Source organism: Romboutsia sp. 1001285H_161024_C4 (genome assembly GCF_015550185.1).
GTDB classification, from domain to species: domain Bacteria; phylum Bacillota; class Clostridia; order Peptostreptococcales; family Peptostreptococcaceae; genus Romboutsia_C; species Romboutsia_C hominis.
This window is the reverse complement of record NZ_JADNAJ010000003.1, coordinates 1-57,671: the sequence shown is the minus strand read 5'-3', so window position 1 is coordinate 57,671 and position 57,671 is coordinate 1. Positions and strand designations below refer to the sequence as shown.

Genomic DNA, 57,671 nt, shown 5'->3' with positions numbered 1-57,671 from the left:
AATTTCTTTAATAAAAGTGGAGTAACAGCATATCCAACTAATACAGCGCCTTTTCCTAATACCATATATGTTGGAATTAAATCTTCTCTACCTAATACATATTGGAAGAAGTATATACCAACAGCATCCATTATAGACATAATACCAAACATTAATATAAATATTAATGATAATATAACTAATGGCTTGTTATTTTTAAGTAAAACTATTATATCTTTAAACCCAGCTTTTTCACCCTTTTCATTTACTACACTATATCTTTCTTTAGTAGTGAAGAAACAGAATAATAGTAATAATCCACCTGCTATACCATATATTATCATTGTTTGTTGATACCCCTTAGCTAAGTTTCCTCCACCTAACATCATACTTAACTTAGGTACACCATAAGTTACTATAAGAGTTCCTACTGATGCAAAGAACATTCTTACTACGGAAAGGTTAGCACGCTCTGTAGAATCTTGTGTCATTGCTGATGTTAAGGCTCCATAAGGTACATTTACTAATGTATATACCATCCCTAATCCTATATATGTAACATATGCATATACAAGTTTACCAGTAGAAGAAAAATCAGGTACTGTAAAACATAAAATAGCTAATAATGTAAACGGTAGCGCACCGTATAAAAGATAAGGTCTAAATTTACCATGCTTTGATTTTGTTCTATCTACTATAACACCCATTATAGGGTCATTTATACCATCCCAAATTCTTGCTACTAAGAAGATCATAGATACTGCCATTGGAGCTAATCCATATACGTCTGTATAAAAATACATTAAAAATGCTCCAACTGTACTAAATATTAAGTTACAAGCTAAATCTCCTGTAGCATAACCGACCTTCTCTAACCCTGAAAGTTTGTCATTTACTGTAGTATCACTATCTATAGTTTGATTCATAGTCTTTTCCATATAATTAGTCCCCCTAATTTAGAGCTGGTATAAATTTATACCAACTCATTTTATAATAAAATTACCTAATTCTAAATACTTTTAAAATTTTCCCTGTCAATACTTATATAATTTTAATATAACTTCATTACCTTTAGTTAGTTCTACATTTATATTACTGTAAATATAACTTTATTGTCTTTAGCTATTGCCACTGTTCCTATTTCTAAATTATAATTACAATTAGCATTTTCAGATGTTGCATTAATATTTCTAAGGACAATTTTATAATCCCCATTTATTCCTTCAGTCTGAACAATTATTTTATTTTCTGTCTTTATTGCGTATACTTTCCCTACTTCTTTTCCAAGTGAGCTATATAGTGTAGTTTCTATTTTATTATTTTCAGTTAATTCAAATATGTTAAGCTCTATATCCTTTAAATAATCATAATCTGGCTTTTTATCATTATATCCTATAGGAATTATAGTATTATCTTTTACCATTAATGGTAGTGACATATAATCATGATTTTCCTTGTACCATCTTCCGCCTTCGAGTACTTTATTATTTAATAAATTTGTCCATCTTCCTTCTGGTAAATAATAACTTACATCTCCAGTATTACTAAATATAGGAGCTACTAATAAGTCTTTCCCAAACATATATTGACGATCTAAGTTTATACAAGTTTCATCATTACAATACTCAAGTACCATAGGTCTCATCATAGGTATACCAGTATTTTTTGCTTCAACAGCATACTTGAATAAATAAGGCATAAGCTTCATTTTTAATTTAGTAAATTTACGAGTTACTTCAACAGCTTCCTCATCATATATCCATGGCACTTTGTACTCAACATTTCCATGATATCTACTATGAGATGATAAAAGTCCAAATTGAGTCCATCTTTTGTAAATATCAGCTGTACATCCTTCTTCAAATCCACCTATGTCATGACTCCAATATCCAAATCCACAAAGACTTAAAGATAATCCTCCTCTTAATGATTCTGCCATAGAAGGATAATTAGATAAACAATCTCCTCCCCAATGTACTGGGAAATTTTGTCCTCCAACTGTTGCTGATCTGGCAAATACACAGGCTTGTTCATTTCCTAGTTTTTCTACTAAAAGTTCAAATACTACTTTGTTGTATAATTGAGTATAATAATTATGCATTTTTTTAGGCTCTGATCCATCGTAGTATTTTATTCCATATTTTAATGCATCTATTCCATAGAATTCATCTTGAACAGGTATTCTTTCACCGAAGTCAGTTTTAAAACTATCTACTCCCATGTCAATTAATCTCTCAAGGTGTGACTTATACCACTCACAAGCTTCTGGATTAGTAAAATCGACTAAAGCCATACCTGCCTGCCATCTATCCCATTGCCATATTTTATTATTTCCAGTTTTAACAAAATATCCTTTTTCAGCACCTTCTTTATATAGAGGTGATTTTTGACCTATATATGGATTTATCCAAACACAAACTTTTATGCCCTTATCATGAATTCTTTTTAACATTCCTTTTGGATCTGGGAATACTCTATTATCCCATTCGAAGTTACACCATTCAAATTCTTTCATCCAGAAGCAATCAAAATGGAAAGTTTCAAGTGGTATATCTCTTTCTAACATTCCATCTATAAAGCTCATTACTGTTTCTTCATCGTAATTTGTACAGAAAGAAGTTGTTAACCAAAGACCAAATGACCAGGCTGGTGGAAGTGTAGGTTTTCCAGTTAAATTTGTATAGTTATTTATAACTTCTTTTAGGTCATTTCCACCTATTATATAGTACTCAAGTACTTCACCTTCTACACTAAATTGAACTTTACTAACTGACTCTGAGCCTACTTCAAAAGATACATTTTCAGAATGATTAACAAAAACTCCATATCCTTTATTCGTTAAGTAAAAAGGTATATTTTTATATGACTGTTCACTTGCAGTTCCGCCATCTTGGTTCCAAATATCTACTACTTGACCATTTTTTACAAACGGGGTAAAACGTTCTCCTAGGCCATATACTAACTCTCCAACTCCTAGTGCTAATTGCTCTCTCATATAAACTTCTTTTTTATCTGTTGTAATATGAGATGTACCTTTTTTGCTTGTTTCAGTTAATAACTTATCATTATTGTAGAATTTTATTCCCCAATTTTCACCTTTTCCTATTTGAGCTTTTAAGCTACCTGATATAAATTCATAGTTATCATCATTTTCTTTTATTTTAACATCTGGCGTATTTTCATTTAATTTAAAGTAAGACTTATCATTTCCTCCTGCATGATGAGTAATTCTGACTTTAATTATATTTTCCATAGGAGAAGATATCTCTGTTGTTAACATTCCTCCGTCTAAAGTATTGCCTCTTGTGTTTACTTTTACAAACGGACAATATGCCGTTAATTTACCTTCTTCTATATCCATATCATAAAGTTCAGCAGGATATAAAACCTTATAATTCTCTTTATTTAACCACATTCCATTGCTAAATTTCAATTTAATATGCCTCCCCTAACTAATAAAATTTTGCTTCAATTTAAGTATAGTTTATATTATTTCTTAATAAGATGTTAGGTATTTTCTATACTACTTTATAGGTCTTTTTTAGCTTTTTTGTATTTTTAAAAATTTAAAGGATTATCTAAAAATAATTAAATTGTTATTTTTTAAATAATCCTTCGTATTTTATAAACTTATTAATCTTTTATTATATATTTAATTACTAAAAAATGGATTTTCAGTTTTATAACGTACAGATTTTGGTAGATTATAATCTATTTCTTCTACAGAAACACCTAAGTATTTAAATACTTCATATAAAGTTTTACCAAAATGCCCAAATGCAACTGCACCATGATGTGGATAGTTCTTTTCAATTAATACATGACGATAGAAACGTCTCATTTCTGGTATTGCAAATACTCCTATTGCTCCAAATGATCTAGTTGCTACAGGTAAAACTTCACCTTGAGCAATATATGCACATAATTTAGCATCTGATGTACTTTGTAAACGGAAGAAAGTTATATCTCCTGGAATTATATCTCCCTCTAGTGTTCCTTGAGTTACCTCTTCTGGTAATGCACGTGCCATTATTTTTTGATATTTCATTTCACAGAATGATAATTTACTAGCTGCAGTGTTTCCACAGTGGAATCCCATAAATGTATCTGTTAGTGTATATGAATAATTATCTTTTATTTCTTCTTCAAACATGTCTTTTGGTACTGTATTATTTATATCAAGTAAAGTAACAGTGTCATTACTTACTACAGTTCCTATAAACTCACTTAAAGCTCCATATATATCAACTTCACAAGAAACAGGTATACCTTTAGCTGTTAAACGGCTATTTACATAACATGGTACAAAGCCAAATTGAGTTTGAAATGCTGGCCAACATTTACCTGCTATTGCAACAAACTTACGAGAACCTTTATTTGCTTCTATCCAATCTAATAATGTTAGTTCATATTGAGCTAATTTAGCTAATATTTCTGGCTTTTTGTTTCCTTCTCCAAGCTCTGCTTCCATTTCTTTTATTATAGCTGGTATACGATCATCATTTTCATGATTTTTGAATGCTTCAAATAAATCTAATTCTGAGTTTTCTTGTATTTCTACTCCTAAATTGTAGAGTTGCTTTATTGGAGCATTACATGCTAAGAAGTCTTGTGGACGAGGTCCAAATGATATTATTTTTAAGTTGTTTAATCCATAAATTGATTTTGCTATTGGCTCAAATTCATGTATCATATCTGCACATTCACTTGCAGTTCCAACTGGGTATTCTGGTATATAAGCTTTTATGTTACGTAGCTTTAAATTATAGCTTGCATTAAGCATTCCGCAATATGCATCACCTCTATCATCTAAAAGTTTATCTCCACTTTCTTCGGCAGCTGCTATAAACATAACTGGTCCACCAAATTCTTTAGCTAATAATGTTTCTGATGTTTCAGGACCAAAGTTCCCTAAGTATACAACTAAAGCATCACACCCTGCTTTTTTAACTTCACTTAAAGCTTTTCTCATATGTATTTCATTTTCCACACAAGTTGGACATTCATAAATTTCTCCGTATTTTTTATTGTACTCTTTTACAACTGCTTTACGACGATTTTCTGAAAGTGACATTGGAAAGCAGTCACGACTTACTGCTACAATTCCTATTTTTATTGATGGCATATTATTCATTTTTAATCTTCCCCTTTATTTAATATTTTTTATAGTGTTATGTTAATTCCTTGAATTCCATTTACTGCATTTTCTATTTTTGCATCTTCATGAGCTATTAACCATTTATTTCTAGCCATTAACAACATATTTTCTCCCTCTTTAGGTATAGAGAAATCAATATCTGTATTTGTTCCTTTTGGTAAAACTACTACACATTTAAATCCATTTCCATCTACCCCACATGGTGCATAGTGAAGTGTAGTTGCATAAACCTCTATAGCGGTGCCTTTGGGAACAAAAAATGCCTCTATTTTTGAGCTATCATAAGTGAAGTCATCAGTTATATCAGGCTGATAACCTAATAATAGTATTAAGTCAGTAGCTGCTATATTAACTTCGCTATCTCTATGGTACTCTACAGCATTTAATTTATTATTGTGTCCATTACAGTAACCTATTTGTATAGGCATTCCACCATATATTTCATTAGATAATACTTTTATTTCATATGTATTTTCTAGCTCTTTTACAGATGGATTATATATAACTTCTCTTGGACACTCCACTTTTTCCATAACATCTAGGATTTCGTCGTAGATGTTATTTTTAAGTATCTTTCCGTATTTTCTAAAGGCACTGTCATTTACATTTAAAATCTTCATATTGCACCCCTTTTACATTAATTCTGTATATAATTTTTTTACTGTAGGATATATTTTTGCAAATTTTCTGTATGCAATTTCATATTTCTCTACAAGCACTGGATCTGGATCTATTGTTTCTATAACTTTAACAATTTTATTTGCTGCTTCTTCTACACTAGCAAACTCTTTACATCCAACTGCTGCTAGTATTGCTCCACCTAATGCAGGACCTTCTTCACTTTCTATTCTTTCTACTTTTATGTTTAGTATATTAGCAATCATTTTTACCCAAATTGGGCTCTTTGCTCCACCACCACAAATTTTAGTACTTTCTATTTTTATACCAAGAGATTTAGCAATTTCAAAACTATCTCTTAATGCAAATGCAACACCTTCAAGAACTGCTTGAGACATTTCTTCTCTCGTAGTATCCATGCTCATTCCTATAAAACATCCACGTGCACTTGGATCATTATATGGTGACCTCTCTCCCATTAAATATGGTAAGAAAAATACTTTATTATTTCCTAGTTTTTCAATATTGTTCAATTCATTATTATAATCATTTGTTTTAAGTATCTCTTCTATCCACCATTTGTTACATGATGCTGCACTAAGCATACATCCCATTAAATGATAGTTTCCATCACTATGTGCAAATGAATGCAATGCATTGTTTTCATCTACACCAAACTTTTCACTTGCAATAAATACTGTTCCTGAAGTCCCAAGTGATATATTACATTTTCCTTCTCCCACAGTTGCTGTACCTATTGCCGCTGCTGCATTATCTCCTGCACCAGCAATTACTTTAACTTTTGCATCTAAATTAAGTTCTTTTGCTACTTCTTTTGTAAGAGTTCCTACAACTTCATAACTTTCAAAAACATTCGCTAGTTGATTTTCATTTATTCCACAGATATTTATCATTTCTTTAGACCAACATCTATTTTTAACATCATATAAAAGCATACCCGATGCATCTGATACATCTGTGCAGAACACGTTAGAAAGCTTATAAGCAATATAGTCTTTTGGTAACATTATTTTACTTATCTTCTTAAAGTTTTCTGATTCATTTTCTTTCATCCATAATATTTTAGGTGCAGTAAAACCTGCAAATGCAATATTTGCAGTATATTGTGATAGCTTATCTTTACCTATTACATTATTCAAGTAGTCAGTTTCTTTAGTTGTCCTACTATCATTCCAAAGTATAGCAGGGCGAATAACTTCATCATTTTCATCTAGCACTACAAGGCCGTGCATTTGCCCTCCAAAGCTAATACCTGCAACTTGGCTTTTATCAAAATGTTTTATCAATTCTTTTATTCCTAATACGGTTTGTTCATACCAATCCTTTGGGTTTTGTTCTGACCATCCGTTTTGAGGGAAAGATAATGGATACTCTTTTGATACTATATTTTTTATTTTTCCTTTTTCATCCATTAATAAAAGCTTTACTGCTGAAGTTCCTAGATCTACACCAATATATAACATTCCTACCCCCTAGGTTTTATTTTTATCAAGCATCGTGCACGAGCACATTTTTATTTTATTACTATTTTTTTCTAATTTCAACTATTTTATCAATATTTTATTATTCTTAAATTTATATACTTATCTTAACACGTGTGCGTGCACATTGACTTTTATGCTAAAATGTGCTATTTTTTTTATATACTTTAATCAAGGGAGATAATATTTATGGCAACTATAAAAGAAATTGCTGAGATTGCTGGTGTATCCCGAGGAACAGTTGATCGTGTATTAAATAATCGAGGCTCTGTTAATGCTAATACTGCAAATAAAGTTAGAGAAATTGCAACAAAACTTGGATACAAACCAAATAAAGCTGCAATTATTTTAAGCGCTCAAAAGAAAAATTTAAAAATTGGAGTTATTTTATTTGGCACTACAAATCCATTTTTTGATGATGTTGTAAATGGTATAAAAAGAAAACAAGAGGAATTAGAAGGCTATAATTGTACTATTCAAATCAAACGTATACCAACAGGCATTCAAGATCAACTTGATGCTATTGATTCTTTTGTAAATGAAGGTGTCAATGGTATAGCACTTACACCTTATAACGATAAAAAAATTTCTTCAAAAATTAATGAATTATTTGATATGGGTATACCAGTTGTTACACTAAACACAGATATTGAAAATTCTAAGCGTATAGCATATGTAGGAAGTAATTATTATCTTTCTGGTAAAACAGCAGCAGGTTTAATGAACCTAATGACTAAAGATAATGTATATGTTGGTGTTATCAGCGGTCTTGAAAATGTACTTTGTCATAGTCAACGTATTGCAGGTTTTGAAGATTGTATACATAATGATTACCCACACATAAAAATAGTGGATACAATTTATAATAATGATGATGATGTTGAAAGTTATGAATCAACTTTAAAATTGCTAAAGAAACACCCTAATATAAATGCTTTATTTTTTGTTGCCGGAGGAGTTTATGGTGGATGCCGAGCTTCTATAGTATTAAACAGACATACTGATATTACAAGTATTGCATTTGATGATGTCCCAACAACAAAAAATATGTTAAAAAAAGGTATCGTTAAATCAATAATATGCCAACAACCAGGTATTCAAGGTGAAAAACCTATTGATATTTTATTTAATTACCTAACTACTGGAGATTTGCCAAAAGAGGAACATAATTATGTTTCAGTTGATATACGTATTAAAGAAAATATGTAATTAATTTTAATGTTACATAAAAAGCTATGGATAACAATTTTTGTTATTTCGCCATAGCTTTTTTAATAAATTTATTTATTATTTAACGCCTGAAGTATAGTATTATATTCCTTATCTAATTTATAAAAACTCATTATTATAATTTGTAATACTGTAATAATTATAGGTAAATATATAAAACATACTTTTATTGACATTATAGCTGAATCACTTTGAACAGCTGCACTACCTATGTATCCTCCTATAGATAATATTGCACCTAATATTGCTGATCCTAGACCATTACCAACCTTAAACCCAAAGCTAGATGCACTGTTTATAAGACCTTCCGTTCTATATCCTGTTTTCCACTCTCCATATTCAATAGTATCTGAAACTATAGCAAACATTGTTGCCCCAACTCCTGCATTACCGATTCCCTTTATAATACTTGCAAATATTATACTAAAATAGCTTTGTCCACCTACCATAAACATTATGTTTGATAATATTAGTATTACAGACCCTGATATTAGCACATTCCTTTTGCCAAATTTCTTTATAAAAGGAGCCATAATAAACATAGCTATAATTTGAGATATATTAGAGGTCATATTTATAGGGGCAAATAGTTTTTCATCACCTAAAATAAACTTTGCATAATATACAGAAGAACCTCCATTTATTGAAAATACTATAAAAATACAAACTAAACATAGTGTTATTTGTATCCAGTATTTATTTTTAAACAATGCCTTAATGCCTACTTTAAATGGTACTATTTCATTTTTTTCTTTTTTAGATGATACTACCCTTTCTTTAGTTCCTACAAATGTTATTAGAAACACTATTATTGATGCTACCCCAAATACTATAAATGTTTTAGTCCATGCTGATGCATTGTTACCAAAATATTCGACCAAAGGTAATGTAAGTCCATTTATTATTAAACTACCACAAGTAGCAAGTATCATTCTAAATATACTCAGTACTCCTCTTTCATATTGGTCTTGAGTTATTAATGAGTTTAATGTTGCATAAGGTACGTTTATCGCAGTATAAATAATAGTGGAAACTAAATTATAAGTAATAAAAACATAAACTAATTTAGCTGTATCTCCAAGGTTCGCTGGAACTGAAAATAATAATACTGCTGCTATAGCAAAAGGAACTGCCATACGTAAAATCCAAGGTCTAGCTTTCCCGTATTTAGATTTAGTTCTATCTACTATAACTCCCATTGCTAAATCGCTAAATCCATCTAAAAGTCTGGAAATAAACATTATGCTCCCAACTGCTGCTGCACTAACCCCTGCATAATCAGTGTAATAAAATAATAAAAATGCTGACATTGCTGAATATATAATATTACATCCTAAATCTCCACATCCGTAAGCAAATCTTTCTCCTATCGATATTCTTGAAGATTGAATATTATTTTTTTTAATGCTAGCTTCAAATTCCATAATATAGTCTCCCCTTTTTAAGAATAGTTTTCCTATTTGTCATTTTAATTCCTGAGTACTTTTTAATACTCAGGAATTATTATCATGATAACTTAATCTACATTTTTTGATTCATCTGCTATGTATTCAAAGAAATCAAAATCCGCATAATGCTTATGTTTTACGCGGTCTGCACATGTAATTCCTACAAATGTACCTGTAAATTCTCCATACTTGCAGTACTCATCTGAAAACTTAGTAGTATCAAATATTTTACCTATTTTTTCATAATTTTCTCCATCATAACTCCATTCAAAATATGATTTACGTCCTTGTATATTTAAACGAAGATATATTGGTGTATCTTCTATAGGGATTCTTGTATTTAAAAACTCTGTTTTTTCTCCATTTTCAAGATGTATTATTGATAATGCACTTTGTCCTAAAGTTTCGCTATAATATTTTCTTAAGTTAATATAATTCATATTATCATAGTACATAATTAAACCTGCACTATGTTGATGTACTTCAGGATAAAATTCCATTTTAGTAGTAATTCTAGCGTATACTGAAGTTAATTTTCTTGCTAATATACTTACTTTATTTAAGGATGTTCTCGATTCTTGTCCTCTAATTCTTACATACCCTGGCCTAGATTTAACATCTGCAAATGATAATGGCGAAATTCTAGGAGCATAATATTGTAACCCAAGTTCATCTGAATTAAAATCATCAAAATCAGGTATGGATGGAACTAAATACTCTTCAAGCTTACTTTCAACTACATGTTCTTTAGCTAAATTTGTTCCATCTTCCATACGAAGCCAATTATCTTCTGTCCATTTCATTTTTTGGATAGCTGTTTCTCTTCCAAGAGTACATCTAAGTTCTGGTGCAAATGGTCTTGATGTAAGATGTACTAAATACACCTCTCCTGCTGGTGTTTCTACATAACTACCATGACCTGATTTTTGAAGTATTGATTCAGGGTTATAGTATTTTGGTTTTAAGTGATCAGGATCATGTCTTTCATAAAAATCACCTGGAATAGATGTAACTATAGGATTCATTGGATCTTTTTCATAAGGTCCCCATACATTTTTAGATCTTCCCATTGTTACTCCATGCCCATATCCAGTTCCACCCTCTGCACACATTATATAATAATATTCTCCACGCCTTGTTATATGTGGTGCTTCAATACACCCTCTATCAGTTCCACCAGACCATATCCTCTTAGGATATCCTATTATTTCTTTTTTCTTTGGGCAGTATTCTACTAGACATATTGCACCTGGTTTTTCATAACCTTCTCTAGTTTCCCACTCTAAAGATGAGATCCACTTCCTTCCATCATCATCATGAAAAATAGATGCATCGAATCCAGAAGAGTGAATATATATTGGTTCACTCCATGTTCCCTTTATATCTTTTGCTGTAATTAAATAGTTATCAACATCAAAATATCTAGCATTCATAGAGTTCATAACACCATAAATCACATAAAATAAATCTTCATCCTCACAATAAGTCAAGCAAGGAGCCCAAATTCCTTTTGCTGAAGGAAGCTTTTTTAAATCAACCATTGTGTCGTCCGTTAAAACATGAGTATATAGCTCCCAGTTTTTTAAATCTTTTGAATGATAAATGGGTATTCCTGGGAACCACTCAAAAGATGAAACTGCAAGATAATAATCATCTCCTTTTCTGCAAATACAAGGATCCGGGTTAAAACCTGGAAGTATAGGATTTTTAATCATTTCTTCTCCTCCAATTCTATTTTAGTATTCTACTGGGTACCATTCTTGTGCTACACATTTACCTAAGTCCCAACTATCCCAACCTATCCAACCACCTTCATTAACTGTATCTAGTAATAATTTGTAGTTCCAATAATAATGACCAATACCATTTCTCCATGCATCAAGTTGAGCTTTGGCTATTTCTCTATATAATTCTTTCTTTTCACTTTTTGATAACTTATCTACATTTGACTCTATTCCATTTAGTGGAGATTGACCTCCAGCAGTATCTATCCCACATCCGTAAGAGTTAAATAGACTCCATTCTCCACATATAATAGGGAAATATTTTTGCATCTCAGCAATATCTTTTGCATAATTTTCTTGAATATATTTTATATAACCATCAACACTTTGCTCACACCCCTCAGCTTCTGCAAGCATTAAGTACTGGTGTGTATCTAAAACGACATTTTTAAATTCTTCTTCTCTCATAAAATCTTTCCATGCTTTTAATTCAAAACCATCATGGAACACTATAACGTTTTCCTCGCGCATATGAGGACGCATTACTCTATATGCTTTTATATAAAATTCGCGTAGAAATTCTAATGAATTAGGACCACTGCCTTTTGACATTTCTTCATCTACAGCTTTATAACGATTAGGAACATCCATTATGTTCCACATTCTTTCCGTAATTGGCTCATTTAAAATTTGAATTCCCCACAGCTCACTTCTTTTTCCATAACGTTTTGCTAATCGTTCTAATACACTTAGGGTAAATTCTATACTTTCTGGTTGTTTAGACCATTTACATACACCTGATATTCCACCATTATCAAATCCATTTTGGCTTCCTGGAACCGTATGAAGATCTATTAATATACTTAACCCATATTTCCCGGCCCAAGAAAATGCCTTATCTAATTCTTCAACACATCCTATAAATGGTTCACAATCCCCAAAAATAAAATATGGTACTGGTATACGAACTGAGTTTAATCCCATAGATTTAATTGTTGCAAAATCTCTTTCTGTGATATATTCACTACGATGAACTTTAATTCTAGCTTCATAGACTTCTTTTGAAAGCTGTCTTGGTAAATAGTATTCATCTTCTGCTGTTGTTCCTTCAAATAAACTAGGACTCATCCACTTTTCTAGTACTAACCAATTGCCTAAGTTTACACCTTTTATGTACATAATAACTATCTCCCCCTCTTCATCATAATTATAGGTATATTTTGAACTATTATTATAATGATTTTTTCAGTGTTTTCTTATTTAACCCCATTATATACAACTATATATATTTTTCTAAGTATATTTATTATCCAATTTATTAGTCGATATTATCTTTTTTAAATATTGAATTTTATAAATCATATAATTATAATATTGAATTACAGGGGAGGTTTATTATGGATAAAAGAGATTTTTTGCATGAAATTATTGAACCAATCGAAAATCTAGATGTAAATTTTAAATTATTTGAAGATAGTGGGAGTTATATTTCAAATCATTGGCATAATTCTTTAGAAATAATCTATCTAATTTCTGGAGATTTGCAAGTTAACATGGAAGGATCTACTTATAATTTCAAAGCTAATGACTGTATAATCATTAATTCAGGCATTATTCATTCAACTAGATGCGTTTATGAAAACACTTCTATATTATTACAAATACCATTATCTTTTTTAAATAAATATATTCCCGATTGCAAAGATAGTTATTTTGACTTTAAAGTTAATATTAATAACTATAATTATGAAACAAATTTGGCTAAAATTAAAACTATTTTAAAAGATATGAAAGAAATAAAAATTGCATCACCTCAAGCAGGAAATTTACGTTTCACAGGTCTATTATTTGAATTTTTATTTCAAATTTATACAAATTTCAGAATACCTATAGGTGATAAGAATACGATAAACAGACCTCTTGAGTTATCAAGATTTGAGCCTGTTTTAGAATATACAAGACTTAATTATAAAAATTCTATTTCTATTAATGAAATAGCTCAAATTGCACACTTACAGCCTGAGTACTTTTGTAGAAAGTTTAAGCAATATATGGGACAAACTTATTTAGAATATTTAAATGATGTGCGTATTTCTTATATTTATAGAGATTTAATTAATACAAATAATACCTTATGTAGTATCTTAGAATCTCATGGATTTACTAATAATAAATTATTTTACAAGCTTTTTAGAAAAAAATTTAATTGTACTCCTAAGGAGATAAGGAAAAAATTAATATAGTTTAAAAAGTATTATCACAGTACTATGATAATACTTTTTTTGATTTTAAAGCCTCTTTTTTTAAATGCCATTATTTAATTCTACTAGGTAATTAGTACACCTTTTTATTATTCTACTTACTACAGGTTCACCTACTTCTCTTAATCTTTTACATCTTAATTCTTTACGTATTATAATTAGTATCTTGTTTAGAGATCTATAGTTTACAATTCCAAATATTATGTTAGCATTACTTTTACTTTTTTTATTATTCCTTGATAGTATACTTCACTCATTACATTTTACTTTATTTAAGTTATAAATTCTTTATATAACATATAAAAAAATTCAACAGCATTTTTTATATAATAGTTTGATATCTGCGTTTTATAGACTCACTTCTATACTATTTCTTATACTGAGTATGACAAATTCATAAATGCAATTTATTAAGTAGATAATGGAGTTGATAAAATAATTCTATCATTGTCTCCTCATAAATACAGTAAATACTATAAAAATTTGCACCATTAAAAAATAAGTGCAAGTGATATTGATTTATGTTTAAATAATTAATATAAATTTCCCAAGAAATATTTTCTGAATATTTTTGTAATTATACTTATTTAATCTAAAAAGACAGGGTATATACCCCGTCTTATTATAATTCATAGAGTTATTTTTCTAATCAATTAACTTTATTACCCAAGGTCCATTTACTGTATAATCAGATGGTGACATATTAAATTCCGTACCTCTGGGTTTATTTATACCTTTATTACTCATATATATATTAATATTTCCATACATCCCATCTTTTATGGCATCTTGTGATGAACTAACAAAATTAGATTTAAATCCACCCAATATACTCGGTATAGGATCTATACTTATATAATTTAGCTTCACATTATTATCTTTGTTATCTGGATAAGCAATCTTTATATTATAAATATCTTCTTTGTTTATTATTTTTCTTTCCACACTTTCGATTATTACTTTGCTATTTTTAGATGTTAGCTCATTATTTTTATCTTTGATGTCTATAGTTTTGTTAATTTCTAACTTTTCATTAACTTTTAGCTTCGGTAATTTTACCTTTGTACTTTTAAGCTTTTGCCCCTCTCTATTAATATTTATATTAATATTACTTATTTCTATTTTATAAGGCTTTTGTAGTTCTTTGGTATTAAATTTAAATTTATTGTTACTAATACCTTCTAGTACATATTCTCCTTCTATCTTTTTACCATTAGAATCTATTAAATATATACCACTACCTATGTTTTCATTTATATCATCCCCATAGTTATCTACTTCAAAGTGCATGTTTTCATTTTTAGGTATAGCTATAAAATCTATATATAAATTATCATTTTCCTGAGTCGTTAAGGCACTTAGTGTTATATTATTTTTAGTATCTTTTGGTATATTTTTATTGTATTCTTCAACTGATTTAGCTTCTATTAAGTCTATATCAAATTCAACTTTAGTAATATTATCATTTTTATCTCTTAATTTTATAATGTATTTAACCTTATCATTTTTATTGTACTTATTATTAAGATATGTTCCTGTATGCTTTGTCCAAGTATTTTCATCTAATTTTGTATAAGTATCCTTCATTATATCTTTGTTATTTACCATTAATCCACTTTTAATATATTCAAATCCTTTTATATTTTTTGCAGTTTCATTTATTATTATCTTTTCGTCTTTTGTATCTATATAAAAGCTATCTATTGTTATATTTCCATCACCTACTTTTTTAGTTATAGGTTCTTTTAGGATATATACAGCTTCTTCACTTTTTATTATTTTTCCACTAGAAATATCATACTTATATAGATGGTCCACTAATGCTCTTATTGTAGGAGTTCCTATTATTAATATTAATGATATAGATGCTACTAAAGTTCTTATTTTTTTATTTTTGTATTTTTTTAAATTAGATTTTCCTATTTTATCATAGGTTTTTTTCTTTATATTTTCTATATCTTTTTCATCTAATTTTATATCTTCATTGAAGTCATCAAATTTAAAATCTAATTTGTCTATATTATCAATACCTTCAATTAATTTTTTTGTATACTTATCTTTCATATTAATACCTCCTCTCTAACATTTCTTTTATTTTTAACCTACATCTATATAGTCTATTTTCTACTGATGCCCTCGTGGTTTTGTATTTATTAGCTATGTCATCAATCTTATAATACATAAAATATTTAAGATAAAAGTAAGTTTTATCAGGTTCTTTAAAACTATTTATAACCTTTACTATTTCCTCACTACTTTCTCTATCAAGAACTATATGTTCTATACTTATACCATTTGATATATCTTTTTCTAAATTATTATGTAACTTGCTTTTTTCCAATCTTCTTTTATAGTCTAGTGCTAAGTATTTAGTTTTCATATATATAAATTTGCTAAAATCTCCTCTCTTTTCATCAAATTCATTTATGCTTTCCCACACCTTATAAAATACATCACTTACACACTCTTCCACTTCTTCTTTACCATAAAAGCCAATTATTTTATTTACTAAAAAATAAACCCTACTACTATAAATATCAATTATATAATCTAGACCTTTTGGGTCTTTTCTTTTTATTTTCTTAATCATTCTTTTTTCCATATATATCCTCCCCTATATACTATATACTACGTCTAATATTTTTAAAATCTCTTAAACTTTTTAATAAATTGTATTAAATAAATTTATTTTAGTTGTAACACTCTACCTATCTGTTATATAATATATATAACAGATAGAATTTATAAATTAGGAGGTGTAATATGCTTTTAGATTTAGATTTTAATAGCGATGTTCCTATATACACCCAAATAAGGGAACAAATAATAAAATCAATTGCTAGTGGTGATTTAAAAATAAATGAATCACTTCCATCTGTCAGAAATATGGCTAGTGAAATTGGGGTTAATCTACACACAGTAAATAAAGCATATAATTTACTAAAAGATGAGGGTTACATAAATATAGATAGAAGAAAAGGAGCTATTGTAAATTCTCTTCCTCTACAGAAAAATGATGCTAATGTTAAAAATATAAAATCAAATTTAGATTTATTAGTAGCACAAAGTTATCTTTTAGGTATCCCTCGTGAAGAATTTTTAGAGTATAGTATCAAATTATTTGATAAATATGAGGTGAAAGACTATGAATAATACTTTGGCTTTAATTATTAATTTACCTATTTTAGCGTTAGTATATGTACTTACTTTTTTTACACAAGCTTTAAGTGGTAAAAGACAATTTTATGGAGTTAGCTTAAATAGTGATTATTTTACTAAAGATGAATTTAAGAGATTAGATAAGAGATTTAAAAGTTTATTGACTCTTGGATTTATAGTATCTGTTTTGCTTTGCTTATTTATGATATATGTTCTTAAAAACTATGTAGGATCTTCTATAGTTCCAATACTAGGATTTGCTATATATGAATTTGTCATATATATAGATGTCTACAACAAAGTAAAGGCTTTAAAAGGAAAGTTAGCATCAACTGTTGATGATATAGAATTAGAAAGAACTAATATTATATTAGATACTGATTTCTTAAATGAAAAAAATAGAATCATAAAAAGATACTCTATATTATACACTATACCTATGATTATAGTTTTTATTGTTGGTATTTATGCTTTAACTAAATACAACTCTATGCCTGATATAATTCCTATCCACTGGGGATTTAATGGAAAGGCTGATGGTTTTACTGAAAAATCATTTATGAGTGTATTTGGAATGATAAGTATGCAAGTTGGTATATCAATTATAATATATATCTCAGCTGTCTATTCTTTAAAATCTCGTATAAAGCTATCTAGCAAAGATTTTGAAAATAGTAAAAAAGCAAACCTTAGATTTTTAAATCAAAGTGGTTTAGCATTTTTTATACTAAATGCTCTTACTCAAATTTTATTTATAAATATAATAATAGCTATAGCTCACTCTGGTGATATAAATCAAGCTATAATGATAGTTTGTACTATATTAATTATACTATCATCTATATACTTAACTTATATATACTATAAATCACCAGTTAAATCTAAGGACGCCGTATATTCTATTGACGATGAAGATGATTTATGGATATGGGGGACTTTTTACAATAATCCTAATGACCCATCATTATTTGTGAACAAAAGATTTGGTGTTGGATGGACTATAAATATCGGTCATTTAAAAGGTAAAATATTTTTTATACTTCCATTTATACTGATATTAATTGCATTACTTGCAGTATAACTAATAGCTTTAAGGATATATTATATCCTTAAAGCTTAAACTCTAATGCTCTTCATAATTAACAATTCACTAAAATAATTTATAAAATTAGCATAATTTAATATAACTATACAATAAAACTTATAAGCTATCATCACTTAATAAAATTTACAAAATAATAATTATAAAGGGGTTTTTAAAATGAAAAAGGTAAACATATTTTTATTAATAACTTTTTTTCTAACTTGGTCAATAACATTTATAATATTTAAAAGTGGGGGGCTAACTGGACCTTTTGCATCTATTGGTCTGATACTTTGCATGATGATACCTGCCTTATCTGTATTAATTACAACTTTAATTACAAAATCTAGTTTTAAAGAAATCTGGATAAAACCAAACTTCAAAAAAAATATAAAGTACTACTTTATAGGATATTTTTCACCTGTAATTTTAATTATACTAGGTTCAGCTTTATACTTTATAATCTTTCCATCTCATCTTGATTTAAGCATGAATAATGGAGTGGAAAATCTTAAGCTTCAGTTACAATCACTAGGTCAAGCAGTTCCAAGTGATTTAGAGCTTAAATCTGCTATGATTATTCAATTATTTGTTGGTATTTTTTTATCACCTATATTAAACTTTATCCCTTGTCTTGGAGAAGAGTTAGGTTGGAGAGGATATTTGTTACCTAAATTAATAGAAAATAATAGTTACTTTAAATCTAGTTTAATCTGTAGTGTTATTTGGGGTATATGGCATGCTCCTATGATAGCTATGGGGCACAACTATGGTGTGGGATATATAGGCGCTCCATTTTTAGGAATATTTGCTATGATTGTATTTTGTTTAGCTACTGGTTCTATATTTAATTATATAGCTATAAAAACAAAAAGCTGTATTCCAGCTACTTTTGCTCATGGTAGTTTAAATGGTTTTGCATCAGAGGGCGTTATATTCTTATCTATACCTAATCCTAACATGTTTATAGGTCCCGCTCCTGTTGGCATTATTGGAGGGTTCTTCTTTATAGTAGTTGGTGCTATATGTTTATTAAAAACTAAGAAATTAGATGAAGAAAATATAGAAACTAAAACAAAAGCTTAGTTTATAAGTTTATAATGAAAGAGTAAGTTAAGTTATATAATAAATAACCTGGCTTACTCTTTATATTTATATTAAATATTTTATTTCTTATATGAAAATATAAACATTTGTAATAAATAGTTCTACTATTAAGTAATAATTAACTATATCTTTTATTCTAAACTTTTTATAAGTTCTATATTATACCTTTCTATATCATTTAAATCTTCTATATTTCCAGAAAAAGTACTATCTGGGTAATACCAAGGCATAGAGTTAAAATAGTTATTGTATACATCATTTTTAAATATATATCCATACCTTGCAAATATCTCATTCCTTATATATCCAAGCTGACTTTTATTATAATTTAATAATTCTTCCTTACTTAAGTATCTTATATGACTATCAGGTATTATAAAATAACTCTCATCATTTCCATAAGCGCTATCATAATTATAGGCATAATGATTATTTTCTACTATATATACAGTTTCTTTTTCTTTAGTTTCTTCTTTAGCCTTATCCAGTTTTTCTTCTTTTTCTCTTTCACTTGCTTCATTTTCTATAGCTACTAAGTCTTCATAGTACTCAAAAGTTTCTATATCATAATTATAATCTTTAGCCAGATCTAAATACTTTCTTGTAGTTTTGTAATTTTCTTTATTAAAATTTTCCTTAGCTTTTTGAATGTATAAATTGAGATACATGCTATTTAAGTCATCTTTTTTAACTATACCTTTTAACTTACTAAGTTCCATTTCTGAATTTTCACTTTCCTCTATTTTGCTTTCTAGCTTTTGTACTACTTCATCAGAATATTTTGCATCTAGGGCTTTTATGTAGTAGTTTATAGCTTTACTTTGATTTTCACCATCACCCTTTTTTATATAATAACTTTGCACTATATTATCTTTTAGTGAAAATACTACTAAAGCTATTACTACAAGTATAAATACTAATATCATTATTATGTTTTTTAGATTGTTTTTCTTAAGATCATCTTTTAAAGTGTTATATCCGCATTTATTGCAAAATATTTGATCTTTATCTAAATGATTATTACAATTTTTACAAGTTTTCATATTCCCTCCTATATGATTTGCTTTGTAATTACACCGTATCCCCTTATATTTATATGATGTTTATTATACATTATTGCTTGTCAGTGCTATCTTTGATTTTTCTATTGATTTATTAATAGTTGAAGTTATATATTTTTTCCTAGAGAATAAAAAATTCGCTTCGCTTAAGCCACTGCGTGGGCGCTACACTTCATGTCGCCAACGACTTTGTCCGTTGCTCAAAATGTCATTTTTTGAGCAACTGTGTGGGCGAATCTATTTACATTTTCAAACCTCTTGATATATCTTATTTTCATGAGTTATCAACAGGTTTACGCTTAATATAATTTCCTTGCATAAAAAAATAGCTATCTATACAGATAGCTATCTTAAGCAATATAATAAGTCATTATGACACAACTAAAGCAAATTTTATTAAATATTTTTATTTATATATATTTTCAAAGCTTTTATTCCTAAAAATAACGCATATATAAGCATTATCCATAAAACCAAACATATAATCATAGGTATAATACCAATAAGTATCATAGCAAAGTTATTCATAAAAACACCAGCCTTTTAAATTTTAAATACTTTTTATTAGTATAACCTACTCTTTTTTTAATACTCCTCTAAGAATAAAGTTTTACTTCCACCTTCACTTCCGCTTCCTATCATAAGTGAGTTTGATGAAGTTCTAAACTTATAAAAACTTACATTGTAGTTTATTATAGGGTGTTTTGTATCAAATATCTTTTCATCTAAACTAAGTCCCTTTGGTATTTTAAATACTATATCTTTACTTTCACCTGAATCTATCCCCATCTTATAATCTTCTTTAAATCTATCTCCTTCACGTCCTACAATCCTTACATCACCCGGACTTATTCCTCCAAATTCTTCCATAAACTTTTCTGTATGGTCAAAAGAAAGATCCATATCATATAAACTAGCTATGTCTTTTGAATTATTAGTTATCTTTATAGTTAAAATATGACTATATTTATCTTCTTTATAATTTTTAAATTCTATCTTTAGTCTTTCTTCAAACTCATCATAAAAGTAATCATTTATATCCTTAACATAAAATACACTAAATACTATTAAAACTATTATAGGTATTAATACTATAGTACTTGCTTTTATAAACTTTTTATTCATATTGTCCCCCTTAAAGTGCTACTTCTTTTTTATTGTATATTTTAGTAGATATATACATAGATATTATGTAAATAACTACACAAACACTACTTATAATAAGTAGCTTAGGATCACTTATAATTAAATTTTCTTGTCCCTCTATATGTATATCAGCTCTTGGCTTTAGTGTTATATATAAACTAAATACAAGTATAATACCCATTACTAAATTTATAGGTATATAAGATTTTTTGTATCCATATTTAAACATTATAGGAAATGATACAGATACTAGTATAAGTAATATATTTAAAGTACTTAACATTGTTTGAGTGTACATTAAATCTATATAAAATATATGCTTTAATATTTTTGAATAAAAATAAGTAAATAATATAGATAATACTATAATTAATGTAGATACTATATATTTACTATACACTATATCTTCTTTATCTATTGGCATACTATTAAAAAAATAATCACATTTATTAGCTTCATCTAAATAAAAGCTTCTAAATATAAACATATAACTTAAAAATAATGGAATTGCTACACTAGATAATCCCATTAATATAGATGAAAATATAAAAAGCCCTACTACTAACTTTATAATGGTTTTAGTATCTGTCATAAAACATGCCCTTAAATCTTTTTTTATAATATTAATCATTTTAATCTCTCCCCATAAAATATATAATATCTTCTATAGTTGCTATACTTATATTATTAGTAGTTTCGTATCCACTTTCTATAAATAGCCCCTGACTATAGTAATTTTTGTCTTCTCTTTTTATAAAATTTATATTACTATCATCTAATTCTTTTTTACTTCCTTTTATTACCTTGTAGTTTTCTTTTATATATTCACTACTTTCACTTAATACTAATTTCCCATTTTTTATAAGTGTTATATAATCTGCACATTGTTCTAAATCAGTTAATATATGTGTCGAAAATATAGCACATTTATCTCCGCTTTCCAATTCCTCTTGAATTATACTTATCATTTCTTTTCTAAATATAGGGTCAAGTCCACTACTTGGCTCGTCAAGTACTAGTAACTTAGCATTATGACTTAGTGCATTTGCTAGCATTAATTTTATACTTTGCCCTTTTGATAAGTTTTTTATTTTAGTGTCTTTATCTATTTTAAATTTTTCTAAATAATTATCAAATTTGTTATTTTCAAAGTTTTTGTAAAAACTTTTAACTATATTTTTAAATTCTTTAACCTTAAGATGTTCGTAAAAATATAATTCATCATATACAAATCCTACTTCTTCTTTAAATTTTTTAGAAATTTTATTTATATCTTCTCCCATATAATATATATTTCCACTATCCACATTAAGTAAATTCATTATTAATTTTATAATAGTAGTTTTTCCACTACCATTATGACCAATAAGTCCCATAATATATCCCTCTTTTAATTCAAAAGATATATCTTCCAACTTAAATTTATCAAAGTCTTTACTTACCTTTTCTAGTCTTAACATATTACTCCCCCTCGTATAGACTCTCTAATATTTCTATTAATTCACTTTTTGATAAACCCATCATTTTAGATAGATTTATAGATTCTTCTAACTTTTCTTCTATCTCTCTCATTTTAGCTTCATATACTAGTTCTTTATTAAAAGAAGATACGTAACAACCTTTTCCCGGTACGGTGTTTATAAGTCCTAGTTTTTCTAATTCTTCATAAGCTCTTTTAGTAGTTATAAAACTTATACCTAAATCTTTAGCTAATGCTCTTATAGATGGTAGAGCTTTTCCTTCTTCTAAAGTACCACTTAATATGTTCTTCTTTATATGATTTACTATTTGCATATATATGGGTAAATCAGAAGCATTTGAAATTATTATGTTCATTTTATCTCCTTTCTGTATAATATGTATATACTGTATATATACATATTATACAGTTAGTTTGTTCTTAGTCAATAAATTTTAAATAAATATTATTTATAAATCTATATATTTTAAGATTTAATTAAATTTTTTAATATTTTTTTATAAAAAATAGAGGAATATAATAAAAGTTGTAGTATTATATAAATATGTGATAAATTAAAAATTTGTATTTTAGGTTTTTTTAATTAAAATTAATAGGGAAAGAGGTTAGATTCCTCTGCAGCCCCCGCTACTGTAAAGCTGATGAAACTTTCAAAACCACTGTAATTTATTATGGGAAGGGAAAGTAGTAAAATGAAGCTAAGCCAGGAGACCTGCCTATAATACTTAAATTATATTCTTCGGGGTGAAGGAAAATAATAAAGAATAATACCTTATTTTTAATAAATAGGTATTAATTAGAAAGTTATTTAAATCCTAATCCAATGATTAGGATTTTTTAGTTCGTGACAAAATCTATTTAATTTTGAATGTATATAGTTTTGATAACTTAATTTAAAATTAAATATATCTAATCAAACTAATCTAATTTTTGATTATGAATAATATAAATTTTAGACATCTAGTTAAAGCAAATCAAATTTCGTCTTTACCCATTATATACTTACATTAATTTATCACATAAAAATTTAATAAACTTTGAAAGTGAGGTATAAAGATGAATTTTTTACCACTATCATTAGTAGCAGGTGTGCTACTTATCATTTTAAATCCATTAAATGCTAGTGCTATGCATATTATGGAAGGATATTTACCCGCAAAATGGTCTATACTTTGGACAATAGTATTTATTCCATTTTTCATATATGGGTTAAAATCTATTAATACCATAGTAAAGCAAGATCCTAAAAAGAAGGTTTTATTAGCCTTAGCAGGAGCTTTTGTATTTGTGTTATCAGCACTAAAAATACCGTCTTTAACAGGTAGTTGTTCACATCCTACAGGAGTAGGTCTTGGTGCAATATTATTTGGACCAGCTGTTATGGCAGTAATAGGAACAATAGCTTTATTATTTCAAGCATTATTACTTGCACATGGAGGATTAACTACTTTAGGCGCTAATGCATTTTCAATGGCAATAGTTGGACCAATAGTGTCATATTTTATATTTAAACTTTGTAGAAAAAGAAATGTAAACGTTGGAATGAGTGTATTTTTAGCAGCAGCCTTAGGTGATTTAGCTACATATACAGTAACAGCAACTCAATTGGCACTAGCATTCCCTGACCCTAGTGGAGGAGTTATGATGTCTTTAGTTAAATTTTTAGGAGTATTTTTCACGACTCAAATACCAATAGCTATAGCAGAAGGATTATTAACTACTTTAGTATATAATTTAATAACACAAAATGAAGAAGGAGTTGAAATTAATGAGTACAAATTCTAAAACTAAAAACAAACTTAGAAATAAAAATTTAATATTATTAGCTTTAACCATAATACTTATAATAACTCCTTTATTATTAAATTCATCAGCTGAATATGGTGGTGCTGATGGAGAGGCAGAGGGCCTAATAACAGAGATAAATCCGGATTATAAACCTTGGTTTAGTAGCTTATACGAGCCACCTAGTGGAGAAATAGAGAGCTTACTATTCTCTACACAAGCAGCTATAGGAGCTGGATTTATAGGCTACTATCTAGGAAGAAAAAAAGGTGAAAAAAAATAAATGCTGGAAATTGATAAATGTGCATATACAAATGCTTTAAGAAATACTAACCCTATGGCTAAATTGCTTATTAGCTTTTTAGCCTTAACTATTTCTGTAATTATAAATAATATAATGCTTCATTTTTTGGTAATGTTAATAGTAAGCTTTTTAATCATTTTTATAGCAAAAGTTAATATTAAACTATATATAAAATGTTTAAGGATACCTATATATTTTTTAATTATAGGAACTATACTTAATATGATTAACATATCATTTGAAAATCAAGGCTTTATATTTAACATCAAAGTTTTTAACTTATATATAGGAACAACTTTATTTTCAGTTAAAAACTCAATTTATATATTACTAAGAGCTATAAGTTCAGTTATATCTATTTATTTTTTAATACTTACTACACCATTTAACCAATTAATAATTATATTAAAAAAATTACATATCCCAGATACATTAGTAGAACTTATGGTTTTGACATATAGATTCATATTCATATTTTTAGAAGAAATAAAAGATATTTATAAATCTCAAGAATTAAGATTTGGTTATATAAATCTAAAAAATTCTTATAACTCAACAGCACTACTTATAAAAATCTTATTCTTTAGAATGATGAGAAAATATGAAGATATGAGTATAACCTTAGATATGAAATTGTATGATGGGAAATTTCATATATAGGAGAATATCATGTTTAAGGTAAATAATTTAACATACAAATATGAAAAAGAAAATAAGGCAATAAACAATATAAATTTAGATTTTTCAAAAGGAAATATGATTGGGATAATTGGAGCTAATGGTTCTGGTAAGTCTACTTTATTTATGAATCTAGTAGGTATATTAAAGCCCTCTGAAGGAAGTATATTTTATAACAATAAAGAACTTTCATATAAAAAGAAAGATTTGTACAATTTAAGAAAAGAAGTAGGTATAGTATTTCAAGATCCAGATAAGCAAATATTTTATTCAAGAGTATACGATGATGTTGCTTTTTCACTAAGAAATATAGGTGTACCCGAAGATAAAATAAAAGAAAAAGTACATAATGCATTAAAATTAGTCAATGCTTTAGATTTAATAGATAAACCAGTCCACTTTTTAAGTTATGGTCAGAAAAAAAGAGTGGCTATAGCTTCTGTTATAGCTATGGAAAATAAAGTGGTTCTTTTAGATGAACCTACAGCAGGACTTGACCCTAAAAGCACAAAAGCTATAGTAAATATTTTAAAAAATTTATGCGATAATGGAATTAAAGTAGTTATTTCAAGTCATGATATGGATTTAATATATGAGATTTGTGATTATATATATGTTTTAAATAAAGGTAGTATTGTTATTGAAGGTAATTGTATGGAAGTTTTTAAAGAAGCTAATATTATTGAAGAAGTAGGATTAAATATCCCTTGGCTTGTAAAAGTTCATAAAAATATGAATCTGCCTTTATTCAAAAAAGAAGAAGATTTGTATAATTACTTTAATCAATGTGTAAATACTAATCAACTTACATCTCTTGTATAACATGTTTTATTTTAAACTTAATAAATAATTAAATGCTGGATAAGGCCCATTACCTTATCCAGCATTTTTATTATTTAATATTTTTATCTATTGTACTTACTATATACTCTCTATTAAAAGTAAAGTATTTAACTAGCCCATCATAAAACATATAAGAAATATTTAACATACCTTGAATATTTTCTAAGTTTTTATCAAACTCTTCTTTGCTTAAGTATCCCACTATATAACTTATAAGCTTTTCAACTAAGCTATTAGCAATTATAGCCACATCTTTATTATCTTTAAGTTCTAATTGAACATAAGGTATTAAACTTGTGTAAGTGGCTATTTCACCTACTTCTACTTCATCACAGTTTTTTATATTTTCTTTTGTTTCTTTTTTTAATTCTTCCCCCATAGGTATAAAGTTTACTAAATCACATATAACGCTACAAACATAATTATTTAAATTTACTTCACTATCTTTAGTCATTCTTTTGAAGATATTCTTATCAAAATCATTTAATATGTAATTGTTTAAATCTACTAATTTCATATTTGCCCTCCATGAATTTCATATTAATAATTTTATCATACACAATTGTTATTTATTTTACAAGTTTTGTAAAACCATTAGCAAAATGGACAAATCAACCTTTTTGTTATTGAAACATAAATTAATAATAGCTATTTTAATCTATTTAAGTATATAATTTAATATTTTATAGATTATTTTTTTATCTTTTGTCAATAATCTAATTATAATATATTCTAAGGAGGAATTATATGGATGACTATATAAATTATCTAGAAAAAAACTTAAATCTATATGACTATACCTTAATAAAAACTACTAGTACTAAAGCAGTAATTATTAAAACCTACTTTAAATATACTAAATGTATATATATAAGTTATATTGATGATTTTATAGAAATAAGAATAGATAAAATATTTGATTTTTATACTGTTGGCAATAACATAGAAAGACTTATAATACCTAGAAAAACATTTAATAATTTAGATGATTCTCTAAATTATATACAAAAAAATATAGCTACTTAAGTTAAACTTAAATAGCTATATTTTAAGAGTTTCAAACATGAAATTTATTTTACTAATCAGTTATATTCTAGCTTGCTTTTTTTGTACTATTTTTGCTTAAATGATTCTTTTCATATCTACTATATAATAAGAACGCTATTAAACCAAATAATGTTGGTCCTAATATCATCATTATTGTATCAAAGAACTTTCCATCTATTGCAGGTTGTACTATTGAGAATAAGTTAGCAAATCCAACCATTATTCCTATTATCCAAGCAGCAGCTGTTGCAGCACCTTGTTTCTTGTAAGCTACGAATGCTTTATCAACTTCACCATTTAATTGCTTTTTCTTGAAAGCTGGGAATGCTGATGATAAGAATAAGTATGGTATAGTCATAGCTACGTTAGTCATAAGAACTAATATATTAAAGAAGTCAGCTGCTCCTTTACCACCAAATGCTACTACTAATATTATAACTATAACTATTATAGCTTGAACTTTCATAGCGTTTACTGGCATACCATTTTTCATCTCAGCAAACTTACCTGGCCATATTTCTTTAGGTGAACCAGATATTAAAGTCTTAAGTGGCGAATATGTTAATGTAAAGAATGCACCCATGAATGCTAAGAACATTGATAAACCAACGAATCTAGCTGTCCAAGCACCCATTTGCATAGCTACAGCATCAGTAGTTCCCATAGCATGTCCTAATTGGTATCCTAAGTTTTGCATTAAAACATATGCAACGTTACCCATGTGAACAGTTTTGTCTGATAATATATCAGCCCAGTTAGTGAACATACCACATGCAAATATACCAACAGCATATCCTATAGATATAACTATAGCAGATATAGCAAGACCTTTAGGGAATGTTTTCTCAGCATTTTCAGTTTGGTCAACTAATCCTCCTAAAACTTCAAGTCCTCCAAATGCAAATATTGCAAATGTAACAAATGATAATACCATTAATGGACTTTGGTAAGCAGGGTTTGGAGAAGTTAAAAATGCATCTGCAAAATTATTTACTGGTTGAGCTAATTCTCCACCGTTAAATATAACTACAGCTAATGCTCCAACTAATAATACTATGTTTAATAAGGCAACAAATGTACCACCTATAGAAGTAACCTTTGTTATCTTTTCAACACCTTTACTTGCTACTACTGTAACAAATACTATCCATAAAGCACCAAGTATTCCTATAGTTTGAGTTGAACTTAATCCAAATAAACTCCAACTTTGAGTTATATCTGCTCCAAATATAGCATTCGAAAACGGTATCCATATACCTGAAGATACGTTAACCATCCATATTATATAAGAAGCATACCACATGAATGTTCCTATGAATGCATACTTAGGTCCTACAGATTTTTCCATCCATGAATACATACCACCACTTTCATTTTTGAAAGATGATCCGTATTCTGCCATCATGAATGCATAAGGTATGAAGAATACTAATGCACTTAGTATATACCAAGGTATAGCTCCATATCCCATTAAGTAGTATGATCTTGGCATGTTAGCAAAACCAAACACTGATGTAAATATCATTAATATTAATGACATTAAAGTAAGTTTCTTTGCACTACTTGTGTTGTTTCCCATTTTTGCACCTCATAATATTTATTTTTGATTATTCCTTTTGTAATTTCATCTGTATTACTTACATCTGTATTACTTAAGGGATGATAAAATTATAACATTCGACAAGCTATTTCGACAATACTCTGCAGTGTTTTCACAATATTTTCTATTTTGTAACTTATTTTATTTTTCTAAAAATTAATTTTTTATTAATTTCAATTTTCATTTTTATATATTTTTTCTTTGCATAAGTATTTGCCTTTTCAAAATTAGCATATACTAATACTACATTTTTCAATGTGTTTACTTTATTTTGATACTAGTATTTTCAAATCTTTTAATCATTTAATTCATTAATTATTTTTAATAACTTTTCAATTTTTGATTTTTTTGAATAATTGATTAAATTTTATTCAAACGAAAGATTAATAAGAAGATTTTAAAAAAATAATTTTTCTTTTATTTTTATTACTATAATTACTTAATCTCTAAATTGATAAACTTTTAACTATAAATTTGCAATTGTTTTCTTCTTTAAAAATATAAAGTTCAATTTAAAATTAATCAATATTTTTATTATATATTAAACCAATGAAAATAGTTAGAAGGTTAAAAGTATAAGTGTATATACAAAAAAGATATAGAGGCTTTTACTAGCTTCTATATCTTTTATATTACATATATTTGTTTATATTGTATTGTTTAAAGTTTTGTTTTTTGTATAAAATAGCATTAGTAGGACATCTATGTATACACTTTAAACATCCTATGCACTGATTTTTAAATGTCAATTGCTTATTATTCATAGATATATTATTAGTAGGACAATTTTTTTCACACATATTACAGTCTATACACTTATCTTTATCCAATGAAAATTTCTTTTTAGGAAATTTTTTAGTATACAATAAAAACATATCATAAACTATTTTACTGCTAAATACCTTTTTGCTATAGTTTATAATTTTTAAATTTTCTTCTAAAAACTTATTTACTATAGCCTCTACCTTTGGTTTTGCATTTACTATGCTTTGTTTTATTTCTTCTTCACTATCTCTTTTAAAGAAAGCTACATAGTAATTATTTGGCATAGAAATAGCTTCATCCACTAATACTTCAAATCCTTTTTTACTAACTACTTTACCAAGATATTTTCTTCCTTGTTTGTCTTCTTTATCTGCAAGTGTTGAATATATTATACATTTTTTATTTGTATCTTTTATATTTTTTATCCAGTCTATTAAAATATCAGGTATCATATCAGCATGTATTGGTCCACCAAATATATAAAAATCATACTCTCTATCTAATTTATTATGCTTTTGTATATCTATAAGATCTATACTTATATTTCTTAACTCAAAATTTTCCTTAAATAATTTTGCTACGTACTCTGTATTTCCTGTTCCTGAAAAATAAATTACTGCCCCTTGTTTATACAAATAATCGCCTCCTTTTTATAACTCATATAACCCTAATACAAAGCTTTATTTTGACTCTTTTAGCATTATATTTTCTAAGTTTATTATCATATCAATATTAAGTCCTTTAGAGTTTAATTTAATCTTTTCTAATTTTATATCTTTGAAGTTTTCTTTATGTACTATCACATTTCCTTCATTAAAATCTACTAATATACCTTTTTCCTTTGGGAACCAATCTTTTATAAAACTATTTAATCCCATATCTACTATAAAATTAGCTATCTTTAAATCAAGTAATTTTACTTCTTCTATATTTAATACTAAATCTTTATCCTTATTTAAAGATGGTATAACTTTAACTTCTATTGGAGTGGTTATATTTTTCATTATTTCATAATTTACTCTTGCTTTTATATATCCATCTTCTATATTTATACTTAATTTATTTATTTTATTATTTTTAGTTTTTTCTAGAAAATAATTAACTCCATTTAAAATAGCTTCTTTAGGTACTATAAATTCACCTTTTATACCTACTGGATTTTTTATTATCTCTACGTTATTTGCTTTAATTCCAGCCACTGACTCTAAAAATTCTATGCTTTCTGTTTTATTTGATACATTTTCTTCTTTTTTAGTAGGGGTTATAGTAACTTCTTTTTCTTCTTTCTTATTAAATATAAAAAAGCCACTTATGATTAAAACTCCTACTATGGTGCTTATTATAATTTTTTTTCTTTTGTCCATACCATGTGCTCCTCATTTTTTATTTGTCTATATTTAATATTCTACTACAATTTAAAATTATATAAACAAATTTATATTACATCTATATATAAATTTGCTTATATAAAAAGCTATCATTAATAGATAGCTTTTTATATTTCTATTGTTTTATTTTATATTAAATATCTCATAAACTAGATCTCTTATAAGTTTTGGAGCGACCTCATAAGAATAGTCTACTAATATTCTTTCAGTAAACTTATGAGGATCTCTTCCATGAGGTCCATAGTTTATAACAGGAAGATTTAATTTTTTAATATCTTCTAGCGGTAACTTATACTTATACCCAAGTGAAGGCATATTAGGTTTTAAAAAGTCTATAACATCATCTGCATCTTGTAGTGCAAAATAACTTAAATCAGATAGCCCTTGGAAGTATTTTTGTTTTTTAATATCTACGTTATACTCCTTCTTACCTTTTTCTATTATTTTATCAGCTACTTTGATAAGCTTTTTATCAAATTCTCTGCTCTCATCAAGTCCTACATGCGGATAATATGGTGGTGCAAAGAATATTATTATCATAGGATTTCTGTCTTTTGAAAACTTATGAACCTCTTTAACAATATTTGTACTAACATCTCTCTCATCTAAAGTTTCATCTTCTATCCATATATTTATCATTTCATCTAAGTGACTTTTAAAATCCTCACCATTATCTTTTAATACTTGACTATAAAATTCATCAAAAGTAAGAACTTTAACATCTAAATCCATGTCTTTTACTGGCAACTTACTTTTATTTTTGTATATTTCTTGATATTTCTTAACTTTATTATAAGCTTCATTTATAGATTCTTCACACACATCCCTAAATTTATCTATGGCTTCTTTAGGATTCATTTTGAATGTTTGTAAATTATAATATATTATAGAAGATATTGGAGTTTGGACATTATATAAATCCTTAGTGTCTTTATATTTTAGACAAGTTGGAGGCATAGTAACTTCACCGCTTACGTCTTCACAAAAATCTGTATTTACATCTAATCTACTTATAAGCTCACTAGCTATTAAGTTAGCATTTATTCCAGATAAACTTTCTCCAACATGAGTTTCTTTTCCTACTACATAAAAACCTGGAAGTAGTTTACCGCAAGTTCCTAGATATATATATTTATTGTCATCACCTGGATAAGATGCAAAATCTGGTTCACAATTAAGTACTGTTATAGCTTCTAAATTTTCTTTTTCTAATATTTTATTAGCAAAAGGAATGGCACTTATTGCACCTTCTGAGTTTGTTTCTTCATCTGGTACAGCAAGCAGCATTATATTTCCTTCAAAATCCTCTAATTTGCTAAAATACTCTATTAAAGACATTTGTATAGAAAGACCTGTCTTCATATCCATTATACCTCTACCAAATAACCATTCCCCAGATAGTAAATCTTTTTTGGAATCTTCGTCTAGATTATCTATATTATCTTTTAATCTTTTAGTATACTCATATGGTTTTAGTATATATTCCTTTAAATTACCTGCATCTTCTATTCCTACTGTATCCATGTGCGCTACTGTAAGTAATGTTTTTTTAGTCGGCTTTTTAGATTTCATAAGTGCACACACAAAATATCTATTTAAATTATCATTTAAAGGAACTAAGTGTAGATGATTTGGATTTTCTTTGTAATAGTCTAGTTCTGATAATTTTTTATACACTAACTTTGCCATATTTTCTTCGTTATTAGTTCCTGATACACTATTTTGACCTACTAACTCAATAGCCAAACTTTTAAGTTCTTCACTACTTAACCACATAAAAATTCCCCCTAATTTTATATATAAAAATTATAGTAATGCATTTAAAAATAAATCAGTTAATAACATTTAATCTAAACTTATTTATAATAACTATTTATTCATTAACTCTTTATTGTTAAAAAAGCTATCAGACTCTTTTTTAACTTCTTTTCTAAGTAGTAAAACTCCTATCATATTAGTAACTATTACTCCAGCTAAAGTAAAGTCTAATAATACAATTACACTTCTTAAATCTACTAAAGCACCTACCATTATAAATGCCAAGTAAACTATTCTCATAACCTTAGCAAACTTACTTCCAAATAAATATTCAGCTTGTTTTTCTCCGTAAAATATTATTACTATCATAGTTGAGAATACAAATAAAAGCATACAAATAGTTAACATTCCTCCACCAAAACTACTTCCAAATACAGTTTGCATTGCCATAGCTGGCATAGCTGCTGCCTTACTAGCACCAACTTGCGTCCATATATCTGTTGTTAATACTAAAAATCCTGACATAGTACATATTATTAATGTAGCTACTATTATTTCAAATACTCCCCATAAACCTTGTCTTGCAGGATGGTCAGTTATTGCTGCACTATGTGCTATAGTAGATGTACCCATACCAGCTTCATTTGAATAAGCTCCTCTTGCTGCTCCTGCTTTTATGGTAGATGCTACTGCTGAACCCGCGAATCCACCAAAGGCTGCTACAGGTGTAAAAGCACTCTCTATTATTAGCATAAATGCTCTAGGTATTTCAGTAAAATTAAGACCAATAACTATTAAAGCCATAACTATGTATAGACATGCCATTATAGGAACTAACTTTTCTGTTATCTTTCCTATTCTTTTTATACCACCATATACTACAAAACCTACAAATGCCACTAATAATATTCCAGATACAATAGGTGCTATATTTATGGTTTCTGCACTTTGAACAAAAGATGCTGATTGCGTTGCTATTGAAGGAGCTATTTCTATCATTAAGAAAAATGCAAATAAACTACCAAGCCAAGGCAATTTTAATCCATCTCTTATATAATACATTGGTCCACCTACATACTCTCCTTCTTCATTTTTCACCCTATACTTTATACCAAGTATTATTTCTGAGTACTTAAGGGCGCATCCAAATAATGCTATAAGCCACATCCAAAAAATAGCCCCAGGGCCTCCAGTAGCTACCGCAAGTGGAACTCCTATTATGTTTGATGCTCCTATAGTAGATGCAAGCGCTGAAGTCGCTGCTTGAAATGGACTTATAGTCCCATCACCATCAGTTTTAGCGAACATCTTCCCGAAAGTCTGTTTTAGTATAAATGGTAACTTAGTAAATTGAAAAAACTTAAGTGTGAAAGTCATTACTATACCACCACCTACTAATATAACTAAAACAGGATATGTCCATAGCCAATTAGTAAAACTTTCAAATAATTCAAACATTATACCAACTCCATAAATTTATTAAATAGAGAAGTTTCTATTTATTAAACAATATTCCTATACTATCTAATAAATGTATAAAGTTATTATTTTTAATATAATAAAAAACACTAATGTATAAGAATTTATAATTACCTATACATTAGTGTTTTTGTTTGATTAAATATTAATTTACCTTTATAGCTAAATCCTTTTTGTCTTCTCTAATACCCATGTTAGCAGATATTAAAGCTATGATATTCATAGCTATAAATATCACAAATCCTATTTTATACCCAAGTACTACATTACTAGCATTCATATCTATAGTAAAAGCTATAAATAAATTTATTATACCGCTACCGATAAATTCACAAGTATTTACAACGCTAGTAGATAATCCTGAGTATTTTTCTTCATTTTTATATTGAACATCATTAAATGCTTGTATATGACTCATATTTATAGTTCCCACTATAAAAAATAATATCGGAAGAGTGAAAATAGGTGGCTTGACATTACTTATAAGTATTATATAAGACCATATGAATATATTTATTATGTTGCCAAATTTTATAACATTAAATTTATTAGTTTTTATTCTAGCAAATACATAATCCATAAATAAAGCACCAAATACAAGACCATAAGTCAAAAATGATGCAATAAAAGCTGCTACACTCTTTTTAACTTCATAAACATCTGTAATATACGATACTATCCACAAACTACTAAATGCGGTAGTTATACCAACCATAGAAAACATAATTAAAGAATTATACCAAGTCGCTTTATTTCTAAATACAGACTTTAATCCTTTAAGTAAATTTAATTTTTCTTCTTCTATAACTTCTATATCAACTTTAAATCCATATTCTTTTGGGGTATCTCTAACTACTAAATATATTACTATCCCACATAAAACTCCTATAATACCTATTAATATAAAAGAATTTCTCCAACCTATAATATCATTTAGAAATACTAATGGAAATGTTGCAAATACACCACCTAAGCACCCTATAAAAGAAAACTTAGCTGTAGCTGATGTAAACTCTTCTTTTTTAAACCAACTTCCTTGAAACTTTAACACAGAAAGTAAAGTTACAGATACTCCCGCACCTATCATTACTCTAGATAGATAGGCTACTTTTATCCCTTCTATAAATCCAAATAATATAGAACCAATTCCACCTATAAGCATACCTATACTACATACTTTTCTAGGTCCATATCTATCAAGAAGTATTCCCCCTGGTATTTGCATAAGTGCATATGCATATAAAGTAAATGATGCAATATTAGATATTTCTATATTACTAAATCCTAATTCTAAGGATAAATTATCAGATATAACTGCCGTAGATAACCTTAGAAAATAAGCTATTACAAAAGAAAATGTAAGTACAGACCATATACCCCATTTAGTTTTATTATAGTTTTTCATCTTACTCCCCTATCCTTTTACTATTTTTAATTATTTTACCTTACTATTTCAGTATACAAATATTTTACTTGTTAATAAACAATAATTTTTATAAAAGACTTTTTATTTTGCTAAAATGTAATTTTAATTATGCTTTTTTATTAAAACTACCTTTAAATAAATTTACTCTAAATATTTATAAAAAAAATGCCATATAAATGGCATTTATCTTAAAGAATTTATTCTTATTTTATCAAGTTCATCTTCATTAAATATATGATTATTATAAAGCACTAAATACTCTTCACTTACAGTGGAATCAAATACTATTAAATCATCAGTGTTTATACTTATATTTATATTTTTATCATATATTTTTCTAACTGGATGATTTTTTATATCATCTACTGCCCCTAGATATATATTACTAGTAGGGCATATATTTAATCTTATATTTCTTTCTTTTATCATGTCCAATACATAATCACTTTCAACTGCTCTAAATCCATGTTGAAGTTCATCTATATTAAGAGTTTCTATAGCTTCTTTAACATTTTCTGCACCTAAAAACTCTCCTGCATGTACTTTTAATTTTAGTCCATTTTTTTTAGCATAATCATAGTATATTTTATATCTATCAAATCCAACTATTTCTTCATCTCCATATAAATCTATAGACTTAAACACTTTACTATCTATAATTTTAGGTATTAGTTTTTCAAGATTTTCATCACTTATACTTTTAGCTATACCTATTTCTGGTCTAAAATCTATTTTATCCTTGTACTTATCAACTAAGCTTCCTATACAATCAAAAAAATCTTTATCATTTTCAAATCTTAATATATCATGACAGTCTACACTAGCTTCAAGTATTACTATATTATCATCTATAGCATCTTTAATAGTTGCTTCTATTGTCCATAGAAAATCTTCTTTAGTTTTTATATGATTCATATATTCATTAAATATAAAATCATCTAATCCTTTTATTCCCTTCATATCTTTAGAAGGTCTTTTTATTTTACCTTTTGTATAACTATGTATATTATCAAATTTCATACCTAAGCCACAATGATTGTGAAGTTCTGCTTTTTTTATAGTTTTTAATCCTTTTAAGTCATTTTCTTTTAGATATCTCTTAAAGTTTTGGCTATTTGTCATATTTTCCTCCTTAGGCGTTTTAATCCATTATAACATATCATAGTTATTTTTCTTACTATATTAATTTTTTAATAGAATTTATCACTAAATCTATATCACAAAAATCATGAGTTGCCATTAGTGTAACTCTAAGTATAGCTTCTCCTTTTTTTACTGTTGGATATCTTATTTCTGGTATATGTATACCTTCTTCTAGTAAACTTTCACTTATTTTAATTGCCTTTTTTTCATCTCCTATTAATATAGGTATAATTGGTGTTTCTCTATTAATATCAAATCCAATATTCTTAAGACCTTTACATAGATATTCTACATTTTCTTTTAGTTTTTTAACTAAGTATGGATTATTTTCAATAATTTCAAAACTTTTAATTGATGCTCCTATAACTGCTGGAGAAAGTGCTGTTGAGAATATGAAGCTTCTTGATTTATTTCTTAAATAATTAATAATATCACTATTAGTACATACAAATCCTCCTTCACTTCCTATTGCCTTAGAAAGTGTCCCTATTGTTATATCTGGTTTTATATTAAAATACTCACTACTTCCTCTTCCAGTTTTTCCTATTACTCCTGTAGCATGTGCATCATCTACTATAGATATAAGGTTATGTTTTTTAGCTATTTTAACTATTTCATCTAGTTTACATATATCTCCATCCATACTAAATACACTATCAGTAACTATTATTCCATGCTTTGGATTTATTTTATTTATCTTGTTAGTTAAATCTTTAATATCATTATGTTTATATACTATAGTTTTTCCTTTTGATAACCTACACCCATCTATTATAGATGCATGGTTTAATTCATCACTAAATATATAATAATCTTCATCACATATAGCTGCTATTACTCCTATATTTGCCATATACCCAGTATTAAATATTATTGCATCTTCATACCCTTTAAACTTTGCTATTTTTTCTTCTAGTTTTTTGTGTAAATCATAGCTACCTGTAGTTAATCTTGAACCTCCAGAACCTAATCCATATTTGTTAATAGATTCTATTGCACTTTTTTTAACCTCTTCATTATTACAAAGGCCAAGATAATTATTAGAAGACATTAAAAGTATTTTTTTGTTATTTATAGTTGTATATTTATCTTGTGGTTTATTTAAATATTTTATCTTTCTATAAAGATTATTCTCTTTTATTTGTTGTAGTTTTGCTTTTATTTTATCCATTATATCTCCTTATTTATTATTTAAATATGACTTTGTCTTTAACTATTACTTTGGTATTTTCTAGATATTTTATAGTATCTTCAAGTGTATATCTAGAATCTATAGTAGGGTCATATAAAAATATTCTTCCCCCTCTATCCTCACCTATGTCTTTCATATTTTTAACTCTTATATATCCAAATTTTTTACTTGCTATATATCCTGTTGTATAATTTTTATCATCAGAACAACATATTTCACCTATTATATTAGGAGCATTGCATACCTTAGATGATAGGCATAATGCTTCTATAAAATGCGTATTTTGAAGTAGTTTTTCATTTTTATTTAAGTTGTCAGTACATTCATATTGTTTATCTAACATATCTACTTTTGAATCTTCTGAATCTTCAAAATCCATATAAGTGGCTCTTATTCCTCTTAACTTATCTTTTTCTAGTCTTTTAAGATTATTAACATCAAGAAGTACTGCACCTCTCATATTTTTTATACTTTTAAATAAATCTATAATATATATAGCGTTTTTACTATTTATATTTAATTTTAGTAAATTATTATATAGAAACTCATAGCTTTCTTTTTTATTTTTGGTATTTAAAGTTGTAACATAAAGTGGATCTATATATTTTAATTCTTCTTTTTTAACCTCTTCTATTTTTATATTAATATAATCACTTTTTCCTTTTGAATGAGTTAATGCTCTTTTTATTAAAACACTAACTGCATTTTGTAAATCTTTTTCACTTACTATACTTTCAGCTCCAGATATATGATTATGCTCTTTTGACCCTCTCATCTTTATACTATATAAATTCATTTGTTATCATCCTTTATATGATTTTATAGTTATAATTAAAATGCTATATTCAGATAAAATATTACTTCTGAATATAGCATTTTATATTTTAGTTTATGATTTACTAATCTCTAATTTATTTTTATAATTTTATACTAATTCTTCTTTAATATTTACTACTGCATTTTCTTTTTTATCATACTTTTTTATAAATGACTTATAAGGCGTTACTTTTACTATTTTTTCTATTGTTTTATATACAAAATATGAGGACAATAATGTGTAAATCATCCCGGGTAGTGCTGATAAAATTAATGCTTTAAATGGTGTACCTGTAATGCTTGCCATTACTACTCTACCTACCGCTGTACCTACTATACCGGCTGTTGATACTACTATTATATTACTACCTAAAATACCTATTAGTGAACCTGCTACTACTCTAAATGTCATAGCTACTATTACATTTAAAATTGTATGAGTTCCCATAATAAGGTTTATCATACTAGCTATTATTCCTGCACTTATATATCTTTTAAATCCAAAAGTAGAACATATACCTATAGCAATTGGTGCTGACATTTGAAATTCTGTTCCTGGTATAATTCCTGGTAATTTAAAGGTTCCTGATATTGCTATTATTACTGATAATAATGCTACTAGTGTTATTTCTCTAGTTTTATTGTTCATATTATATCTCCTTATCAATAACTGGATTTTCCTTAAAGTATTTTATTATACTATCTCTAGCTACTTCTACCATAAAGTCTATTTCTTCTTTGCTTATAACATATGGTGGCATAAAGTATATTATATTTCCTAAAGCTCTAAGTAAAACTCCCTTTTCTAAGGCATTTTGATATATGTTGTACCCTACTCTTTTTTCACTTTCAAATAGCTCTTTAGTATCTTTATTTTTAACTAATTCTATAGCACCTATCATACCTATTTGTCTGTACTCACCAACATATGGTATATCATTTAATACACTTTCCACCTTTTTTCTTAAATAATCACTTTTATCTTTATTTTTATCTAATACATTCTCTTCTTCAAATATTTTTAAGGTCTCAACTGCTATACTACATCCTAGTGCATTTCCTGAATAACTATGACTGTGTAAAAATGCCTTCATTGTATTATATTCATCATAAAAAGCATTATATATTTTATCACTCATTAAAACTAATGATAATGGCATGTACCCTGCCGTAAGTCCTTTTGATAAACACATTATATCTGGTGAAATATCACTATGCTCACAAGCAAACATTTTACCAGTACGTCCAAAGCCTACTGCTATTTCATCAGCTATTAGATTTATATCATACTTATCGCATAACTTTCTTAAATGAACTAAATACTTAGGTGAATATATCTTCATTCCTGCCGCACATTGAACTATAGGTTCTACTATTATTGCACTTACTTCTTCATGAATTTCTTTTATAGTGTTTTCCATATTTATAAAACACTCTGCATTACAGGTGTCTCTATTTTTATCAAACTTACATCTAAAGCAATCTGGTCCTTCTACTTTTACAGTATCAAGTAACATTGGTTTATATATTTTACTGTATAAATCCATATCAGAAACTGCTAAAGCTCCTGTTGTTTCTCCATGGTAAGCATCACTAATTTTTGCAAACTTTGTTTTTTTGCACTTTCCTATTTGTTGATGATATTGAAAGCTTAACTTTAAAGATATCTCTATAGCTGAAGATCCATTGTCTCCAAAAAATACTTTATCTAATCTATCTGGAGTTATATTTATAATTTTTTCACATAGATTTATGGCTGGTTTATGGCTAAAATTTGCAAATATAGTATGTTCTAAAGTATTTGCTTGATTGTATAAAGCATTATTTATTCTTTCGTTTGAGTGACCAAATAAATTTACCCACCAAGATGAAACTGCATCTAAATATTTTTTTCCATTGACATCTTCTAAAAATACACCTTTGCCTTTTTCTATTACTATAGGTTTAAAAGTTTCATAGTCCTTCATCTGAGAACAAGGATGCCATATATATTTTAAATCTTTTTCTTGAAGTTTTTTCATACTCATACTTTTTCTCCCTTACTTTTATAAAAATCATCTATGTTTAATACAATTTTTACTCAAATAATGAAAGTATATTTTCTAAATTAAGTTTGTCGTATTCTTTACATATACTTTCTTTATTAAACTCTTTAATTTTATTTAAAATACCTAGTACCTTAAGGTTGGTTATTTTTTCTATCATTTTTATATTGTCATCTTCATAAAACTGATTATTGTAATTATTTATAAATATTCCTCTGCATTTTATATTCTTAGACTTTAAAAACTCATAGGTTAGTACACTATGGTTTATAGTTCCAACAGATGCACTTGCTACTATTACTACATCCATATTTAAGTCTTTTATAAGGTCATATATAAAATAATCATTAGTTATTGGAACAACTATACCTCCAGCGCCTTCAACTACAACATAATCATATGTTTTTAAAAGTTTGTTATAATGATTTTTTATATTTTCTTTATTTATATATACATTTTCTATATTACACGCTAAATGAGGTGACACTTCTGTTTTTAGGCAGTAAGTATTCATAGTATTGTAATCTATATCTAAGTCACAAATATCTCTTATATATTTAATATCTGGCGGTATTATTTTTATATTTTCTTCTATACATCCACTTTGTATTGGCTTATATGTTATTACATTTTTATTATGTTTTTTTAATTTATAAGTTATAGCTCCACTTACAAAAGTCTTTCCTATGTCTGTGTTAGTTCCTATTACAAATATACCTTGTCCCATATTTATCATCCAATCTTTTAAATTATCTAACTTCAAATCCTAATTTTTCTATCATTTTTATATCATCAGCTATGCTATTTCCACAAGTTGTCAATAAATCACCACTTATAGTAGCATTAGCACCACATTTAAAAGCTAATTCTCCATAGTTTGTTAGTAAATTTCTACCACCTGCTAATCTTATTTGGGCACTTGGGTTTATAAATCTATATATAGCTACCATCTTTAAAAAGTCTTCTTCCTTAATAGATTTACTATCTATTTTTGTTCCTTTTATATAATCTAGTGCATTAAGTGGTATCGACTTTATCCCTAAATCTCTAATCTCAAAAGCCATATCAATTCTATCTATTTCACTTTCTCCAAGACCAAATATACCTCCACTACAAACTTCTAGTCCTACACTTTGTGCGTCTTTTATAGTTTTTATTTTTTCCTCATAAGTGTGTGTTGTGCATATATTGTCAAAGTAATTTCTTGATGTTTCTAAATTATTATGATATCTTTTGACACCAGCTTTTTTAAGTTTTCTTAAATCTTCTTTACTAAGTAAACCATGTGATGCGCATGTTTTTATGTCTACATATTTGTTTATAGCCTTATAGGAGTTTACTATTTTATCTATTTCTATATTGCTTAATTTTTTTCCTGATGTTACTATTGAATATCTTTTTATACCTCTATCTTTATGATATTTTGCATCTTCTACAAAGTAGTCTGTATCTTTTAATGGGTAAACTTCTATATCTGTAGTATGATAAGATGACTGTGCACAGAACTTACAGTCTTCACTACATTTTCCACTTTTACCATTAACTATTGAGCAAATATCAAATTCATTTTGTAAAAAATATTCTCTTATTTCATTTGCAAACTTTCCTAAACTTTCAAAGTCATAGTCTAATAGTTTTATTGCTTCTTTTCTATTTATTAAATATCCATTTTTTATTTTATTTGTCATTTCATATAACATTTTGTATTCTCCTTTTATTACCTGGTACTAATTATATAGTAGTTTACTTTTCCATTTACGTCAACCTATTTTTTATTTTAGGTTTACATTAAATATATTTCTTATATAACTTATTTTTTTTACATAATTATTTTTTCATATTGACAAATTTTAAAATTATTAATATCATAATATAAATAAATATTAATCCATTGATAAGGGGTAGTAGTTAAGTTTAGGTTCGTTATAGAGAGCTAGGGACGGTGGAATCTTAGCATGAAAAAACTTAATGAATGGGCCTTTGAGGAGTAAAGGGAAATCTATTTAGAGAGTACTATTTACCGTGTCCTTCACGTTATAGAAGGTAGAGTATGTTAGTACTTGATTTAAGAGGCATTTTTATATTTAGTGTTATGTTAAATATATTTATATTTGATATCACACTGTATATAAATTGCAATTTAGGTGGCATCGCGGAGAAAACTTCGTCCTATTTATTTAGGACGGAGTTTTTTTATTTTATAAAATAAAATTTTATATACAAATACATTTAAGGAGGTGATTTCTATGGTATGAAAGATTGATTGTGATAATAACACTCATTGGTTAGATTTTATTAAAATATCAAAATTTAGGAGGTTTTTCGTTTATGAAAATAAAAAAAATAACAACAAATTCAATACTTTTAGCTATAGGTTTAATACTTCATCAAATCACCCCTACTTTAGGTTTACCTATGCAACCTGATTTTGCACTTGCTATGTTATTTATAGTAATGATGCTTAATAAAGATGATTATAAAACTTGTGTAATATCTGCAATTGTCACTGGAATATTTACAGCTTTAACTACAAAGTTTCCAGGTGGCCAAATACCAAATTTATTAGATAAAGTTATAACTGCTAATTTTATATATTTACTAATGTTTATGTTTTATAAAATAAAGCTTTTAGATAAATTTCTTAAAAGTAAAAAAGAAAGTGTATTAGCTATGATTATACTACCTTTTGGTACTTTAGTTAGTGGTACAATATTTTTAATCTCTGCTAAAGCTATAGTAGGACTTCCTGCTCCATTTTTACCTTTATTTTTAACAGTAGTACTACCTACTTGTATTATAAACTTATTTGTTGGTATATTTTTATATAATATTGTCAATTTATCTTTAAAAAGAAGTTTTAGAGCTTAAAATAAACAATAAATAAAGCTACCTATAATTTAGCTAATATTAGGTAGCTTTATTTATTATTTATACACTTATTTATATTTTTTATATAATTCTTCTCTTAACTTCTCCTCTGTCAAAACATAAGCATTTTCAATTATCTTATTGCAGAACCTGCAACTATATTTTGCTCCACCTCAACAAGTTTTTACTTGTAGTCTGTTTTTACAGTAAGGACAATAATATGCTTTTGTCATATCTTCACCCCTTACTATACTATTGCATCTATCTACAAATCGTTCTTATTTATAACTTATATATCTGTAATTATTTTATTTATTTTAACTTTTTAATTAAGTTAGATGTATATTCTAATAAGTTCGTACATATATTAAGAGTTTCATTGTTTTCATCTAATATTGGATTAAATTCTACAAAATCCATAGATTTAACAAGTCCACTATTTATAAGTTCTTTTAATATAAGTTTTGTATCCTCTATGCTATATCCATCACTAACTCTTGTTCCTGTTCCTTTAACTATATCTTTATCCATAAAATCTATATCTAAACTTATATGGATTGCATCTACATTTTGTTTTTTACATTTTTCAATTATTTCATGTATTATCTTTTCAATTCCTAATTTATTAATTCTATTTTTGTCATACATACTAACTTTAGTATTGTCTAACAATTTTCTCTCCTCTATGTCTATATCTCTTCCACCTATATGAAATACATTCTCTTCATGTAGTTTAGTTTTATGCCTATATAAGTTTACTAATCTTTCATCTCCATAGCCACATAAGAAAGCTAAAGGCATACCATGAGAATTTTTACTTTCTGATATTATTTCTGTGTTAAAGTCTCCATGTGCATCTATCCAAACTACCCCTAAATTTTTAAAGTATGAACTTGCACCTGATATACTTCCTAATGCTATACTATGATCCCCACCTATTATAATTGGAAAGTCTTTATTATTTAGAGATGTATATACCATGTGTGCTAAATTTAGATTAACATTATATATGCTATTATAGTACTTTATATTTTTATCGCTTAAAAACTTATCTTCCTCTCTAATATCTTCTACATAGATATCTCCCATATCATATATACTTAGTTCGCTTTTTTTCATTATGTTTACTATATTAGCTTCTCTAAGCTTTTTAGGCCCATATTGAGCTCCATTTCTGTCACATCCATGATTTGTAGGTACACCTATTAAATTTACATTCATAAAAAATCCCCCTTGTAGAAATTACTTATTATAGTTAAAAATCTACCTTTACTAGTAATTATTTTATGATGCATTTTATAAGTTATTCTTAAGCTATTTTTATTAATTACTATTTAGCTTGTCCTTTTATCTTATTATTTTTTAATAATAATCTAAATCCATCCATGTTATATAAAAATAGAGAGCTAGTTTTTAGCTCCCTATTTTTATATAACATATTTATAAGCTACATCAAAGCCCTCTAGTATTCTAATTAAACTTTAATGACCCAATCTTTTGGTCCTTGTATATCTTTATATTGTATTCCTCTTAATATATCATAAAGTTCATTAGTAACAGGTCCAATCTTATTATTTTGCACTATATACTCTTTATCTTCATATATAATACTTTTTATAGGCTTTATCATATATTTAGTAGAACAAGTTCCAATTTCACAAAAGTTATCTATTTCATCTAAATATATATCTCTTTCTTCTACCTTCATATTTAAATAGTTTTTAGCAATATACATAAGAGAATTTTTTGTTATACTAGGTAGTCCTGATGAAGATTTTAAACTTATAAACACATCATTTTTAGTTATAGCAAAAAGATTTGTATTATTTATGTCTTCAAGTTTGTTATTTTTATTTATATATATAAGTTCTTTGTCTTTTAAGCTTTTAGTACTATTACTGACTTCATCTATTCTTTTCCTATCTTTGCTTATTATAATATTTGAAAGATTCATAGGTGTAGGTCCTACTGGCGTTACATATATAGAAAATATGTATTCTTTTGGTATTTTAAGGTTTGATTGGTTTGATATTTTACTTATAAATGGTCTTATATATAAACTAGCTTTACTATCATATGGTGGTATAAATCTTTCATTAGCTCTCACTACATCTTTTAATGCTTTTATAAACTTTTCTTTTGGTATATTTGGGATTAATAGCTTTTCACAATTTCTATTTAATCTCACTATATTTTCATAAGGTCTAAATAAGTATATATCTCCTTCTTTACTTCTATAAGCTTTTAGTCCTTCGAAACACTGTTTTATATAATCTATATCTAATTTTTTTTCATCTATACTTAGTCTATCTTTTTTTACTTTACCTTCATCCCAATCATTAGCTATATATCTAGATATATAACTATAATCTGTTTCTCTATATTTAAATCCTAGGTTTTTCCAGTCTAAATCAGCATACTTCATAGATTATCCCCCCTAGTTTTATATTTAATTATATATATGTTATTATTTTATTTTTAATACAAAACATATAAATTATAATCTATATATTTCTACCAGGAAATTTTTATATTTTAAGTTTACAAGTAAAGAGGAACGAAACGTTCCTCTTTGTATTTAATATGTTATATTTGAATTGATGATATTTCTAACTTGTACTTCACTTATACCAAACTTTCTAGATAGCTCTTTATAGTTACCATTAAAAGATTTTCTAATTATCTTATTTCTAATAGGTTTTAATACACTATTTTCACTAGGTATATAAACACTACTTCCACCAGCTAATTTTATAAGTTCCTTAACATTATCAAGTCCTATTACTTCTTCAATATCAATTAAAGACTCTGGTAAATCTTCTTTAGTTAGATACTTAAGCATAATATTCCTCCATATAATAGATATAGATTGTAATACTTATAATTATTTTACCACCTATATATACCTATATAAACGTTATTTATTCTGCTTATTTCAACATAATATTTATTTTAATCATATTCTCTATGCTTCACTATTATATTCAATTATGTCTAGCTATATATTAATATACGTTATATAATCATTTTATGAAAATCAAAAGATGAAAACTTATCTTTATATAATAATTAAAAGTATTTTAAAAAATCAAGCTCCTAACTAACGCTAAAAGCTTGATTTCTTATTTTATTATAGGACTATATTTTAAATTATTTAATATATAATGGTGACTTTGCTATTTATACTTCTTTATTTTTTCTATACTCTTTTTAAATAACACCTAATCTATTTTTTATATTAGGTAAATTTTTTGTAAATACAAAGTAAAAATTCTCTCCTTCATCTATCTTAATACGATAAAATTCATCTAGTAAAATTTCATTTATTTCTTTTATTTCACTCTCATCTCTTACAAATTTTAAACGGAAAGTTAATGCCTTAATAAATTTATGCCACTCTAAAATAAATTTCTTATTTTCATCATAGTTTTCAATTCCTACCCACGTTTTAACCTTAACATCTTTTAAATTTTCTTTAGGGCAATTTCCTACCTGTAAAAAGTACTTAAAATCATCATCTTTGTACACTCTTCCAAGAGGGAATAAACGACAAATATTTGGACGTTTAGCATGAATAGTACATCGCCCTTCTTCGTTTAAAAAGCTACATCTTTTCTTATTATCATCTTGCATATTTAAATATGGTAATAAAATTTTGTTGTTTTCACGTAATTTAATTTGGTTTCCTAGTAATTCATCAAATCCTACACCTAAATAATTCACCATTTCATATATATCAAAAGGTGTAAGCACTACTAGTTCTCCAACATCACAACAACAATCATTACATCCATCGCAACCACATGTATCTGCTTTTACTGTGTCTTCAATGTCATATAATTTTCCATCTGATATTTCTTCTAGTATATTTATTCGTTTCATATATTTCTCATCCTCATTTATTATTTAGATTTTATTAAATTTCAAATAAGATATTACCATACTAAAAATATTCTTACAACTTATCATCATCCTATATTATATAGTCTAGTTTTTATATAAAAAAATCCTCTTAATCTTAAAGAGGACTTTGTGTTATACAGTAAAATAGTAAAACTATTTTCATAATATTTTCACAAAGAAATCATTACAGTATGTAGCATTTAGTTGCTTTCTATATTGACAGTTTTTAAATAAAGTTATAATATCAAAAAGACTGTAGTTTTTTATAGTACATGGAAAATTATGTTCATTTTAAAACTATTAAGTATAACTTTTTATATTTATATAATCATAAAATTAAAATAAAGGATGATAAAAAATGACACAACAAAATTTAAGCTTGATTGATGAGGTTAAAAGAAGAAGAACCTTTGCAATCATTTCCCATCCCGATGCAGGAAAGACTACATTAACTGAAAAGTTTCTATTATATGGTGGTGCCATTCGTGAAGCAGGATCAGTTAAATCAAGAAGATCTCAAAAACATGCAGTATCTGACTGGATGGAAATTGAAAAACAAAGAGGTATATCAGTTGCATCAAGTGTTCTTCAATTTGAATATAATAACTTTTGCATAAATATACTTGATACTCCTGGGCATCAAGATTTCAGTGAGGACACTTATAGAACTCTTATGGCAGCAGACTGTGCAGTAATGGTTATTGACTCTGCTAAAGGTGTTGAGGATCAGACAAAGAAATTATTCCATGTTTGTAAAATGAGAGGAATTCCAATATTCACTTTCATCAATAAAATGGACCGTCAAGGAAAAGATCCATTTGAGCTACTTGAAGATATTGAAAATGTCTTAGGAATTCGTTCTTGTCCAGTAAACTGGCCAATTGGTTCTGGTAAAGAATTTAAAGGTGTGTTTAATCGTCATAAAAATCAAGTTGAATTATTTGATGATGGTAACCATGGACAATCTATTGCTAGTTCTATAACTGGAGATGTATCTGATGAAAAATTTAATACTTTATTAGGTGATGCTCTTCATTCAAAATTACTAGAAGATATTGAACTTTTAGATATTGCTGGAGATAATTTTGACTTAGATAAAATATTAAATGGTGAATTAACACCTGTGTTCTTCGGAAGTGCCCTTACTAACTTTGGTGTAGAACCATTCTTAGAATCGTTCCTAGAAATAACACCACCACCAACTCCTCGTAGTAGTAATTTAGGTGATATTGACCCTAGTTCGGATAACTTCTCAGGATTTATATTTAAAATTCAAGCCAATATGGATAAATCTCATAGAGATAGAATTGCATTCCTTCGAATTTGCTCTGGTAAATTTGAAAAAGGTATGACAGTAAATCATGTACAAAGAAAGAAAAAGATAAAACTTTCTCAACCTCAACAGTTTGTAGCACAAGACCGTGTTATAATAGATACTGCTTACCCAGGTGACATTATAGGTATACATGACCCAGGAATATTTAATATTGGTGATACATTAAGTGAAAAGCAATCAAATTTACAATACAGTGGTATACCACAATTTGCGCCTGAATATTTTGCAAGAGTATCTACAAAAAATGCTCTTAAGAGAAAGCAGTTCGTAAAGGGTATTACACAGTTATCAGAAGAAGGTGCTATACAGGTATTTAAACAACCTAATTCTGGTATGGAAGAACTTATTATAGGTGTAGTTGGAGTTTTACAGTTTGAAGTTTTAGAATATCGTCTAAAACAAGAATATGGTGTAGAGATGTTAATGAATTCACTACCTTATCGCTATGTACGTTGGGTTGAAAATGATCTTTCCAAATATGGTAAGCTTTCAATGCCAATGGATACATTATTAGTTGAGGATAAAAATAGCAATCCAGTAGTGTTATTCCAAAATGAATGGTCTATTAGAACTCTAATTGAGAGAAATGAAAATATAGTTTTAAAAGAAACTTCTTTATAAAAAATTCGCTTCGCTTGAGCCACTGTGTGGGCGAATAATTTCATGTCGCCAACGACTTCGTCCGTTGCTAAAAATAAATATTAATCCCCCTACGTCTATTTTTAAACGTAGGGGGATTAATTGCATATTAAAAGCTTCATACTTTTCTAGGAATTCATCATCTACATTTTCACTTATTTCCCAAAGGTTGTTGTATTTTTTTATTACGTCTTGTATAAATGGAGCTTCTTATTTTATCTAGTGCTTTTGGGTTTGTGAAGTTTAGGTATGTTGATGTTATTATTTTAGCTGGTACTCCTTTTACTTCTAGTTCTTTTAGTGTGTCTAGTAGTTGCAGTCCGCTAAAGTTTATGAAGGCTACGCTTAAGTAGAATGATTTGCATTCTTTTAGTCTTTTTGGTAGTTCGTTTAGTAGGTTTTAGTTTTGGGTGTTTGTTATTAGTTTATTTGAAATTGTCACTTTTATCTCCTTGGTTATTTCTAGAGGAACGTTTCGTTCCTCTTAGTATTTTATATGGGATTTAAATATAATAAAAAGCCATACCTATTATATAAACATGGCTTTTTATTAGTATTATTTATACATTGATATGAAGTATTTACATCTATTCATTGTATATGTATAAAGTTCAGCGTAGTCATTTTTATTAAAGTTATTTGACTTATAATCTACCCAGTCTCTTTGTTCTTGCAATAGCTTATCAGATAAACCACCATTGTCTTTAATATCACCATATAAAAGATTTAAGAATTTATCAGCTACCTCATACATGTCTTTAACTGGATAATTATAATAGTTATTTTCTATTTCTCCATACACAGCCATGTAGTAATTAAAGAATCTGTTAACTGCTAAATGAGAGTGCTCATTTACAGCTTGATTATACATATCCATAGCTGACATTTGTTGTTGTGCAACTGCCTCATCCTCATTAACTTCTTCTGGTTTTACTTCTTCTTTAATACTTTCTTTATTTTTTGTACTTTCTTCTTGGTCTTTAAGCTGTTTTTCTAAATCATTTACCTTTTGTTCTAACTTCTCTTTTTCTAGTCTGCTTACTTCTTCTCTGTTATTTTTTACAATAGTATTTATTCCTATAATACTGATACAAGTTATTATACCTAAAGATGCTAATAATAGCTTCACTGTATTATTTAATTTCATTACAAATTTTTCTCCTTCTATATAAATATAATTTGTTTAATTATATTTGTTATTTCTTACTCTACTTCTTATTTTTAATGTATTCTTTCAACTTTGTCAAATATTCCATGTTAATTTCATTAATATCAACAGTGAAAACATCTGTAAATCTAGGGTTAAATGAACCTAAACTTGAAATATTTACTCCTTTAACCAAGATATCACCTTTATTAATCTCATTTAATGTTTCATATACTATCAACTGTTTTAAATCTTCTGCAATATTTTGCCTTTTTCTAGTTTTAAAATCAAATAAGCAACCATCTATTATAATATCTCCATCTGCTTTAATCTCTGTCATTAATCTACCAAAATTTGGATTAAAAATCACATAACTATTACTATTAAGTATTTCATCATTAGATAGACTCAGGTAAATCCTCCTTAGTTAAATACTCTAACTTAAAGTATACTTTAATTCTTAAGTTTTTTCATATACTTCTTTCTATTTTTAATTATAAAATTTGAGTAAAAACCTAGGAGGTAAATAATATGAAATGGTACTTAGACTTTGGACATGGTGGCAAAGACCCAGGAGCATTAGGAACTAACTCAACCAAAGAAAGTGATACAGTGTTAAAAATAGGAATGATAATAAAAGCTAATCTAGAAGAAGCTTTTGAAAAAGTAATAACAACTAGAAAAACTGACAAATACTACTCCCTAGACTATAGAAGCCAACTAGCAAACAAGTCAAACTGTGACTACTTCGTAAGCCTTCACATGAACTCATCAACTAACAAATCAGCAAAAGGATGTGAAGTATGGATATACGATGAAAATAGTAAAGTATACCCCCTAGCTAAAAACATATGCTCAAACTTATCAAAAACTATAAATACACCTAACCGAGGGGTTAAAATATCAAAAGACTTCTCTGTACTTAGAAAAACTAAAATGCCTGCTCTTTTAATAGAGATAGACTTTATATCAAACTCTGTTGTTGAAAATAACTTAGCTTCTCCTAAGTATATAAAAGACATAGCAGACTCCATATCATCTAGTCTACTTTCATTTGTGGATAAATCAATAATAGATAAAATGAATAACTCGAATTTTTATAGAGTATGTATAGGAGCATTTAAAAATAAAACTAATGCTGTAAATCTTAAGAATAAAGCAATATCCAAAGGCTTTAATGACACTTATATAATCTAGTACCCCTACGTCGTGCTTTCATACTCAAAATACCCTACGTCGCGTTTTCATACCCCTGGTATTTAAATATTTTCATAAAAAACTTTAATGTCTTTAAAAACTAAGTTTACCTATACTTATTATCAAGAAGTATAAAACTTCACTAAAAACAAAGGAGGAATACTTATGGCAGTAACTGCAACTAAAAATCCATCAGGATTAAAAATAAGATTTGACTGTGGGCTTGATGATGTAACTGGAAAAACAAAAATAAAAAGTAAAACTTACTCTAATGTAGATCCAGAAGCAACAAATGATGATATATATGCCGTTGGAGCTGTTATAGCATCACTTCAAAACAATACACTACTTGAAGTAGCTATAATAGACAATACTACATTATCAGAATAAAATTCGCTTCGCTTGAGCAACGTGTGGGCGAACTACTTCAGTCATATCCGTTGCTCAAGTTTATTAAATTATATGGAGGTGTATTATGGAAGTTTCAAAGAGATTGTTAATGAGTTTTATGACGACATCAGGAAAAAGAGTTTCTATATCAGTAGATGATCCTAGAGAAAATTTAACTGAAACTGAGATAAAAACAGCTATGACTACTATACTTTCTAAAAATATATTTAAACCAGCTGGAGAAAACTTTGCATCTTTAGTAGAAGCTAAGGTTGTTGAAACTGGAACTACTGAGTATGACTTAGTTTTATAATTAATAAGGCTATGCTATTTTTAGCATAGCTTTTAATTTATTGAAGGGATGTGTTTTTGTGAATTCTGAATTACAAACTCTTATAGCTTCTGTTGGCTTTCCTATAGCCCTTAGTATGTATTTACTTGTAAGGATTGAGGGAAAGCTTCAGGTTCTATCTGATAGTATTAATGAATTATCTAAAACCATTATCGGTATGAAATAATTTTTATAATAATGTATAATTATTCCATTTTAGGAAATGCTCTAAATATCCTACTAATATAAATCTACTTTGTACTTTTTATATTTAAAATGACTTAATAAATCAAAAGACAGGCAACTAAAGCCTGTCTTTTTTATATTCCTTAAGTTTTATATATTATTCACTTATTGTTATTCCTAAATCAACTATTCTATTATATAAGTAGTTCATTTGTACCTCATCAAGATTAGCTTTTTTAAAAGCATTTACTATCTCTACTTTTGTAAGAATACCTTCTTTTTTACCTTTTTCTATTAAATCAGCTAACTCTCCTACCATTAATTTTTCTATAAATTCAATCACTTTTTTCATTTCACCTTTATCAAGTTCTTTAAATAAATTTATAAATTCATCCATTACTTCTTGCTTTAATTTTTCGTTCATTTTAATCTCCCCTTATGTTTAGTCTATATATCCTGATTCTAATTATAACAAATTTCAACCTATAATTATAATTTTATTTTCCATATATTCTAAAATTTAATTTCTTTCCAATAATCTTTACTAAATAATTTTTACTCATTTCAATAATCCTACTACCAATAGCCTCATCAATACCTATAAGTTCCTCAACACTTTTTTCCGAACTAACAATAAGTGGCAAATTATTAAAATACCTATGATTAACAATCTCAAAGATAATATTAACATCACTATCACTAATCCTGCCCTTAAACAAATCATCAATCAAAAGCACCCTAGCATTTTTATATCTGTTCATCACCCTATTATAATAAGCCTCATCCATAATATTTTGCTTAAGTTTAGTAATAACATCCCTATACCCCATATACACAACACCTACCCCATCATCCATAAGCTCATTAGCTATAGCCAGGCAAAGATGGGTTTTTCCACACCCAACTTGTCCTATAAACATTATAGAGTTACATCTATCCTTTTCAATATCTTTAAAGTTTCTTGAATAATTACAAGCTTCTTTATAAGCACATATAATTTGTTTTTCTATATCATAAACAAAGTTGCTAAATCTCTTGTTTCTAAACTCTTCACTTATACCACTTTTTATTAAAATATCTTCAGCTATCCTTACTTGCCTACATACACAAGGAATTGCAACACCTTCATCTATAATAAAAGTCATATCTCTACACTTATCACATCTATACTCACTAACTTTAGCTTCTAAACCTTCCAAACTCCCGTTCAACTTCTGCAATTTCTTCTGGTGTTGGCTTTCTATAAATGTCTTCATCCTCTCCTTCATCATATGTGGCATATTCATTGTTTCTATAGTTGTTACTACCCTTTCCATATTTATCTCCCCTGTTCTTTAAGCTTTTTTCATATGCTAATAAATCACTATAACTTTTTATGTTATTATCATTCCATTGCTTTATTATTCCATTTACATATCCTTTGTTACACTTACCTCTATCTGTAGCAATTTCTATAGCTCTTTTAAATAATTCATAATCTATAGTTTCTGTAATATCTATTAGCCACTGTGCTACTATACCGTTTATAAATCCTACATTTTCTTCATATAATTTTTTAAACTTACTTAAAGATGAAGAATACGATAAGTATTCATTTTCTTTTTCTTCTTCTTTTTCTTCTTCTTTTTCTTCTTCTTTTTCTTTTTGCCCACCTATGGTAGATATACTATCCAACGAATCGTTACACGTATCGTCTATATACTTTTCAAACTCTCTTTTTATCTCTTCTTTATCTATATATTGTGCTATATAAGCTAATAAGCTCTTATCCTTTACTTCCTTGACTTCTTTTTTTACACAGTCTATTATTGGCTTTCCACCTTTTACTAGATTGTATTTTCCCCATCGTCTTATGGCTAATTCACGTGTTTGTTGATTATATCTTATAATTTTGTAGTAATTTTCAAATCTATCTATAAGTATATTTATACTTTCTACTGAATACCCCAATTCAAATGCTATTTGCTTTTTAGGTATTTTATATATTCCTATTTGTGTTGTGTTTGTATTAGTTAAAATATATAAGAAAAATAGCTTGTCCTCTGGTGTCATCTCTTCTAATACTTTTTCATCTTTCCAAAATTCAGTTCTTACATGTCTAAATATTGCCATATAAAATCCCCCTTAGTTTAAACTTTCTTCTTCAATTTCTATAGTATCTAGTGAATTATCTACTAAAAACATATCATTATCAATACTACCTTTAACTACCCCTACGTCTAAAAACTCGACACCCTCTTTTTTGCATAATCTAATTATTGCATCTCCTGGATTTGAGTATCCTAATGCCCTTGCTATTGGTATAGCCTCAAAATATTCTTTTTTATTTATTACTACTACATTTATTTCTCCAAATTCTTCATTTGAAAATATCTTTAAATCATTCATTTGTATCCCCCTTATTTTCTATATCAGCATATTTTTATTTTTTTTAGCTCTTTGGTAATTTATTAGAGAAAAAAATATCATTAGCTTCATCAAGTGTTAAATCCAAACATTCAATTACTTTTAATATCTCTCCAACAGTAAACACTATTTTGCCATTTTCCTTAAAGTTGTATGTCTTATGAGAAATTCCCATCTTCTCTGCTAGCTCATATTGGTATAACCCCTTAAGTACCCTCTTTGATTTAAGTAATCTTAATTTCAATTTTATCCCCTCCATAACTTTACTGCCTTTCTGTAATTTAATATTAACTGGAAGTAATATCCATAGTCAAGAAAAAACTTGACCATTTGTATAAATTTATACTTTAATTTACCATTTAGTAAATATATATTACTTTATGGTAATATATATTTGTATCTTACCATTTGTTAATTTTTCTTTCCTTACTGGTAAATATATACTATAATATTTTTAGAGGTGATATTAATGGAAAGCATCGGAGAAAGAATAACAAAGGCAAGACGTTATTTAGGTATGAATCAGAAAGAATTGTGCGAAAAAGCTGAAATAAATGAAGCAACTCTATCAAGATATGAAAATGGACTTAGAGAACCTAAAGCTGCTACACTTTCAAAGTTAGCAGAAATTTTAGAAGTATCTACTGACTATTTACTTGGTATAACAGATATTAGAAATTATAAGACTTTAAAAGATGATATGAACAAAAACGTTGAAAGTATATATGAAAATACTAAGGAAATGTTAAAACAAGACGGTTTAATGCTTTATGGTAAACCTGCTACTAAAGAAGATATAGATCACATACTAAAAGCTATGAAGGTTGGTATGTTAATGGCTCTAGAAAAAGATAATGATTAATTTTAAGTAGGTATGTAAATTCTACATACCTACTTAAATAAAGTCATTATTAATTATATAACCAGCATATAGCTTAAGATAAGTAAACTTATATATTGATTATAAAGGGGGAGGACTTTTAGTGAATATAAATCATATAAGAGAGGCAATTAGAAGAATTACATACTGTTATGATACTTCTGATCCAAAAGAACTTATAGATGCAATGGGGATTAAATTAGGTTTTTTATCTAATGATACAGATATAAATAAATTAAAAGGATGTTATGGCATGATTAATGGGGATAAAGTCATTCTTATTCATCCTGATTTAAATGATGAATGTCGTCGTGAGGTTTATGCTCATGAGTTAGGACATGCTATACTTCATCCTACTACTAATGCTTTATTTTTAGCTACTTATACATATTTTAGACTTGGTACTCTAGAAATAGAAGCTGATACCTTAGCTTCTGAGCTTTTACTAAGTGATGATATATATTATAAATATATGGGTAGAAACAATGGATTTATAGCAAGTTGTGAAAAAGTTCCACAAAGGTTTGTTGAACTTAAACTTAATAATTTTAGAAAAAGATTAAATAAGTTTTGGTAATAAAAGAACAATAATACTGTAATTAATTATTTTTTTGCCTTTTCATAGAACATAAGTTTGTTTTTATTAATTATTATTGCTTTAGTCTTAAAGGTATAGAAAACATGTTTTAATATCCCTCATATATTTTTAAGACTAACTACTTTTAGTAATAACAAATAAATAGCGGCATGAGTTCAATTGAATATGAAACACATGCCGCATAAGCTTTTTTTATGAGTCTCTACTTGATAGTGTCATAAATATAAATATGTGGAGAATATCTATAAATTTGTGTATCTTATTTAATTCATCTTTTATTATTTGAGTAGATGTTTTAAATGTTTCATAATTAAACCTATTTCTCAATATTATGCACTGTGTCCAATTATTATTATAAATTAAATTATCAATATTTTCTAATCTTCTAAATGATATTATTATAATTTTTTTAATTTAATATATCTCCAGCTTACTATTTATGTGCTTATCATAGTTATATTTTTAATATCTATTTTTAAATTTTTAAATAATTTTTAAATTTTTGAATAATTTTTAAATAAATAAAGTAAAATTTATATTAATTTTTAAATAAATAAAGTAAAA

The 57,671-nt window shown here is 27.2% G+C and carries 58 protein-coding genes, 1 riboswitch and 1 other annotated feature (1 of these 60 running past the window's edge); of the genes, 18 read left to right on the top strand and 40 right to left on the bottom strand.

The window, feature by feature from the left end; genetic code table 11:
- From I1959_RS06870 to xylB, 5 genes are all read right to left on the bottom strand, one after another.
- On the bottom strand, positions 1–917 hold the 5' portion of the coding sequence (locus tag I1959_RS06870; protein ID WP_207733550.1) for an MFS transporter. It extends 460 nt beyond the left edge of the window; 917 of the gene's 1,377 nt are visible here — the first part of the coding sequence; it begins with the start codon at positions 915–917; its stop codon lies beyond the left edge, outside the window.
- 149 nt (positions 918–1,066) lie between these two features.
- Positions 1,067–3,412: an alpha-xylosidase gene (gene yicI, locus I1959_RS06865; RefSeq protein ID WP_195237667.1), complete on the bottom strand. Its 2,346-nt coding sequence runs from the start codon at positions 3,410–3,412 to the stop codon at positions 1,067–1,069.
- A gap of 219 nt (positions 3,413–3,631) precedes the next feature.
- The gene (locus I1959_RS06860; protein WP_195237659.1) at positions 3,632–5,113 is read right to left on the bottom strand and encodes an L-fucose/L-arabinose isomerase family protein; all 1,482 of its coding nucleotides are present in this window, start codon (positions 5,111–5,113) and stop codon (positions 3,632–3,634) included.
- A 29-nt stretch (positions 5,114–5,142) separates the two neighbouring features.
- A complete protein-coding gene (locus I1959_RS06855) occupies positions 5,143–5,757 on the bottom strand; it encodes a DUF4867 family protein (RefSeq protein ID WP_195237657.1) in 615 nt (204 codons plus the stop codon).
- 12 nt (positions 5,758–5,769) lie between these two features.
- On the bottom strand, positions 5,770–7,239 hold the full coding sequence (xylB, locus tag I1959_RS06850) for a xylulokinase (protein ID WP_195237655.1): 1,470 nt from the start codon (positions 7,237–7,239) through the stop codon (positions 5,770–5,772).
- Between the two features lie 207 nt (positions 7,240–7,446).
- Here xylB and I1959_RS06845 point away from each other — a divergent pair, with 207 nt between their 5' ends.
- Positions 7,447–8,466, top strand: coding sequence for a LacI family DNA-binding transcriptional regulator (locus I1959_RS06845; protein WP_195237653.1), 1,020 nt, complete (start codon positions 7,447–7,449; stop codon positions 8,464–8,466).
- A 71-nt stretch (positions 8,467–8,537) separates the two neighbouring features.
- On the opposite strand, the gene I1959_RS06840 is transcribed toward I1959_RS06845, so the two are convergent.
- The 3 genes from I1959_RS06840 to I1959_RS06830 form a co-directional block, all read right to left on the bottom strand.
- The gene (locus tag I1959_RS06840) at positions 8,538–9,911 is read right to left on the bottom strand and encodes an MFS transporter (protein WP_195237652.1); all 1,374 of its coding nucleotides are present in this window, start codon (positions 9,909–9,911) and stop codon (positions 8,538–8,540) included.
- A gap of 92 nt (positions 9,912–10,003) precedes the next feature.
- Positions 10,004–11,650 (bottom strand): glycoside hydrolase family 43 protein, encoded by a 1,647-nt coding sequence (locus I1959_RS06835; protein WP_195237651.1) that lies wholly within the window; start codon positions 11,648–11,650, stop codon positions 10,004–10,006.
- A gap of 21 nt (positions 11,651–11,671) precedes the next feature.
- Positions 11,672–12,838, bottom strand: coding sequence for a glycoside hydrolase family 5 protein (locus I1959_RS06830; RefSeq protein WP_195237650.1), 1,167 nt, complete (start codon positions 12,836–12,838; stop codon positions 11,672–11,674).
- 218 nt (positions 12,839–13,056) lie between these two features.
- On the opposite strand from I1959_RS06830, the gene I1959_RS06825 reads away from it, so the two are divergent.
- Positions 13,057–13,902 carry an AraC family transcriptional regulator gene (locus tag I1959_RS06825; protein WP_195237649.1) on the top strand — a complete coding sequence of 282 codons (846 nt, stop codon included), beginning with the start codon at positions 13,057–13,059 and terminating at the stop codon, positions 13,900–13,902.
- A 663-nt stretch (positions 13,903–14,565) separates the two neighbouring features.
- On the opposite strand, the gene I1959_RS06820 is transcribed toward I1959_RS06825, so the two are convergent.
- Both I1959_RS06820 and I1959_RS06815 read right to left on the bottom strand, forming a co-directional pair.
- The gene (locus I1959_RS06820; protein WP_195237648.1) at positions 14,566–15,984 is read right to left on the bottom strand and encodes a hypothetical protein; all 1,419 of its coding nucleotides are present in this window, start codon (positions 15,982–15,984) and stop codon (positions 14,566–14,568) included.
- Between the two features lies 1 nt (position 15,985).
- Positions 15,986–16,522, bottom strand: coding sequence for a sigma-70 family RNA polymerase sigma factor (locus I1959_RS06815; RefSeq protein WP_092926047.1), 537 nt, complete (start codon positions 16,520–16,522; stop codon positions 15,986–15,988).
- Positions 16,523–16,683: 161 nt separating this feature from the next.
- Here I1959_RS06815 and I1959_RS06810 point away from each other — a divergent pair, with 161 nt between their 5' ends.
- The 3 genes from I1959_RS06810 to I1959_RS06800 all read left to right on the top strand — a co-directional run bounded on the left by I1959_RS06810 (position 16,684) and on the right by I1959_RS06800 (position 19,249).
- Positions 16,684–17,073 carry a GntR family transcriptional regulator gene (locus I1959_RS06810; RefSeq protein ID WP_195237647.1) on the top strand — a complete coding sequence of 130 codons (390 nt, stop codon included), beginning with the start codon at positions 16,684–16,686 and terminating at the stop codon, positions 17,071–17,073.
- Complete coding sequence (locus I1959_RS06805) at positions 17,066–18,160, top strand: DUF5808 domain-containing protein (RefSeq protein WP_195237645.1); 1,095 nt, start codon at positions 17,066–17,068, stop codon at positions 18,158–18,160. The genes I1959_RS06810 and I1959_RS06805 overlap by 8 nt, the downstream gene beginning before the upstream one ends.
- 180 nt (positions 18,161–18,340) lie before the next feature.
- Positions 18,341–19,249, top strand: a complete 909-nt coding sequence (locus I1959_RS06800; RefSeq protein WP_195237643.1) for a CPBP family intramembrane glutamic endopeptidase — start codon at positions 18,341–18,343, stop codon at positions 19,247–19,249.
- Between the two features lie 152 nt (positions 19,250–19,401).
- Here I1959_RS06800 and I1959_RS06795 read toward each other — a convergent pair whose 3' ends face one another.
- From I1959_RS06795 to I1959_RS06775, 5 genes are all read right to left on the bottom strand, one after another.
- Positions 19,402–20,313: a YARHG domain-containing protein gene (locus I1959_RS06795; protein WP_195237641.1), complete on the bottom strand. Its 912-nt coding sequence runs from the start codon at positions 20,311–20,313 to the stop codon at positions 19,402–19,404.
- A 603-nt stretch (positions 20,314–20,916) separates the two neighbouring features.
- Positions 20,917–21,456: a hypothetical protein gene (locus tag I1959_RS06790; RefSeq protein WP_195237639.1), complete on the bottom strand. Its 540-nt coding sequence runs from the start codon at positions 21,454–21,456 to the stop codon at positions 20,917–20,919.
- A 10-nt stretch (positions 21,457–21,466) separates the two neighbouring features.
- Positions 21,467–22,108: an ABC-2 transporter permease gene (locus tag I1959_RS06785; RefSeq protein ID WP_195237637.1), complete on the bottom strand. Its 642-nt coding sequence runs from the start codon at positions 22,106–22,108 to the stop codon at positions 21,467–21,469.
- Between the two features lies 1 nt (position 22,109).
- Positions 22,110–22,937 (bottom strand): ABC transporter ATP-binding protein, encoded by an 828-nt coding sequence (locus tag I1959_RS06780; RefSeq protein WP_166505327.1) that lies wholly within the window; start codon positions 22,935–22,937, stop codon positions 22,110–22,112.
- A 1-nt stretch (position 22,938) separates the two neighbouring features.
- A complete protein-coding gene (locus I1959_RS06775; protein ID WP_166505326.1) occupies positions 22,939–23,313 on the bottom strand; it encodes a GntR family transcriptional regulator in 375 nt (124 codons plus the stop codon).
- A gap of 198 nt (positions 23,314–23,511) precedes the next feature.
- A riboswitch (cobalamin riboswitch) is annotated at positions 23,512–23,691 on the top strand.
- Positions 23,692–24,013: 322 nt separating this feature from the next.
- On the opposite strand from I1959_RS06775, the gene I1959_RS06770 reads away from it, so the two are divergent.
- From I1959_RS06770 to I1959_RS06755, 4 genes are read left to right on the top strand one after another with little or no spacing between them, the layout of a single operon-like run.
- Positions 24,014–24,742: an energy-coupling factor ABC transporter permease gene (locus I1959_RS06770; protein ID WP_166505325.1), complete on the top strand. Its 729-nt coding sequence runs from the start codon at positions 24,014–24,016 to the stop codon at positions 24,740–24,742.
- Positions 24,726–25,025, top strand: coding sequence for an energy-coupling factor ABC transporter substrate-binding protein (locus tag I1959_RS06765; protein ID WP_092926066.1), 300 nt, complete (start codon positions 24,726–24,728; stop codon positions 25,023–25,025). The genes I1959_RS06770 and I1959_RS06765 overlap by 17 nt, the downstream gene beginning before the upstream one ends.
- Positions 25,026–25,706 (top strand): cobalt ECF transporter T component CbiQ, encoded by a 681-nt coding sequence (cbiQ, locus tag I1959_RS06760; RefSeq protein WP_092926068.1) that lies wholly within the window; start codon positions 25,026–25,028, stop codon positions 25,704–25,706.
- Between the two features lie 9 nt (positions 25,707–25,715).
- Complete coding sequence (locus I1959_RS06755) at positions 25,716–26,546, top strand: energy-coupling factor ABC transporter ATP-binding protein (RefSeq protein WP_166505324.1); 831 nt, start codon at positions 25,716–25,718, stop codon at positions 26,544–26,546.
- 70 nt (positions 26,547–26,616) lie between these two features.
- Here I1959_RS06755 and I1959_RS06750 read toward each other — a convergent pair whose 3' ends face one another.
- Positions 26,617–27,084 carry a hypothetical protein gene (locus I1959_RS06750; protein WP_166505323.1) on the bottom strand — a complete coding sequence of 156 codons (468 nt, stop codon included), beginning with the start codon at positions 27,082–27,084 and terminating at the stop codon, positions 26,617–26,619.
- A 230-nt stretch (positions 27,085–27,314) separates the two neighbouring features.
- On the opposite strand from I1959_RS06750, the gene I1959_RS06745 reads away from it, so the two are divergent.
- Complete coding sequence (locus tag I1959_RS06745; protein WP_092926074.1) at positions 27,315–27,593, top strand: hypothetical protein; 279 nt, start codon at positions 27,315–27,317, stop codon at positions 27,591–27,593.
- A 67-nt stretch (positions 27,594–27,660) separates the two neighbouring features.
- Here the strand turns inward: I1959_RS06745 and yjeM are convergent, their stop codons facing one another.
- The 13 genes from yjeM to bioB all read right to left on the bottom strand — a co-directional run bounded on the left by yjeM (position 27,661) and on the right by bioB (position 42,926).
- On the bottom strand, positions 27,661–29,193 hold the full coding sequence (gene yjeM / locus I1959_RS06740) for a glutamate/gamma-aminobutyrate family transporter YjeM (RefSeq protein ID WP_195237635.1): 1,533 nt from the start codon (positions 29,191–29,193) through the stop codon (positions 27,661–27,663).
- A gap of 653 nt (positions 29,194–29,846) precedes the next feature.
- A complete protein-coding gene (locus I1959_RS06735) occupies positions 29,847–30,614 on the bottom strand; it encodes an EFR1 family ferrodoxin (protein WP_195237633.1) in 768 nt (255 codons plus the stop codon).
- 45 nt (positions 30,615–30,659) lie between these two features.
- Complete coding sequence (locus tag I1959_RS06730) at positions 30,660–31,343, bottom strand: hypothetical protein (protein ID WP_195237624.1); 684 nt, start codon at positions 31,341–31,343, stop codon at positions 30,660–30,662.
- Between the two features lie 147 nt (positions 31,344–31,490).
- Positions 31,491–33,143 carry a M20/M25/M40 family metallo-hydrolase gene (locus tag I1959_RS06725; RefSeq protein WP_195237623.1) on the bottom strand — a complete coding sequence of 551 codons (1,653 nt, stop codon included), beginning with the start codon at positions 33,141–33,143 and terminating at the stop codon, positions 31,491–31,493.
- Between the two features lie 93 nt (positions 33,144–33,236).
- On the bottom strand, positions 33,237–34,583 hold the full coding sequence (locus tag I1959_RS06720; RefSeq protein ID WP_166505318.1) for an alanine/glycine:cation symporter family protein: 1,347 nt from the start codon (positions 34,581–34,583) through the stop codon (positions 33,237–33,239).
- A 166-nt stretch (positions 34,584–34,749) separates the two neighbouring features.
- Complete coding sequence (locus tag I1959_RS06715) at positions 34,750–36,009, bottom strand: MFS transporter (RefSeq protein ID WP_166505317.1); 1,260 nt, start codon at positions 36,007–36,009, stop codon at positions 34,750–34,752.
- Between the two features lie 204 nt (positions 36,010–36,213).
- Positions 36,214–37,152 carry an adenosine deaminase gene (locus I1959_RS06710; RefSeq protein WP_195237619.1) on the bottom strand — a complete coding sequence of 313 codons (939 nt, stop codon included), beginning with the start codon at positions 37,150–37,152 and terminating at the stop codon, positions 36,214–36,216.
- A gap of 55 nt (positions 37,153–37,207) precedes the next feature.
- Positions 37,208–38,344 carry an 8-amino-7-oxononanoate synthase gene (gene bioF / locus I1959_RS06705; protein ID WP_195237617.1) on the bottom strand — a complete coding sequence of 379 codons (1,137 nt, stop codon included), beginning with the start codon at positions 38,342–38,344 and terminating at the stop codon, positions 37,208–37,210.
- 16 nt (positions 38,345–38,360) lie between these two features.
- Positions 38,361–39,161, bottom strand: coding sequence for a 6-carboxyhexanoate--CoA ligase (locus I1959_RS06700; protein ID WP_195237615.1), 801 nt, complete (start codon positions 39,159–39,161; stop codon positions 38,361–38,363).
- A 129-nt stretch (positions 39,162–39,290) separates the two neighbouring features.
- Positions 39,291–39,830, bottom strand: coding sequence for a hypothetical protein (locus I1959_RS06695; protein WP_195237614.1), 540 nt, complete (start codon positions 39,828–39,830; stop codon positions 39,291–39,293).
- A gap of 1 nt (position 39,831) precedes the next feature.
- Positions 39,832–41,208: an adenosylmethionine--8-amino-7-oxononanoate transaminase gene (gene bioA, locus I1959_RS06690; protein WP_330615172.1), complete on the bottom strand. Its 1,377-nt coding sequence runs from the start codon at positions 41,206–41,208 to the stop codon at positions 39,832–39,834.
- A 49-nt stretch (positions 41,209–41,257) separates the two neighbouring features.
- Positions 41,258–41,989, bottom strand: coding sequence for a dethiobiotin synthase (gene bioD, locus I1959_RS06685; protein WP_195237613.1), 732 nt, complete (start codon positions 41,987–41,989; stop codon positions 41,258–41,260).
- Positions 41,976–42,926, bottom strand: a complete 951-nt coding sequence (bioB, locus tag I1959_RS06680) for a biotin synthase BioB (protein WP_195237612.1) — start codon at positions 42,924–42,926, stop codon at positions 41,976–41,978. Before bioB ends, bioD begins: the two co-directional genes overlap by 14 nt.
- A gap of 182 nt (positions 42,927–43,108) precedes the next feature.
- Positions 43,109–43,401: a binding site (T-box leader), on the top strand.
- Positions 43,402–43,554: 153 nt separating this feature from the next.
- Here bioB and I1959_RS06675 point away from each other — a divergent pair.
- Positions 43,555–44,094: a tryptophan transporter gene (locus I1959_RS06675; RefSeq protein WP_195237611.1), complete on the top strand. Its 540-nt coding sequence runs from the start codon at positions 43,555–43,557 to the stop codon at positions 44,092–44,094.
- 312 nt (positions 44,095–44,406) lie between these two features.
- Here I1959_RS06675 and rocF read toward each other — a convergent pair whose 3' ends face one another.
- The 4 genes from rocF to I1959_RS06655 form a co-directional block, all read right to left on the bottom strand.
- Positions 44,407–45,315, bottom strand: coding sequence for an arginase (rocF, locus tag I1959_RS06670; RefSeq protein WP_195237610.1), 909 nt, complete (start codon positions 45,313–45,315; stop codon positions 44,407–44,409).
- A 253-nt stretch (positions 45,316–45,568) separates the two neighbouring features.
- Entirely contained in the window at positions 45,569–46,519 is a 951-nt protein-coding gene (locus tag I1959_RS06665) for an aminotransferase class IV (protein ID WP_195237604.1), read from the bottom strand.
- 153 nt (positions 46,520–46,672) lie between these two features.
- Positions 46,673–46,936: a Mor transcription activator family protein gene (locus I1959_RS06660; protein WP_092926106.1), complete on the bottom strand. Its 264-nt coding sequence runs from the start codon at positions 46,934–46,936 to the stop codon at positions 46,673–46,675.
- 368 nt (positions 46,937–47,304) lie between these two features.
- Positions 47,305–47,976, bottom strand: coding sequence for a YkgJ family cysteine cluster protein (locus I1959_RS06655; protein ID WP_195237600.1), 672 nt, complete (start codon positions 47,974–47,976; stop codon positions 47,305–47,307).
- A 379-nt stretch (positions 47,977–48,355) separates the two neighbouring features.
- Between I1959_RS06655 and I1959_RS06650 the strand changes: the two genes are divergently transcribed.
- Positions 48,356–49,954 (top strand): peptide chain release factor 3, encoded by a 1,599-nt coding sequence (locus I1959_RS06650; protein ID WP_195237598.1) that lies wholly within the window; start codon positions 48,356–48,358, stop codon positions 49,952–49,954.
- 574 nt (positions 49,955–50,528) lie between these two features.
- Here the strand turns inward: I1959_RS06650 and I1959_RS06645 are convergent.
- Both I1959_RS06645 and I1959_RS06640 read right to left on the bottom strand, forming a co-directional pair.
- Positions 50,529–51,119 carry a hypothetical protein gene (locus I1959_RS06645; RefSeq protein WP_195237596.1) on the bottom strand — a complete coding sequence of 197 codons (591 nt, stop codon included), beginning with the start codon at positions 51,117–51,119 and terminating at the stop codon, positions 50,529–50,531.
- Between the two features lie 61 nt (positions 51,120–51,180).
- Positions 51,181–51,489 (bottom strand): hypothetical protein, encoded by a 309-nt coding sequence (locus I1959_RS06640; RefSeq protein ID WP_195237595.1) that lies wholly within the window; start codon positions 51,487–51,489, stop codon positions 51,181–51,183.
- Between the two features lie 161 nt (positions 51,490–51,650).
- Here I1959_RS06640 and I1959_RS06635 point away from each other — a divergent pair, with 161 nt between their 5' ends.
- From I1959_RS06635 to I1959_RS06620, 4 genes are all read left to right on the top strand, one after another.
- Positions 51,651–52,316, top strand: coding sequence for an N-acetylmuramoyl-L-alanine amidase family protein (locus tag I1959_RS06635; protein WP_195237593.1), 666 nt, complete (start codon positions 51,651–51,653; stop codon positions 52,314–52,316).
- A gap of 165 nt (positions 52,317–52,481) precedes the next feature.
- Positions 52,482–52,706: a DUF1659 domain-containing protein gene (locus I1959_RS06630; RefSeq protein ID WP_195237591.1), complete on the top strand. Its 225-nt coding sequence runs from the start codon at positions 52,482–52,484 to the stop codon at positions 52,704–52,706.
- 85 nt (positions 52,707–52,791) lie between these two features.
- Complete coding sequence (locus tag I1959_RS06625; RefSeq protein WP_195237589.1) at positions 52,792–53,019, top strand: DUF2922 domain-containing protein; 228 nt, start codon at positions 52,792–52,794, stop codon at positions 53,017–53,019.
- Between the two features lie 58 nt (positions 53,020–53,077).
- Positions 53,078–53,224 (top strand): YvrJ family protein, encoded by a 147-nt coding sequence (locus tag I1959_RS06620; protein WP_166505296.1) that lies wholly within the window; start codon positions 53,078–53,080, stop codon positions 53,222–53,224.
- A gap of 156 nt (positions 53,225–53,380) precedes the next feature.
- Here I1959_RS06620 and I1959_RS06615 read toward each other — a convergent pair whose 3' ends face one another.
- From I1959_RS06615 to I1959_RS06595, 5 genes are all read right to left on the bottom strand, one after another.
- Positions 53,381–53,647, bottom strand: a complete 267-nt coding sequence (locus I1959_RS06615; protein WP_092926135.1) for an RNA polymerase sigma factor region1.1 domain-containing protein — start codon at positions 53,645–53,647, stop codon at positions 53,381–53,383.
- A gap of 73 nt (positions 53,648–53,720) precedes the next feature.
- Positions 53,721–54,422: an ATP-binding protein gene (locus I1959_RS06610; protein ID WP_243240014.1), complete on the bottom strand. Its 702-nt coding sequence runs from the start codon at positions 54,420–54,422 to the stop codon at positions 53,721–53,723.
- A complete protein-coding gene (locus I1959_RS06605; RefSeq protein ID WP_195237587.1) occupies positions 54,403–55,335 on the bottom strand; it encodes a DnaD domain protein in 933 nt (310 codons plus the stop codon). The genes I1959_RS06610 and I1959_RS06605 overlap by 20 nt, the downstream gene beginning before the upstream one ends.
- A gap of 12 nt (positions 55,336–55,347) precedes the next feature.
- Positions 55,348–55,611, bottom strand: a complete 264-nt coding sequence (locus I1959_RS06600) for a BRO family protein (protein ID WP_195237578.1) — start codon at positions 55,609–55,611, stop codon at positions 55,348–55,350.
- A 43-nt stretch (positions 55,612–55,654) separates the two neighbouring features.
- Complete coding sequence (locus I1959_RS06595) at positions 55,655–55,873, bottom strand: helix-turn-helix transcriptional regulator (protein ID WP_240275892.1); 219 nt, start codon at positions 55,871–55,873, stop codon at positions 55,655–55,657.
- Positions 55,874–56,098: 225 nt separating this feature from the next.
- On the opposite strand from I1959_RS06595, the gene I1959_RS06590 reads away from it, so the two are divergent.
- Positions 56,099–56,491: a helix-turn-helix domain-containing protein gene (locus tag I1959_RS06590; protein ID WP_092926145.1), complete on the top strand. Its 393-nt coding sequence runs from the start codon at positions 56,099–56,101 to the stop codon at positions 56,489–56,491.
- Between the two features lie 121 nt (positions 56,492–56,612).
- Positions 56,613–57,086 (top strand): ImmA/IrrE family metallo-endopeptidase, encoded by a 474-nt coding sequence (locus I1959_RS06585; RefSeq protein WP_195237575.1) that lies wholly within the window; start codon positions 56,613–56,615, stop codon positions 57,084–57,086.
- Positions 57,087–57,671: the final 585 nt, after the last annotated feature.

Bases quoted from the DNA above. Each gene is read 5' to 3' on its own strand.
- I1959_RS06860 (WP_195237659.1), bottom strand. From the start codon at position 5,113: ATGAATAATATGCCATCAATAAAAATAGGAATTGTAGCAGTAAGTCGT.
- I1959_RS06855 (WP_195237657.1), bottom strand. From the start codon at position 5,757: ATGAAGATTTTAAATGTAAATGACAGTGCCTTTAGAAAATACGGAAAG.
- xylB (WP_195237655.1), bottom strand. From the start codon at position 7,239: ATGTTATATATTGGTGTAGATCTAGGAACTTCAGCAGTAAAGCTTTTA.
- I1959_RS06845 (WP_195237653.1), top strand. From the start codon at position 7,447: ATGGCAACTATAAAAGAAATTGCTGAGATTGCTGGTGTATCCCGAGGA.
- I1959_RS06840 (WP_195237652.1), bottom strand. From the start codon at position 9,911: ATGGAATTTGAAGCTAGCATTAAAAAAAATAATATTCAATCTTCAAGA.
- I1959_RS06835 (WP_195237651.1), bottom strand. From the start codon at position 11,650: ATGATTAAAAATCCTATACTTCCAGGTTTTAACCCGGATCCTTGTATT.
- I1959_RS06830 (WP_195237650.1), bottom strand. From the start codon at position 12,838: ATGTACATAAAAGGTGTAAACTTAGGCAATTGGTTAGTACTAGAAAAG.
- I1959_RS06825 (WP_195237649.1), top strand. From the start codon at position 13,057: ATGGATAAAAGAGATTTTTTGCATGAAATTATTGAACCAATCGAAAAT.
- I1959_RS06820 (WP_195237648.1), bottom strand. From the start codon at position 15,984: ATGAAAGATAAGTATACAAAAAAATTAATTGAAGGTATTGATAATATA.
- I1959_RS06815 (WP_092926047.1), bottom strand. From the start codon at position 16,522: ATGGAAAAAAGAATGATTAAGAAAATAAAAAGAAAAGACCCAAAAGGT.
- I1959_RS06810 (WP_195237647.1), top strand. From the start codon at position 16,684: ATGCTTTTAGATTTAGATTTTAATAGCGATGTTCCTATATACACCCAA.
- I1959_RS06805 (WP_195237645.1), top strand. From the start codon at position 17,066: ATGAATAATACTTTGGCTTTAATTATTAATTTACCTATTTTAGCGTTA.
- I1959_RS06800 (WP_195237643.1), top strand. From the start codon at position 18,341: ATGAAAAAGGTAAACATATTTTTATTAATAACTTTTTTTCTAACTTGG.
- I1959_RS06795 (WP_195237641.1), bottom strand. From the start codon at position 20,313: ATGAAAACTTGTAAAAATTGTAATAATCATTTAGATAAAGATCAAATA.
- I1959_RS06790 (WP_195237639.1), bottom strand. From the start codon at position 21,456: ATGAATAAAAAGTTTATAAAAGCAAGTACTATAGTATTAATACCTATA.
- I1959_RS06785 (WP_195237637.1), bottom strand. From the start codon at position 22,108: ATGATTAATATTATAAAAAAAGATTTAAGGGCATGTTTTATGACAGAT.
- I1959_RS06780 (WP_166505327.1), bottom strand. From the start codon at position 22,937: ATGTTAAGACTAGAAAAGGTAAGTAAAGACTTTGATAAATTTAAGTTG.
- I1959_RS06775 (WP_166505326.1), bottom strand. From the start codon at position 23,313: ATGAACATAATAATTTCAAATGCTTCTGATTTACCCATATATATGCAA.
- I1959_RS06770 (WP_166505325.1), top strand. From the start codon at position 24,014: ATGAATTTTTTACCACTATCATTAGTAGCAGGTGTGCTACTTATCATT.
- I1959_RS06765 (WP_092926066.1), top strand. From the start codon at position 24,726: ATGAGTACAAATTCTAAAACTAAAAACAAACTTAGAAATAAAAATTTA.
- cbiQ (WP_092926068.1), top strand. From the start codon at position 25,026: ATGCTGGAAATTGATAAATGTGCATATACAAATGCTTTAAGAAATACT.
- I1959_RS06755 (WP_166505324.1), top strand. From the start codon at position 25,716: ATGTTTAAGGTAAATAATTTAACATACAAATATGAAAAAGAAAATAAG.
- I1959_RS06750 (WP_166505323.1), bottom strand. From the start codon at position 27,084: ATGAAATTAGTAGATTTAAACAATTACATATTAAATGATTTTGATAAG.
- I1959_RS06745 (WP_092926074.1), top strand. From the start codon at position 27,315: ATGGATGACTATATAAATTATCTAGAAAAAAACTTAAATCTATATGAC.
- yjeM (WP_195237635.1), bottom strand. From the start codon at position 29,193: ATGGGAAACAACACAAGTAGTGCAAAGAAACTTACTTTAATGTCATTA.
- I1959_RS06730 (WP_195237624.1), bottom strand. From the start codon at position 31,343: ATGGACAAAAGAAAAAAAATTATAATAAGCACCATAGTAGGAGTTTTA.
- I1959_RS06725 (WP_195237623.1), bottom strand. From the start codon at position 33,143: ATGTGGTTAAGTAGTGAAGAACTTAAAAGTTTGGCTATTGAGTTAGTA.
- I1959_RS06720 (WP_166505318.1), bottom strand. From the start codon at position 34,583: ATGTTTGAATTATTTGAAAGTTTTACTAATTGGCTATGGACATATCCT.
- I1959_RS06715 (WP_166505317.1), bottom strand. From the start codon at position 36,009: ATGAAAAACTATAATAAAACTAAATGGGGTATATGGTCTGTACTTACA.
- I1959_RS06710 (WP_195237619.1), bottom strand. From the start codon at position 37,152: ATGACAAATAGCCAAAACTTTAAGAGATATCTAAAAGAAAATGACTTA.
- bioF (WP_195237617.1), bottom strand. From the start codon at position 38,344: ATGGATAAAATAAAAGCAAAACTACAACAAATAAAAGAGAATAATCTT.
- I1959_RS06700 (WP_195237615.1), bottom strand. From the start codon at position 39,161: ATGAATTTATATAGTATAAAGATGAGAGGGTCAAAAGAGCATAATCAT.
- I1959_RS06695 (WP_195237614.1), bottom strand. From the start codon at position 39,830: ATGAACAATAAAACTAGAGAAATAACACTAGTAGCATTATTATCAGTA.
- bioA (WP_330615172.1), bottom strand. From the start codon at position 41,208: ATGAGTATGAAAAAACTTCAAGAAAAAGATTTAAAATATATATGGCAT.
- bioB (WP_195237612.1), bottom strand. From the start codon at position 42,926: ATGTTATATGAAATGACAAATAAAATAAAAAATGGATATTTAATAAAT.
- I1959_RS06675 (WP_195237611.1), top strand. From the start codon at position 43,555: ATGAAAATAAAAAAAATAACAACAAATTCAATACTTTTAGCTATAGGT.
- rocF (WP_195237610.1), bottom strand. From the start codon at position 45,315: ATGAATGTAAATTTAATAGGTGTACCTACAAATCATGGATGTGACAGA.
- I1959_RS06665 (WP_195237604.1), bottom strand. From the start codon at position 46,519: ATGAAGTATGCTGATTTAGACTGGAAAAACCTAGGATTTAAATATAGA.
- I1959_RS06660 (WP_092926106.1), bottom strand. From the start codon at position 46,936: ATGCTTAAGTATCTAACTAAAGAAGATTTACCAGAGTCTTTAATTGAT.
- I1959_RS06655 (WP_195237600.1), bottom strand. From the start codon at position 47,976: ATGAAACGAATAAATATACTAGAAGAAATATCAGATGGAAAATTATAT.
- I1959_RS06650 (WP_195237598.1), top strand. From the start codon at position 48,356: ATGACACAACAAAATTTAAGCTTGATTGATGAGGTTAAAAGAAGAAGA.
- I1959_RS06645 (WP_195237596.1), bottom strand. From the start codon at position 51,119: ATGAAATTAAATAATACAGTGAAGCTATTATTAGCATCTTTAGGTATA.
- I1959_RS06635 (WP_195237593.1), top strand. From the start codon at position 51,651: ATGAAATGGTACTTAGACTTTGGACATGGTGGCAAAGACCCAGGAGCA.
- I1959_RS06630 (WP_195237591.1), top strand. From the start codon at position 52,482: ATGGCAGTAACTGCAACTAAAAATCCATCAGGATTAAAAATAAGATTT.
- I1959_RS06625 (WP_195237589.1), top strand. From the start codon at position 52,792: ATGGAAGTTTCAAAGAGATTGTTAATGAGTTTTATGACGACATCAGGA.
- I1959_RS06615 (WP_092926135.1), bottom strand. From the start codon at position 53,647: ATGAACGAAAAATTAAAGCAAGAAGTAATGGATGAATTTATAAATTTA.
- I1959_RS06605 (WP_195237587.1), bottom strand. From the start codon at position 55,335: ATGGCAATATTTAGACATGTAAGAACTGAATTTTGGAAAGATGAAAAA.
- I1959_RS06600 (WP_195237578.1), bottom strand. From the start codon at position 55,611: ATGAATGATTTAAAGATATTTTCAAATGAAGAATTTGGAGAAATAAAT.
- I1959_RS06590 (WP_092926145.1), top strand. From the start codon at position 56,099: ATGGAAAGCATCGGAGAAAGAATAACAAAGGCAAGACGTTATTTAGGT.